Below are 57,671 nucleotides of genomic sequence, written 5' to 3' on the forward strand. Positions count from 1 at the left end.
CGTCCAGCTTCCAGGCCTCAACCGCGATCGTGACATGATCGCTGCCCTCACCAAAATCTCCGGCAAGGCGCCCGTGACCGTCTGGCAGACGGAAACGGAACTTCCCGATGTCGACCTGATCGTCATCCCAGGCGGCTTCTCCTACGGTGATTATCTGCGCTGCGGCGCGATTGCCGCGCGCATGCCGGTCATGCAGGCGATCAAGGCCAAGGCCGAACAGGGCGTCAAGGTTCTCGGCGTTTGCAACGGCTTCCAGATCCTGGTCGAGGCCGGTCTGCTGCCGGGCGCACTGATGCGCAATGCCTCGCTCAAGTTCGTCTGCCGCGAGGTCAAGCTCGAAGTCGTCAACGCCGATACCGATTTCACCCGCGCCTATGCAAAGGGTCAGATCATCCGCAGCCCGGTCGCCCACCACGACGGCAACTATTTTGCCGACGCCGAGACGCTGAAGTCGATCGAAGGCAACGGCCAGGTCGTCTTCCGCTACGCGGAAGGCACCAATCCGAACGGCTCGATGGGCGATATCGCTGGTGTTATGAACACGTCGGGCAACGTTCTCGGCATGATGCCGCACCCGGAGAACCTGATCGAGGCGGCCCATGGCGGCTCCGACGGTCGCGGTATCTTCGCTTCGGCTCTCGAAGTAATCGCAGCTTAACCCTGCCGCTGATAGAAGGCATCCGACCATCCCCTTAACGCAAGCGAGACCGTCGATGCCTTCACTCTTCACCGGACGCCTGATCGGCCCTGCTTGCGCGGCTTTCGCCGCAGCGTTTTTGGCGTCTTGCCAGTCGCCGCGCCCGCCGGCGCCGACCGCAAACTCGGCAGCGCTGCCGACGATGGAACGCGTCGCACTCGGCGCCAACAGCTGCTGGTTCAAGTCGGGCGATGCGGCCTTCAAGAACTACCGGCTCGCGCCTGAACTCAACTCGTTCTCGGGCCGTCCCCGCATCCTGATCGTGCCGCGCAAGTCACCCGAAGCTCGGCCCTTGGCCGTTGTTCAGGCGGAAGGTCAGCCAGCGCGGCTGCAGGCATTCGGGCCTCTCATGAGTGAACCTGTCGGCACGCGCATGAGCGCGGATATCCGCCGTTGGGCCGCCGGCGGCCAGGGCTGCAAGTAATCAGAGTACTGATACAACGGGCGCTGCAGGTTTGACACCTGCGGCGCCCGTTTGTTTGCGTGCTTAGATTGCCGAGAGTCTGCCGCGGATCATCTCGGAAAAAGCCCTACCGCCAGAACGGCACCGACGATTCCCGCCGTGCATCCCTCTCGTTGACACCGATATCGCTGAGTTGCCAGTCGCTCATCTCTTCAAGAGCGATGCGGCTGCGCCTTTTGGCGGCGAGAAGGCAATAGAGCCGCCAGAGGTGCTGAAGCGTGTTCTTTGCACGCCCAGAGAATTCGACGTCAAATCCGGCCCTGCGGCGCGCGCGCGGGGCCTTGTCTACGGTTGACGAGCAAATTGTATCAATTGCACTCATTGTACGTTCCAATGCATCGATTGACATCATTGCATTGGTGATAATTGACATAAATCGCGGTGTAATCTAGATAATTGTCACTATGACAAATTGGCTCCCGGACATTCAGCAGGGTCATGGTCCGCTTTATGCGCGGATCGCCGACCAGATCGAACAGGCAATCGGCGACGGCGCCCTGCCCGTTGGCGCAAAATTGCCGCCGCAGCGCAACCTCGCCTATGACATTGGTGTCACCATTGGCACCATCGGACGCGCCTACAATATGGTGCGTGAACGTGGGCTCGTCAGCGGTGAGGTCGGGCGCGGAACCTATGTGCTCGATCACCAGGAGAGCCGCCCGCCGGAGCAGGCCGACCCGCTGACCACGTCCTTGGCCGGCACTCGGCCGCTGATTGCGCCCGCCGGCAAGTTGCGCTTTGACAGCACCGCAGCGCCGGATATCGGCCAGGGCTTTGTCCTCAGCGAACTCTTGAGCGAAATCAGCCGCGATCACCACGCAGACATAGCCAGCTACGCCCGCAACTTCCCGGATCACTGGTTCGAGGCTGGGTGCCAATGGCTGGCGCGCGGCGGCTTTCGCCCCTCGCCGGAAACGATTGTCCCGACATTGGGCGCGCACGCCGCTGTCATTGCGGTGATTGCGGCGGTCACCTCGCCCGGTGACCGCATTGCCTTCGAGACCTTGACCTATTCCCAGGTCAGCCGCAGCGCCGGCCTGATCGGGCGGCGCACGACGCTGATGGAATCGGATGAGTTCGGCTTGATCCCAGAGGATTTCGAGCGGGTCTGCGCACAGCAGCATCCCAAGCTCGCCTTCCTGATGCCCAGTGCCCAGAACCCGACGGTGGCCGTCATGCCGCTTGCCCGGCGGCAGGCCATTGCCGACATCGCCCGCAAGTATGGCGTCTGGCTGGTCGAGGACGATCTTTATGGGGCCATGACCGGCGATCCAACGCCGCCCTTGGCTGAGTTGGCGCCGGAGCGGACGTTCCTTGTCGGTGGTCTCTCGAAATCAGTTGCCGCCGGTGTTCGCGGCGGCTGGGTTGCCTGTCCGCCGCATTTCAGCCAGCGCATCCGCATCGCGCACAAGATGGTCAGCGGTGGGCTGCCGTTCATCCTGGCGGAGCTTTGCGCCCGCCTCGTCCTTTCCGGTTCGGCTAACATTCTGCGCGCCAAGGGCATCGAAGAGATAAGAGCGCGCGAGGCGATCGCCCGCGAGGTGTTCGATGGCATCGACTTCAGCTCGCACCCGAGCGTTCCCTTCCTCTGGATGAAGCTGCCGGAACCGTGGCTCTCCGGCACGTTCAAGCAGGCGGCCCTGCAGGAAGGCGTGCTCGTCGACGACGAGGACGAGTTCAAGGCCGGTCGCGCGGATCGCGTCTTTCACCGCATCCGTATCGGCTTCTCCTCTCCTGCCGATCGCGCCGAAGTGCGCCGCGGCTTCCAGACATTGAGGCGTCTGCTCGACAGCGGGCGGGCGGGCTACGATAGTTTCGAGTGATAACCCGATCCACTGGGTGACTTTCGCGCAAGGCTGAGCATCATTTGTTTTAGCAGTTTTGCGTAGATCGATTCGCTTCGGGAACTCGGCATGCCATCATTGCTTTTGGGCTCATCGCTCTGCCTCACGACATCGTCGCTCTTTCTCGTCGGTCTGTTATCGCCAGCTCCGGCCATTGCCGGCGACGGCATCTTCGATGAGATGCGCTTCGCAGCGACCGCCTCGATCAGCAACGGCGACAAGCGCGAAGACGGGGTCTTTCCCTCTATCACCGTCTTCCTTGATCCGCTCGACGCGGACGGTGCCAAGGATCTTGGCGAAAAGCTGTTGCGACCCCGCATCCATGCGGGGGCTGCCGTCGCAACGTCCTCCGAAGGAGCCAACCAAGTCTATGGCGGTCTGAGCTGGACCTTCGATGTGACGAAGCGCTTCTTCGTCGAGCTTGGCGCTGGCGGAACCGTGCATGACGGCAATCTCAAAGCCGACGGCACATCCGGACCGAAGCTCGGCTGCCGCCTGCTCTTTCGCGAATATGCTGCGGCCGGCGTCAGATTCGACGATCATTGGAACCTGTCGGCGACGGTGGAGCATGCCTCGCACGCCGAACTTTGTGATGGTCCCAACGACGGCTTGACCCGGGCCGGCCTCGCGCTCGGCTACACGTTCTGACGGGTAAGCGCCGGCGAGGCGCATGGGCGCCTCGAAAAACGCCGCAACCGCTGTTGATCGGCCGTATTTTTCTGTCGCGCCGCGCCGCAGCATACGCTAAAGAAGCCGCAAAGCGCCCCCTGTGTCTGTTGCGGTTCGCACGCGCCATATCCCGTGGAAGGATTGCGCGCCGCCCGAAGGATTTGACGGTCGACGATGACGATTTCCAACACCCGCCCCATCACCCCGGAACTCATCGCCTCGCACGGGCTCAAGCCCGACGAATACGAGCGCATTCTCGGCCTGATCGGTCGCGAGCCGACCTTCACCGAGCTCGGCATCTTCTCCGCGATGTGGAACGAGCACTGCTCCTACAAGTCTTCGAAGAAATGGCTGCGCACGCTGCCGACCAAGGGCCCGCGCGTCATCCAGGGGCCGGGTGAAAATGCCGGCGTCGTCGACATCGATGACGGCGACTGCGTCGTCTTCAAGATGGAGAGCCACAACCACCCGTCCTACATCGAGCCTTACCAGGGGGCCGCGACCGGCGTCGGCGGCATCCTGCGCGACGTCTTCACCATGGGCGCCCGCCCGGTCGCAGCGATGAACGCCCTGCGCTTCGGCGCGCCGGACCATCCGAAGACCCGCCACCTCGTTTCCGGCGTCGTTGCCGGCGTCGGCGGCTACGGCAATTCCTTCGGTGTTCCGACTGTTGGTGGCGAAGTCGAGTTCGACGCGCGCTACAACGGCAACATCCTCGTCAACGCCTTTGCCGCCGGCCTCGCCAAGAGCGATGCGATCTTCTACTCCAAGGCCGAAGGTGTGGGCCTGCCCGTCGTCTACCTTGGTGCCAAGACCGGCCGCGACGGCGTCGGCGGCGCGACCATGGCATCGGCCGAGTTCGACGAATCAATCGAGGAAAAGCGCCCGACCGTGCAGGTTGGCGACCCCTTCACCGAAAAGTGCCTGCTGGAAGCCTGCCTCGAGCTGATGCAGACCGGCGCCGTCATCGCCATCCAGGACATGGGTGCCGCCGGCCTTACCTGCTCGGCCGTCGAAATGGGCGCCAAGGGCGACCTCGGCATCGAGCTCAACCTCGACACCGTGCCGGTGCGCGAAGAGCGCATGACGGCCTACGAGATGATGCTGTCCGAGAGCCAGGAGCGCATGCTCATGGTGCTGGAGCCGGCAAAGGAAGAAGTCGCCAAGGCGATCTTCGTCAAGTGGGGCCTCGACTTCGCCATCGTCGGCAAGACCACCGACGACCTGCGCTTCCGCATCCTGCATCAGGGTGAAGAGGTCGCGAACCTGCCGATCAAGGAATTGGGCGACGAGGCGCCGGAATACGACCGTCCCTGGACGCCGGCCAAGGTGCCGACGGCCCTTGCGACCAACGATATTCCGCAGACCGATGTTGCCGACGCGCTGGTGCAACTGGTCGGTTCGGCCAACAATTCTTCGCGCCGCTGGGTCTACGAGCAGTACGATACGCTGATCCAGGGCAACTCGCTGCAGCTGCCGGGGGGTGACGCTGGCGTCGTGCGCGTCGAGGGCCACCAGACGAAGGCGCTCGCCTTCTCCTCCGACGTGACGCCGCGTTACGTCGAGGCGGATCCGTTCGAAGGTGGCAAGCAGGCGGTTGCTGAATGCTGGCGCAACCTGACGGCAACCGGCGCGCTGCCGCTGGCGGCCACCGACAACCTCAACTTCGGCAACCCGGAGCGCCCAGAGATCATGAGCCAGCTGGTTCATGCCATCAAAGGCATCGGCGAAGCCTGCACGGCGCTCGATTTCCCGATCGTTTCCGGCAACGTGTCGCTCTATAACGAAACCAACGGCCAGGGTATCCTGCCGACCCCGACGATTGGCGGCGTTGGCTTGATCAAGGATTGGTCGAAGATGGCGCGCATCCGTTTTGCCGCTGCCGGCGAAACGATCCTGCTTGCCGGTGCGCCCGAGGGCCTCGGTTCGCATATCGCCCAGTCGGTCTATATGCGCGACGTCCATGGCCGTACCGACGGTCCGGCGCCGCATGTCGATCTGGCGCACGAGCGCAAGGTGGGTGACTTCGTCCGCAGCCTGATCGTCGACGGTTTGGTGACATCGGTTCACGACTGCTCGTCCGGCGGTCTGGCCCTCGCCGTTGCCGAAATGGCGATGGCGTCCGATATCGGCGCAACGGTCGATGCGGTCGAAGGTCATGATCCGATTGCTGTTTTCTACGGCGAAGACCAGGGCCGCTACGTGCTGACGGTCGCCGACGCCAACGTCGCCGCCGTTCGGGCCCGCGCGGAAAAGGCCGGCGTTGCTCTTCCCGAAATTGGCAAGACAGGCGGTGATGCCGTCAAGCTCGGCGCTGCTCGCGCCGTGGCAATTCAGCAATTGCGCTCCGCCCATGAATCGTGGTTCCCTGACTTCATGGACGGCTCCAGCAACGCTGCTGCCGCCGCAGAATAATAAAGGGAGTAGGCGTATCATGCCCATGGCACCAGGCGACATCGAAGACATGATCAAGGCAGGAATTCCCGGCGCCAAGGTCACGATCCGCGATCTGGCCGGTGACGGCGACCACTATGCCGCCGAAGTCGTGGCCGAAGCGTTTCGCGGCAAGACCCGCGTGCAGCAGCACCAGATGGTCTATAACGCGCTGAAGGGCAACATGGGCGGTGTTCTGCACGCGCTCGCCCTTCAGACCAGCGCGCCGGAGTAAGTTTGAGATGGCCGACCTGATCAAGGAACTGGTCAGTGGCGTCGTCGACAGCGCGCTGAAGGAAATCCTGAAGAAGACCGGCGTCAAGCGGACCGCGACGAAGCGGACCAAGCGCCGGACGCGCAAGGCTGCGTCGGGCGGCATTCTCGGCGATATCCTGGAGGCCGCCATCGGCAAGCCGGCCAAGAAGCAGGTGAGCCGGCGGCGGACCGCCAGCGCACGCAGCAAGACACGCAGACGCTCGGCCTGATGAGTTGTATTAAAACCACATCTTGAGGCCCATCAATATTTGTTGCACTTGGGTGGTGAAAATCACCGATATGCATGCTATCTAAGGCCAAACGGATATCCGGTCCTTGAAACCGGCGCAGGAAGGATGAAAAGATGAGCGGAATTCACGAATTCATCGCGAACGAAGTCAAGACCAACGATGTGGTGCTCTTCATGAAGGGCACGCCGCAGTTCCCCCAGTGTGGCTTCTCCGGTCAGGTGGTTCAGATTCTCGATTACATCGGCGTCGACTACAAGGGCATCAATGTCCTTGCCGACGCGGATCTGCGCCAGGGCATCAAGGATTACTCGAGCTGGCCGACCATCCCGCAGCTTTATGTGAAGGGTGAATTCCTCGGCGGTTGCGACATTGTCCGCGAAATGTTCCAGGCTGGCGAACTCCAGTCGCACCTGCAGGAACAGGGAATTTCGGTCAAGGGTGCTGCCGCCTAAGTCAGGCCGCCAACTCCGATCTTGTCGGAAAAGGCGGGCGACCGCCTTTTTTGATTCCGGAAATAGATCCGGATCATCTAATTTTCGTTGTTCTTTTCTAGGTGGAACGCACTCTCGTTCTGTCATGAAGCGGTCGCGATAACTCGGCATAAGCAGCTTGAAAGGGCGTTTGCCCGCCCCACGCTCCGGCTTGGCCCGGCTGCCGTCGTCGAAAGTCCCTTTCGCTTCACATCGGATGCCGCTTGCACCGCTTTGCCGGACCAGGCCCGTCCCCTCAAACGACACTCGACATGCCGACCGGCATTTTGCCAGCCGACGTCGCCTCTTTCCGGAACAAACTCCGGTCTTGACCTATTTCGGTTGCGCCCGGCGCGCCGCAAGGATTTTGCCTATGACGAGCACGACAGACGAAGCGGCCGCTCCCGGCCTCAGCAAATTTCAGTTCATCGCGCTGATGGCGATGTTGATGGCCGTCAATGCGATCTCGATCGACATCATGCTACCGGGCCTGCAGCAGATCGGCGCCAGCCTCGGCGTGACCGACGAAAACCATCGGCAGTATGTCATCACCGCCTATCTCATCGGCATGGGCGTGGCACAGCTGTTCTTCGGCCCGTTGTCGGATCGCTTCGGCCGCAAGGCACCGCTGCTTGCCGGCCTCGGCATCTATGGTCTCTGCGCGGTCGCCATCGCCATCGTGCCGACCTTCAGCGCCCTGCTTGCTCTTCGCTTCGTCCAGGGCATCGGCGCAGCTGCCACCCGCGTCATCACAGTTTCGATCGTTCGCGACGTCTATGGTGGTCGGCGCATGGCCGAGGTGATGTCGCTGATCATGATGGTGTTCATGATCGTGCCGGTCGTCGCACCGAGCATCGGGCAGTTGATCATGATCTTTGCCGAGTGGCACATGATCTTCGTCGTCATCGCGGTCTTTGCCTTTACGATGGCCACGCTCGTCGTGTTCCGGCTTCAGGAAACGCTGAACCCGGATCATCGCCGCGCGTTCACGCCGTCCGTCATCGTTAGCGGCTTCAAGATTGTGCTGACCAACCGGCTGTCGCTGTTCTATACGTTGGCGACATCGGTCATCCTTGGTGCTCTCTTCGGCTTCATCAACTCGGCGCAGCAGATCTTTGTCGGGGTCTATGGGCTTGGATTGTGGTTTCCGGTCGTATTTGCGGCATTTGCCGGCATGATGGCGGTGGCGTCCTTCACCAACTCGCAGCTCGTGCGGCGTTTCGGCATGCGGGCGCTGTCGCACTCCGCTCTGCTCGGATTCATGTTCGCGAGCTTCCTCTGGATGGCGGCGTCGCTCTATGGGCCGGTGCCCTTCCCGCTCTTCGTGGTCCTCTATGGTGCTGCGATGTTCCAATTCGGGTTGATCGCGTCGAACTTCAACGCGATGGCGATGGAGCCGCTCGGCCATGTCGCCGGCACGGCCTCCTCGGTGCTTGGCTTTACGCAGACCATTGGCGGCGGCGTCATCGGCGCCTTCATCGGGCAGGCCTTTGACGGAACGACGACACCGCTGGCGACCGGCTATTTCACCGTCGCGGCGATCGCTGTCGTCTTCGTTCTGATCGCCGAACGCGGAAAGCTGTTCAAGGCACACAATCCGGCAGGCTAATCTGAGCCCGCCAGCAGTTACTCCTCCCAGATCCGCTCTTTACGGGTACGCACAATGACCACGATCACCACTCAATCAGACCATGTCGACGGGGTTTCAGGCGCCGCGCGCCTGAACATGGGCCTCCTCGAATTCATCATCACCATCGCCGTCATGACAGCGAGCGTGGCCATCGCCATCGACAGCATGCTGCCGGCATTGCCGAGCATCGGCCAGTCGTTGAACGTCGCCAACTCCAACGACACCCAGCTTGTCATCGGCGTCTTCTTCCTCGGCTTCGGTCTTTCGCAGATTTTCTTCGGTAGCCTTTCCGACACGTTCGGACGGCGCGCCGTGCTGCTCGGCGGCCTTGCTTTCTTCACCGTGTCGATGTTTGCAGCCGCCCTCACCCAGAGCTTCGAAATGCTGCTCGTCCTGCGCTTCGTCCAGGGTATCGGGGCAGCTGCCGTGCGGATCACCACCATGGCGATCGTGCGCGACTGCTTCGGCGGCCGCGAGATGGCGCGGGTGATGTCCTACGTCATGATCGTCTTCATGGTCGTTCCGATCGTCGCGCCGTCGATCGGCCAATTGGTCATTCTCTATGCCAACTGGCATTGGATCTTCATCCTAATCGGCATCATCGGCGCCATCCTCTTCGTTTGGGCGCTGACCCGCATGAAGGAATCGCTGCCGAAGGAAGAGCGCCTGCCGCTGTCCGTCAAGTCGGTCGCATCCGGCTTCAAGACGGTGCTGACCAACCGCATCACCTGCGGCTACATGATCGGCATGACGATGTTCACCGCCGTCATCTGCGCCTACATCGTTACCGTCCAGCAGATCTTCGGCGAGGTCTATGGCCTCGGCGAGTGGCTGCCGATCGCCTTTGCCGGCACCGCCGGCGGCATTGCCGTTGCCAACTTCGCCAACGGCTTTTTCGTGCGCAGCTTCGGTATGCGCCGCATCTCGCACGTGTCGATGATCCTGTTCACGCTGATTTCCATCGTCGGCTTTGCGATGGCACTTTCGGGCACGCCGGCCTTCGTCGTCAGCTATCTGATGTTCTCGGTGCTGTTGATGTTTTTCGCCGTCATCGCCACCAACTTCACGGCGATCAGCCTGGAGCCGATGGGACACCTCGCCGGCACCGCGACGGCGATCACCGGCTTCGTCTCGACGACAGGCGGCGCCCTGATCGGCGGTCTCGTCGGTCAGCTGTTCAACGGCACGCTGCAGCCGCTGCTTGGAGGCTTTGCCCTCTTCGGCATCGTGACGATCCTGGCAACCCTTTGGGCCGAGAAGGGCAAGCTCTTCACCCACCCCGGCGACAAGGACGTCTCGCTCGACCATGGCGGCGGCCATATGTGATTATCTCCTGCCAACAAAAAGCCCGCCTGGAGCGATCCAGGCGGGCTCTTTTCATTGCATGATCTCGTCCTGTCAGACGGTGAAAACTTCGCGACGCAGCGTTTCCCAGCTGTCCTTGTCGGTGGCGAGCAGCAGGCCACCATTGAGATGGGCAGGCAGGTAGGGCGAACCGTCGAAGCGCGCGGCATAGGCGCCCGCTTCCTGCGCGATCAGCGTACCGGCCAGATGATCCCAGGGCATCAGCTTCTGGTACATCAGGAAGTGGATGTGGCCGCCGGCAAGGATGCGGTATTCGTGTGCAGCACACCGGTAGCTCGTAGCAATTCGCACCTTCGCCATGTTGGCCATGACTTCGCGCCGGGCCTCTTGCTTGTAGAAGCCCGTCGAGGCGCCGCCGACCATGGCCTCGAGCGGAACGCCTGCCGTCACCGCCATGCGCTCCTGCGAACCGTCGGGGCGGCACATCCAGGCACCCGAGCCCTTCTCGGCAATCACCCAGTCGTTCCCCAGCGGATCATAGATGATGCCGGCAACCGTCTCGCCCTTGGAAACGACGCTCGCCATGACGCCGAAGAGCGGCAGGCCGGCTGCGAAGTTGAAGGTGCCGTCGATCGGGTCGACGACGACGGCGAGATCGGCATCGGCCAGCTTGTCGAGCAGGGCCGGATCGGCGGCGACCGATTCTTCGCCGATGAACACCGCACCCGGAGCGATCTCGTCCATGCGTGCCTTGATCAGGCGCTCGGCCGCCTCGTCACCTTCGGTGACGAGATCGATCGCTTCCGACTTCATCCGCACATCGCCCGCGCCGAGATTGCGAAACCGCGGCAGGATTTCTTTGACCGCGGCCTCCTGCAAGAGATTGGCAAGGGCGGCGATGTCGACGGAATGGCTCATTCTTTGGGCTCCGGTGTGAGGGACTGGAAGTCGAATAGCTTGGGGTCGAGCAGATGCGACGGGTTCACATGGCCAAGTGCGCGCAGCATCGTATCCTTGCGGCCGGGCATGCGTCGCTCGAGATCGGCGAGCATCGCCTTCATCGCGTTGCGCTCCAGCCCGTCCTGCGATCCGCAGAGGTCGCAAGGAATGATCGGGAACTCCATGGCTGCCGCGAACTTCGCCAGGTCGTCCTCGGCGGCATAGGCGAGCGGCCGCAGCAGCATCAGGTCGCCTTCATCGTTCAACAGCTTTGCCGGCATCGAGGCGAGCCTGCCGCCGTGGAAGAAGTTCATGAAGAAGGTTTCGAGAATGTCTTCCCGGTGATGGCCGAGGACCAGCGCATCGCAGCCCTCTTCGCGCGCGATCCGGTAGAGATTGCCGCGGCGCAGCCGCGAACAGAGTGAGCAGTAGGTGGCACCCGTCGGCACCTTTTCCTTCACGATCGAATAGGTGTCGCGATATTCGATCCGGTGCTTGACGCCGATCGAGGCCAGATATTCCGGCAGGATGTGCTTCGGAAAGTTCGGCTGGCCCTGGTCGAGATTGCAGGCGACGAGCTCGACCGGAAGCAGCCCGCGCCATTGCAGGTCCATCAGCAGCGCCAGCAGACTGTAGCTGTCCTTGCCGCCGGAGATACCGATGAGCCAACGCTTGGCGCCCTTCAGCATGCCGAAGTCGTCAAGCGCTTGGCGCGTCTGCCGCAACAGCCGCTTGCGCAGCTTGTTGAAGGAGACCGACGACGGCATGCGTTCGAAGATCGGGTGAAGGCCCGTCTCGATCTCGCCGTCTTCAATGGCATTGTCGATTGCGTCAGGCGAAAGGGCTGGCGAATGATCCATGGCAACGATCCTGGAATGGCGGGCGCAGGGAAAAAGGCGCGCGGCGCGTCACGGCCAGCACTTGCCCCGTTCCCACAGCAAGATCAAGGGAAAACGGCCCTTCGGCCGAAATCAGGAGCCAAACACCGACCAGCCGGTACGCGCGGCAAGCATCTCGAGCGCGAGAGAACCCAGAAGCGAATTGCCGTTGTGGTTCAGCCCGGGCGACCAGACGGCGACGGAAGCCTTGCCGGGCGCGACGGCGAGAATGCCGCCGCCGACGCCGCTCTTGCCGGGCAGGCCGACCCGGTAGGCGAAATCGCCCGAACCATCATAGTGGCCGCAGGTCAGCATCAGCGCGTTGATGCGCCGGGCGCGCTGGCGCGACACGACCGAATGCCCGGACAAGGGATTGGTGCCGCCGGCCGCCAGGAACAGACCGGCCTTGGCGAGCTGGCTGCATGTCATCGATAGCGCGCAGTGATGGAAGTAGACGCCGAGCACATGCTCGACCGGGTGATCGAGCCGCCCGAAGGAGCGCATGAAGTTTGCAAGCGCGAAATTGCGGAAGCCCGTTGCCGTTTCGGAGCGGGCGACCTCATGATCGATGACGATGGCGTCGTCGTCGGCGAGGTAGCGGACGAACTGCACGATCTCGCCGATCAGTTCGCGCGGCGTGTGGCCAGCAAGGATCAGGTCGCTGATGGTGATGGCGCCGGCATTGATGAAGGGATTGCGTGGCTTGCCACCTTCTTGCTCGAGCTGGACGATCGAGTTGAAGGCCGAGCCTGAAGGTTCGCGACCGACGCGATGCCAGATGTTTTCGCCGTGTTTGCCGAGCGCCAGTGTCAGCGTGAACACCTTGGAGACACTCTGGATGGAGAACGGCACCTCGGCGTCGCCGACCCGGTGCACCTGCCCATCCGTGGTGACGATCGCCATGCCGAAGTGCTCGGGATTAACGCGCGCGAGCTGCGGGATGTAGTCCGCGACCTTGCCCTCGCCGAGCCGTGGTGTCAGCTCGCGGTGGATATCCTCGATGATCGCCTGCAGATCCTGCGGCGTCTTCTGCTCCGGCATGCGATTTCCCCTTCCGCCGCGCACATCAGCGCTTTGTCCGTGACAAGGGCGATGCGCGACAGATCAAAACGCCACGATATCTGAAGAGATCTGAAGAGACAAAAAAACCGCCCGTTTCCGGGCGGTTTTCGAAACGTTCACAAGGCCAAGGCCCCGGATTAACGCGAGTAGAATTCGACGACGAGGTGCGGTTCCATGACGACGGCGTAAGGCACGTCGGAGAGAACCGGAACGCGGACGAAGGTTGCTACCATCTTGTTGTGGTCGACTTCGATGTAGTCAGGAACGTCACGCTCAGCGAGCTGAACCGATTCGAGAACGGTCACGAGCTGCTTGGACTTTTCCTTGACTTCGATGACGTCGCCCGGCTTGCAACGGTAGGAACCGATGTTGACGCGAACGCCGTTAACCTTGACGTGGCCATGGTTGACGAACTGGCGTGCAGCGAAAACGGTCGGAACGAACTTTGCGCGGTAGACGATCGCGTCGAGGCGCGATTCGAGCAGGCCGATCAGGTTCTCCGGGGTGTCACCCTTGCGGCGGTCAGCTTCGGCGAAGATCGCACGGAACTGCTTTTCGCGGATGTCGCCGTAGTAGCCCTTCAGCTTCTGCTTGGCGCGCAGCTGCACACCGAAGTCCGAAAGCTTGGACTTGCGGCGCTGGCCGTGCTGGCCCGGGCCGTATTCGCGGCGGTTAACCGGCGACTTCGGACGGCCCCAGATGTTTTCGCCCATACGGCGGTCAATTTTGTACTTGGACGATTCGCGCTTGCTCATCGCATTTCCTTTCAGTCTGTTACACCGGTCTGTTGCCAAACCGGATCAAGGAAACACGCCCTCCTCTGAACCCATTTTGAGAGTTCTGACAGGATTCTCACGATCACGATGCCGGAGAAACCACGGGACATGTCAAATGAAACACCGGACATTTCTGCCCGGCGTTGGGGCGGCTTTAGGGCTTCCGATCGGCATTGTCAAACAAAATCGCCGTATTAGGGGCCATTTCAGGCGGGGTCGCCGGCCTGCTGGCTTTCCAGCGAAACAAGCAGCTTCTTCAGAAGCGCTGCCAGTGCGACACGTTCCTCTGGCCCAAGACCTCCGAGATAGCGCGCCTCGCTCGCCATGTCAGCCCGAAATGCGGCTTCTGCGAGCGCTACGCCCTTCTCCGTCAACCCAACCACGCTGCTGCGTCCATCCGATGCCGAACGCTCGCGCAGGATCAGCCCTGCCTTCTGCAACCGATCAAGCCGATGTGTCAGTCCGCCCGACGAAATCATCAGCAATGTATAGAGGTCGGTCGGCGTCTGGCGATACGGAGGGCCGGAGCGCCTGAGCGTCGAGATCACGTCGAATTCGCCGCGGTCGAGACCGAAGGAGGCAAAGGTCTCCTCGATCGACGGACGCACCAGATTCGAAAGCCGGTAGGCGCGCCCGAGAATGGTCATTGGCTCCGTATCGAGATCCGGCAATTCGCGATCCCATTGCGCCCGCAACCGGTCGACGTGGTCCCTCTTCACTTGCTCATCCTGCATCGTCTACTCCGCGGCCTCCAGCAATATATCTTGACGAGAAGATATTTTGGCATAATATCTTCTCGTCAAGATAACTCATTCGAACCGGCAAACCAACCCGATGGAGATCAGCATGTTTCATGTCATTCCGCGCGCAGAGCAGAAGCAGAGCCCTAACCGGACTATCCTGTTCGAGGGCGGACAATACGGCACGCCGGTTTCACTCTTCCTGATGAATGCGGAGCCTGGCCAAGGTCCGGCGCTTCACCTCCACCCCTATCCGGAGACTTGGCTCATTCACTCCGGCGAGGCGGAGTTCACGGTCGGCGAAGAGACGCTTATCGGCAAGGCCGGCGACATCATCGTCGTCGATCCCGGCACGCCGCACCGTTTCGTCAACAGCGGCGACACCCGGCTGGAGATGACCTGCATCCATGCCTCCGACCGTGTGATTCAGGAATGGCTTTGACGCCACGCACGCGACAGGCGGCGGCGTGCATCGCGGACGTCTCGTCATTAAGCAACCGGAACTGAAGCCTCGAACGGAGGTCGCGCCTATTCAGCTGCAGCAGCGGACGGATCCATGGCATCCGGCCCGTTCGCGTCGCCCGGAGCGGTTTCGCAGCCAAGGTCGGGAAAGGCGACGATTCGCTTGCCGGTGAAATCGGCATGGACGACGATCAGCCCATTCTCCTCGAAATAGCCGAGCAGCCGCCGGGCGCGACGGGCGGAATGGGTGCCGTAGGCCCGTGCGATCATTGCGTCCGACGGGCATGCAAGGCCGCGCACGGCGGCCTGCGCCATCATCAGGAAAACGCCCTGCAGGTCCTCGGTGACGCGATCAGCTAGCCGGAGAGCAGATGCCCAGGCGTCCGTGGCTGCGGTCGCCGCATCGACGCCCGAGCGGGCGATTGCCATCTTGCGCCGGAAGGCGCTCAGCGACAGGGCTGCACCTGGCACGCGCCGGATTCGGCAGCGCACGAGAAAGTCCTGGAACAGCTCGGCATCAGGCCGGAATGCGGCATCGGGATTGGCAAGAATTTCGGCAAGCAGGCTGTCGAGCAGCGCGCCACGCTCTTCCGACGACATTTCCGGCTGAGCAGGTTTCACCTCGATCGGCGCCATAGGCTCCGGACGCGGACGCGACAGTTCGGCGAGAATATCTGTGGCCGGGCGCGGCGGTGGCGCGGCACGACGCACAAGCGGCCGGGTCAGTTCGTCGGCGTCGGGCGTAAAGATCAGGTCTTCCACATCCTGCGGCGCTTCCGGCAATGGCATCAGCTTGGGGCTCGTCGAGCGTGCCGAGGTCTCGACGGCGCCGATGGTCACTTTCAGCGGACGACGCGACAGCGCCGGGCCGAGGGCGACGAAGGAGCCGCGCTTCAGATCGCGGAACATTTCCGCGGTCCGGCGATCCATGCCGAGCAGATCGGCAGCACGCAGCATGTCGATATCGAGGAAGGTCCGGCCCATCAGGAAGTTGGACGCTTCTGCCGCAACGTTCTTGGCAAGCTTTGCCAGGCGCTGGGTGGCGATGACGCCGGCAAGCCCACGCTTACGTCCACGACACATGAGATTGGTCATGGCGCCGAGCGAAATCTTGCGGACTTCTTCGGTGACATCGCCGGCAACCGACGGCGCAAACATCTGCGCTTCGTCGACGACCACGAGCACGGGGTACCAGTATTCCCGGTCCGCATCGAACATGGCGTTGAGGAACACGCCGGCGCTGCGCATCTGCTGGTCGATATCGAGCCCTTCGAGCGACAGAACGCAGGAAACACGATGCTGGCGAATGCGGGTGGCAATGCCGATCAATTCAGCATCGGTGCGCTCGCCCTCGACCACCACATGGCCGAACTTGTCGGCGAGCGTGACGAAATCGCCCTCGGGGTCGATGATGCATTGCTGCACCCAAGGGGCGGATTGCTCAAGCAGACGACGCAAAAGGTGCGACTTGCCGGAGCCGGAATTGCCCTGCACCAAAAGACGGGTCGCCAGAAGCTCCTCGATATCGAGAGAAGCCGAAGTCCCTTCGGACGTCGCTCCCATGTCGATGCCGACTTTCATCTGTACCTCATCCTGCCTTTAGGGCGTTCGTCGTTTGGGCAGAGCAGCAGATGCGCTCTACCTCTGTTTTACGCATTTCCTGACGGAAAACCGCTTCGCATTTTCCTGGACATGCTCTGGCTGATGTCGGGCGCGCGCCCGCAAGCCCTGAGGTCTAGCACCCTTCCCCGCAGTTTTCCCGGTTCAAAGCGCGAAACCCACAGATAAGAAGACTTCGTCTACCGCACTGTCAGTCCGAATCCCTGCATCAGCCGGCGGGTCGAAAAATCCGGCTTTCCTGAGGTGAAGATTGCCGGGTCCTCGCCGTTCAACGGTGCGAAGCCATTGGGCAGTGGCACCAGCGAGCGTGCGCGCCGCGCGATCGCCTCGGCCGGATCCAGCCAGTCGACCGGCCATGGCGCGAGCTTGCGGAACAGGTTGGCCATGAACGGATAATGCGTGCAGGCGAGAACGACGATATCGGTCTTGCGGCCGTCCATCTCGATGAAGCACGGCGCGATTTCGGCCAGCACCTCGGCGTCGTCGAGCTTCTCGCCACGAATATAGGCCTCTGCCATCCTGGCGAGGTTTTCCGAGCCGACCAGGCGGACATGACATTGGCTGGCGAAGGACTGGATCAGGTCGCGCGTATAGGCGCGCTTGACCGTGCCCGGCGTCGCCAGAACAGAAACGAGTCCGGAGCGCGTCCGCTCGGCCGCCGGCTTGATCGCCGGCACGGTGCCAACGAAGGTCATCTGAGGAAAAGCGGCGCGCAGATCGGCACCGACCAGCGTGAAGGCAGTGTTGCAGGCAATGACGCAGATTTCGGGGTCGTGCTCGGTCAAAAGGCGACCGAAGAGCGCGATGACATGTGCCCGCAGCGCCTCCTCCTCCCAGCCCCCATAGGGGAAGCCGGCATCGTCGGCGATATAGATGAAATGCCGCTCCGGCATCAGCACCCGCGCCTCGCGCAGGACCGTCAGTCCTCCGATGCCGCTGTCGAAGACGAGGATGGGTTTCAGGTCAGTCGCTGTCACCGCTGTCTGATGCCTTCTTGTTTGCCTCCGCCCTGCTGCTATCGGCAGGAGCGCCGGAACCCCGGGGATGTTCGCGCGAAAACCGGTCGAGCGACGAGATCACGCCGCGCAGCACCCGGATTTCCGTTTCGGTAAAGGATGGTCTGGTCAGAACGGTTCGCAGATTTTCCACCAATTTCGGCTTTTTGTCGGCGGAGCGGAAATAGTTGCGCGCTTCCAGCGCATCTTCCAGATGATCGAATAGGCCCTGCAGGTCGTCCTTCTTTGCGGGGCGCTGCTCCAGCGCCTGGAAGGACGTCTGGTCTTCGCTTTCCATGCCGGTTTTCAGCCACTCATAGGACATGAGCAGCACGGCCTGGGCGAGGTTGAGCGAGGCAAAGGCCGGGTTCACGGGAAAAGTGACGATCTCGTCGGCGAGCGCCACCTCCTCGTTGGTGAGGCCTGTGCGCTCGCGACCGAAGATGATGCCGGTCGCCTCGCCGGCGGTGAAGCGTTGCCTCAGCGTACGCGCCGCCACGATCGGCGAGCGCACCGGCTTGTAGCCGTAGCGGTCACGCGCCGTCGTCGCATAGACGAAGTTGAGGTCGGCGATCGCCTCTTCCAGCGTGTCATAGAGCTTGGCGCCCTCGATGACGTGGTCGGCGCGGCTGGCGGCGGATTGCGCCTTTTCGTTCGGCCAGCCGTCGCGCGGGTTGACGAGGCGCAGCTCCGACAGGCCGAAATTGGCCATGGCGCGGGCAACCATGCCGATGTTCTCGCCGAGCTGCGGATAGGCGAGAATGATCGCCGGTCCTTCGGTCAGGAGTTCTCGTTCGCTGTTCGTGCCTGCCATGTCTTTCGCCTTCGTCTTCTGTTCGGCGCTTCCCTCGCACAAAAGCCTGGAAAGTTAAAGTCCAGGCATCGGTGGAGGTCAGCCCACCGCTGGATGCAGGCGGTTGAGCGAGATGCCGATCATCTCGAGCCCCAGCCCGGCATCGTCCTTCGATATCGGCAGGTGGCGGTCGACCGGTCCGGCGACGCGGCCGACATCGTAGAAGTAGCCCGCTCCCTTTTCCTCGATCGAACGAACGAGCGCGAGGTTTTCGTCGATGTCGCTGAGGAATGTCGGGTCAACGGCTTCGTCGGCGACGCGTCGGGCAAATACGCGCGCCCAATAGGTGCAGCCCATGAAGATCGCCAGCGTCTGTCGGACATGCCCCGGACGCGTGACCAGCTGCCAGGACACGCCGAGCGGCTTTGCCGCCGCCGCAAGATCGCGGTAGGCGCGATCCAGCGCCTGCGACCGCACGATCAGCGCCATGCCCGAGGCACCCTCCTTGGCCGCTTGCAGCAGGCCCGTCAGTTCACCGCACCAGGATTTGATGGCCAGATCGAGGGACGTTCGCGTTCGTGTCGGAAAGACGACGAAGGCAACCGCAGCACCGGCGATCGAGCCGATCAGGGTTTCCTCCAGGCGCAGCTGCAGCAACTCAGGCGTAAGCACACCCATCAGGCTGTAGAGCAGCGACAGGACGACGGAGACGAAGAACGTCATTGTCGCATAGGAAACAGCAAGGAAGTAGAAGGCAAGAAAGACGCAAAGCGCACTGAGCGGCAGCACGAGATAGATATTGCCGGCGACCAGGGTACCGGCGACGATGCCAACCACGATCCCGAACAGCGTACCGGCCGAGCGCTGCAGCGCCTTGACCGCCGTGTCGCCGCGCGACCGCGTGTTGGTGAAGACGAGGAAGGCGGCCAGCACCGCCCAGAACCAGCGATCGCGCGACAGCATCAGCCCGAAGACCATGGCGATCCCTGCGGCAAGGGTGATCTGGATTGCGGATTTGAGTGCCGGATTGTCGAACGACAGGTTCAGCCGCGTTGCAGCCCGGCCGCTTTCGGGTTCGCTCGGGTCATCGAGGTCATGCTCGTCGAGCTTTGCCAGGCTGCCCGCCAGCCGCTGCCGGACATTTCGCAGCCATGAGAGCGCCTTGACCGTTTCGGCGAGCCGCTCGTTTGTTCTGTCGATGCGTGCAGTCTCCGCTTCGATTTCGGCGGAGTTGCGTGCAAGCATCGCTTCGATCAAGGCCACGGGCGGCATGGCCTGAAGGCTGAGGACGATCACACTCTCTGCTGCCAGATGCAGGTCGAAGAGGTTGATCACCACATCCGACGAGGCCAAGCCCGGCTCGGGCTCCGGGCGTCGGTTCTCCGTCGGGATGAAACTTTCCGCCATCAACACCGCCTCCTTGAGGCGTTCTTCCCTGCGGTGAAGCCGGGTGCGGTCGGTTTCGAGCAGCATCGGTTTGCGCGCGACGTCGAGCAATTCCTCCAGCATTTGGTCGACGCGCTGCTGGACGCTGGCTGCAGCGCGCATGAGATCGCGGTAGCGGTTGTCGGGCAAAAGGACGGTGCGGACGAGATGTGCAACCGTCGCCGAGACCGCAGCGCCAAGAAACAGCGCCGGCAACTGATCGGCGGTCGGGCGCAGATACGCACCGATGAAATAGGACATGAAGGCGAACATGCCGACGGCGAACCAACGCGCTCCGAACGATCTGCCATAAACCGCCAGGAAGATGATCAGCAGGAAGACGACATCAGAGACATAGCGATGACTCTCGAGCAGCGAGGCCAGTGCCACCATCGAGACGCCGGCGACGACGGCGATCACGCGGGTTACCAGCTGTTCGCCATGGGTGCGATCGCGCACGGCAAGGCCGCCCTCGATAGACAGAGAAACGGCAAGGCCATAGGCGGCCGGTGGCAGTGGCGCTACGAGATAATGGAAAGCCATCAGCAGCAGAACCGACGAAACGATCGTCGCGGTGATGCGCGTTGCCTGCCGCAGCCGGGAAAAGGCGGGGTCGTTGGCGAGAAGCCAGTCGCGCACGCGGGAACGAATTTCCATCGGTTGCCTTTGCCTGCCGCGGCGGCCAACGAGCGGCGCCGCTTCGCTGCTCTCTTCTGATTAACGTCGCCTCCGATCTTTTCAAGGCATGAGACAGATTAAAACCCCTCGAAAATGCCGTCCGTCCCCCTGCCTTGAGGTCGTTTGAACCTCCACCCAAAGTTTCAGTCAAGCATGCTTTGCCTTGCCGTTTCACAATGCTATAGGGCACTGGATTTTTCTAAAGAGGAAGGGACATCGCTCCCGCTGTCCCGCTAAGCTACGAGGCATATTCATGGCAAAGATCAAGGTCGCCAATCCGGTCGTCGAACTCGACGGCGACGAGATGACCCGCATCATCTGGCAGTTCATCAAGGACAAGCTGATCCATCCCTACCTCGACATCGACCTCGAGTATTATGACCTCGGCATGGAAAACCGCGACGCCACCGACGACCAGGTGACGATCGATGCTGCCAACGCCATCAAGAAGCACGGCGTCGGCGTCAAGTGCGCCACGATTACCCCGGACGAAGCCCGCGTCGAAGAATTCAAGCTCAAGAAGATGTGGAAGTCGCCGAACGGCACGATCCGCAACATCCTCGGCGGCGTCATCTTCCGCGAGCCGATCATCTGCAAGAACGTTCCCCGCCTGGTTCCCGGCTGGACCAAGCCGATCATCGTCGGCCGTCACGCCTTCGGTGACCAGTACCGCGCCACCGACTTCAAGTTTCCGGGCAAGGGCAAGCTGACGATGAAGTTCGTCGGCGAAGACGGCAAGGAAATCGAATACGACGTATTCGACGCCCCGTCGGCCGGCGTTGCCATGGGCATGTACAACCTCGACGATTCGATCACCGAATTCGCTCGCGCTTCGCTCAACTACGGCATTCAGCGCAAGGTTCCGGTTTACCTGTCGACCAAGAACACCATCCTCAAGGTCTATGACGGCCGCTTCAAGGACATCTTCCAGAAGGTGTTCGACGAAGAATTCGCCGACAAGTTCAAGGAACTGAAGATCTGGTACGAACACCGCCTGATCGACGACATGGTCGCATCGGCACTGAAGTGGTCCGGCGGCTACGTCTGGGCGTGCAAGAACTACGACGGCGACGTCCAGTCCGACATCGTCGCCCAGGGATTCGGCTCGCTCGGCCTGATGACCTCGGTCCTGATGACGCCGGATGGCCAGACGGTCGAAGCCGAAGCTGCGCACGGCACCGTGACCCGTCACTACCGCCAGCACCAGAAGGGCGAGGAAACCTCGACCAACTCGATCGCCTCGATCTTCGCCTGGACCCGTGGCCTTGCCCACCGTGCCAAGCTCGACGGCAATGCCGAACTCGCGCGCTTCTCCGAAACGCTCGAAAAGGTCTGCGTCGACACGGTCGAATCGGGCTTCATGACCAAGGACCTGGCGCTGCTCATCGGCCCCGACCAGCCGTGGCTCTCGACCACCGGCTTCCTCGACAAGATCGACGAGAACCTGCGTAAGGCGATGGCTGCCTGATCGGCCCTATCCATCGAATGAAATGCGAAACCCGGCCTGGCGCCGGGTTTCTTTTTGCTCGGTTCAATGGGAATCTTAAAAGCCCGGTGGCGACTCATTATCTCCGTCATGCTCCGGCTTCACCCGAGGATCCGAGTCCAGCCACAAGCCCAAAGACATTGATGCGTTGGGGGTGACGCACCCCTATTTCAGCGGCAGATAGATCTCGCTCAAAAGCTCTGTCGGCGGCACGTCGCGCGGATTGTTGAGATATTTCTCGAACATCAGGCTGTCGCGCACCTCTCGGCCGGACTGCGGCAGCCACGTGCCGTAGAGCCATTGATAGGCCAAGGGCATGTCCGCATACGGCCCCTTGTGACGCAGGACGGCGTAACGTCCACCATCGAGTGTCTGCGGCGTCAGCGGTGCATCCGAGGGCAAATCCCCTTTGGCCGACACGCAGGCGAAGGACCGCAGCTTGTCTGTCGGCACCAGTTCCGGATCATCCAGGTAGATGCCAATCATCTCCATGTCGGGCCTGAAGAGGTTGCGCGAAAACAGCGTGCCGTAGAGGGTCTCGAACGCCTTGCCGATGCCCATGTAGGACCCGGTGTGGGCAACGCCGACGACGCCAAAACTGTCGATTTCCTTGAGGGTGACTTCATACATGTCCGCAATTCCTTCCGATGAAGCGGTTTCGAAGGTTTTGTGGCTGCCCTCCCTCCGGTATCGCGCCGGCGGCAGTCCGTAGACTGCCTTGAAGGTGCGGTTGAAGGATTGAATATTGGGGTAGCCAGAGCGCTGCGCGATCGCGTCGACAGGAAGATCGGTTTGTACGAGATCGGCGGCGGCCTTCTGCAGCCGTAGCCGCTTGACCGTTGCCGCCAGTGTCTCGCCGTGAACGGCCCGGTAGATCCGGTGCCAGTGGTGCGGCGACAGGCAGGCGATCTCAGCGAGCCGATCTAGATCGAGCTCTTCATTGAGATGGCCGTAAATATAGTCGCTCACCCTGTGCAGACGTCTCTCATAGGTCGCCCAGCTTGCCTGCTCGTCCATGCCGAACCTTTCGCGTTTTGCTCACGGATCGGTAGACCATAGCCGAGTTTGACAAATCCTGCGGAGTTTTGCGGCGAACGAATGCCGTTGGACCGACGGCCAGTCGCCGCCACAAAAAAAAGGCGCCCGAACCGGACGCCTTTTCAAATTCCTGTGTGTGCGCCTGGTCTTAGCCGGCCAGCGCCACAGCAACAGCCTCGATCGCTTCGGCTGCCTTCTCGCCGTCAGGGCCGCCAGCCTGCGCCATATCGGCGCGACCGCCGCCGCCCTTGCCGCCGAGAGCGGCGGAGGCGACACGCACCAGATCGACGGCGCTGACCTTGGAGGTCAGGTCGTCGGTCACAGCCACGACGGCACTTGCCTTTCCGTCACCGGAAACGCCGACAAAGGCGACGACGCCGGAGCCGAGGCTCTTCTTGCCGTCGTCCGCCAGGCTCTTCAGGTCCTTGGGCTCAACACCGGAAACCACCTTGCCGAGGAAGCGCATGCCGGCGATGTCGCGGGCGGCATCGCTCGATCCCGCCTGACCGCCGCCACCGAGTGCCAGCTTCTTCTTGGCTTCGGTAAGCTCGCGCTCCAGCTTGCGGCGCTCGTCGAGAAGTGCCTCGACGCGACCGAGCACGTCGCCCGGCTGAACCTTGAGCGTGTTGGCAAGCGTCTTGACCCGCTCGTCCTGTTCGTTGAGGTAGGCACGGGCCGCCTCGCCCGTCAGCGCCTCGACGCGGCGTACGCCGGCGCCGACGGCGCTTTCGGAAACGACGCGCACGAGGCCGATGTCACCGGTGGCCGACACGTGCGTGCCGCCGCAGAGTTCGACGGAATAGGGACGATTGGCCTTGGAGCCGTGGATGCCCTGGCCCATGGAGACGACACGCACTTCGTCGCCGTATTTTTCGCCGAACAGCGCCATCGCACCTTCGGCAATGGCATCGTCGACGCTCATCAGGCGGGTGGTGACCGGCGTGTTCTGGACGATGATCTCGTTTGCCATCTCTTCGACGATCTTCAGTTCCTCGGCCGACATCGGCTTCGGGTGCGAGACGTCGAAGCGCAGGCGCTCAGGTGCGACCAGCGAACCCTTCTGTGCCACATGTGTGCCGAGCACTTCGCGAAGCGCCTCATGCAGCAAATGGGTGGCGGAATGGTTGGCGCGCAGGCGCGAACGGCGGGCGTGGTCGACTTCGAGCTGCGCCGCATCGCCGGTCTTGATCGTGCCTTCGGCAACGACGCCGAAATGGACGAACAGCCCCTCTCCGCGCTTCTGCGTGTCGGTCACGGTTACCTTGCCGCCGTCGGTGGTGATCGTACCGGTGTCGCCCATCTGGCCGCCCGATTCGCCGTAGAACGGCGTCTGGTTGAGGACGATCTGGACGGTTTCACCCTTGGCGGCCGACTGTGCGACAGCGCCATCGCTCACGATCGCCTGGATCACGCCTTCGGCAATCTCGGTGTCGTAGCCGAGGAACTCGGTCGAGCCATGCTTTTCGCGCAGCTCGAACCAGATGGTTTCGGTTGCCGCTTCACCGGACCCCGACCAGCTCGCACGGGCCTCGGCCTTCTGGCGCTGCATGGCGGTCGTGAAGGCGTCGGTATCGACGGAAATGCCCTTGGCGCGCAGGGCGTCCTGGGTCAGGTCGAGCGGGAAGCCATAGGTATCGTAGAGCTTGAAGGCGGTCTCGCCGTTGAACTGGTCGCCTTCGGAAAGGTCGGCGGACGCTTCGGACAGGAGGTTGAGGCCGCGCTCCAGCGTCTTGCGGAAGCGGGTTTCCTCGAGCTTCAGCGTCTCGGAAATCAGTGCTTCGGCGCGCATCAGTTCCGGATAGGCACGGCCCATCTGGCCGACCAGCGCCGGCAGCAGCTTCCACATCAGGGGATCGCGGGCGCCGAGCAGCTGCGCATGGCGCATGGCGCGGCGCATGATGCGGCGCAGAACGTAGCCGCGGCCCTCGTTCGATGGCAGAACGCCGTCGGCGATCAGGAACGCGGACGAACGCAGATGGTCGGCAATGACGCGGTGGCTGGCGCGCTGGTCGCCCTCGGCCTTGACGCCTGTTGCCTCTTCGGAGGCTGCGATCAGCGCGCGGAAGAGATCGATGTCGTAGTTGTCGTGCTGGCCCTGCAGCACGGCTGCCAGGCGCTCGAGGCCCATGCCGGTGTCGATCGACGGACGCGGCAGGTTGACCCGCTCTTCCTTGGTGATCTGCTCGTACTGCATGAAGACGAGGTTCCAGATCTCGATGAAGCGGTCACCGTCCTCATCGGCAGAGCCCGGAGGTCCGCCCCAGATCTTGTCGCCGTGGTCGTAGAAGATTTCAGAACAGGGACCGCACGGACCGGTATCGCCCATGGCCCAGAAATTGTCGCTGGTCGGAATGCGGATGATGCGGTCTTCGGTGAGGCCGGCGATCTTCTTCCAGAGGTCAAAGGCCTCGTCGTCGGTGTGATAGACCGTCACCAGCAGGCGCTTGGCGTCGAGGCCGTACTCCTTGGTGATCAGGTTCCAGGCAAGCTCGATGGCGTTCTCCTTGAAGTAATCGCCAAAGGAGAAGTTGCCGAGCATTTCGAAGAAGGTGTGGTGGCGGGCCGTATATCCGACATTGTCGAGGTCGTTGTGCTTGCCGCCGGCGCGCACGCATTTCTGCGCGGTCACGGCCGTCGAATAGGGACGCTGCTCCAGCCCGGTAAAGACGTTCTTGAACTGCACCATGCCGGCATTGGTGAACATCAGTGTCGGGTCGTTGCGCGGCACCAACGGGCTCGACGACACCACCTCGTGACCATTCCTGCGGAAATAGTCGAGAAACGTCGACCGGATTTCATTCACGCCGCTCATCTTGCGTCCTATCTGTGCACCAATTCAGGCCCAAGCCCCGGCATTTGCCGTGCCCCTTGCCGTTGTCCTTCAACCCCACAGCCATCGTCGACGGCTGCGCCCTCCAACGCCCTCGGTCGCCGGAACCACAGGCTTTTATCGTTCGCGTATCATGCTGTCCAGACGGCAACAAAAAACCGGCCGCCAATGATGGCGACCGGTTTTGAATGTATGAAGCCTGGCTTGCCGATTATGCTTCGGCAGCGTCGTCGCCGTCATCAGGTTCCGGACCGCCATTCTCCAGGAAACGGTCGGCGATCAGGCCGGCGTTCTGGCGCAGAGCCGTCTCGATCTCGCGCGAAAGATCCGGGTTGTCCCTGAGGAACGACTTGGCGTTCTCGCGGCCCTGTCCGAGACGCTGGCTGTTATAGGAGAACCAGGCGCCGGACTTCTCGACGATGCCGGCCTTGACTCCGAGGTCGACGAGTTCGCCGGTCTTGGACACGCCTTCGCCATACATGATGTCGAATTCGACCTGCTTGAAGGGAGGCGCCATCTTGTTCTTGACGACCTTGACGCGCGTCTGGTTGCCGACGACCTCTTCGCGCTCCTTGACGGAGCCGATGCGGCGGATGTCAAGTCGAACCGAGGCGTAGAACTTCAGCGCGTTACCGCCCGTCGTCGTTTCCGGCGAACCGAACATGACGCCGATCTTCATGCGGATCTGGTTGATGAAGACGACCATGCAGTTCGACTTCGAAATCGAAGCCGTCAGCTTGCGTAGCGCCTGGCTCATCAGGCGGGCCTGCATGCCCGGCAGGCTGTCGCCCATTTCGCCCTCGATTTCCGCGCGCGGCACGAGCGCTGCAACGGAGTCGATGACGAGAACGTCGATCGCACCGGAGCGCACCAGCGTATCGGTGATTTCGAGTGCCTGTTCGCCGGTATCGGGCTGCGAGATCAGGAGGTTTTCGAGGTCAACACCCAGCTTGCGCGCATAAACCGGGTCGAGTGCATGTTCAGCGTCGACGAAGGCGCAGATGCCACCCTTCTTCTGTGCTTCGGCGATCGTCTGCAATGCGAGCGTCGTCTTGCCCGAGCTTTCCGGGCCATAGATTTCAATGATACGGCCCTTCGGCAGGCCGCCAATGCCGAGCGCGATGTCCAGGCTGAGAGAGCCGGTCGAAACCGTCTCGATCTCGATGATGCTGTCCTTCCCACCGAGCTTCATGATCGATCCCTTGCCGAACGACCGTTCGATCTGGGAAAGTGCCGCTTCAAGTGCCTTGCTTTTGTCCACCGATTTGTCCTCTACGAGCCGCAAAGAGTTTTGTGCCATTTGGTCCACCTTTAGGTTATTGAAGCTACCGAGGCAATGAAGCCGCCGCACGAGTTTTTGTACATGTTTTGTTCCTGTTTTGCAAGGGCGGGTCAAGACGTTGAAAAATAGGAATTATTCGGATTGTGTTCGATTCATGTTCACGCTTTGAGGTGTAATTTTCCCGGCAAGACCTGGAACACCTTGAGATGATGAACGCTCCCGATCCGATTCGCCTGAGAGACAGCAGAGGAACATTCATGACGGAAGGCGAAATCGCGGTCTTTGGCGGCGCCCATATCGACAGGCGCGGCAGAATTAGTGGCGCGACCGCACCGGGCTCGAGCAATCCGGGCACCTGGTTCGAAGAGGCCGGCGGTGGTGGCTTCAACGCTGCCCGCAATCTGGCGCGCCTGGGCCATAGTGTGAGAATGGTCAGCACCCGCGGCGGTGACGCCGCCGGGGAGATGGTCACGGCAGCGGCCGCTGCTGCCGGCGTCATCGACACACCCCTCACCTTTCTCGACCGCCAGACGCCGAGCTACACAGCGATCATCGAGAATGACGGCAACCTGGTGATCGCGCTTGCCGACATGGATCTCTACCGGCTGTTCTCGCCGCGCCAATTGCAGCGGCGCGCCTTGCGCGACGCGATCGCTGACAGCCGGCTGGTGCTGACAGATGCGAACCTGCCGGAAGAAACGATTGCCGCTCTCGTTGAGACGGCTTCGGCCGACGGGCGGATCGTGGCCGGCATTGCCGTATCGCCGGCAAAAGTGGTTCGCTTCCTGCCGGCTCTCTCCAACCTCGGCTTCCTTTTCATGAACGAGGCCGAGGCGCGGGCGCTGACCGGAAAGGATTGCCCGGATGCCGAGGGCTGGCCGCCGCTCCTACGCGCTGCCGGGCTCAACGGTGGTGTCGTTACCCGCGGCGGTCGTGCGGTCGTTGCCTTCGATCGCAATTCTGTCTGTGTCGCGACGCCACCGGCCTTGCCCGCACTTGCCGATGTCACCGGCGCCGGCGATGCCCTGGCGTCGGGTTTCCTCGCGGCGCGCTTGGCTGGCCACGGACTCGATGAATGCCTCAGGCACGGCATGGCCGCTGCCGGCATTACCCTGCTCTCGCCTCTGGCCGCGTCGGAACAAATGTCGCAGGCCAATCTTGAACAGGCGCTTGCCCTTGTGCCGGCACCTCAAATGCTGGCATGAACGCCGCCAGCCGAACTCCCAAGGAAAAACCATGACCAAACCCGCTTCCCCCTCCCTGCCGATGCAATATTCCGACGAGGTTGCAGCCGCCAAGGCGCGTGGCGCGCCGATTGTGGCACTGGAATCGACCATCATCACCCATGGCATGCCCTACCCGGGCAACCTCAACATGGCTCGCAGCGTCGAAGCGATCATTCGCGAGCAGGGCGCCGTCCCGGCGACCATCGCCGTGATCCATGGCGTTCTGCATATCGGCCTTGATGATGCCAAGCTCGTTGAACTGGCACAAACGGAAGGCGCGATGAAGGTCTCGCGCGCCGACCTTGCCTTTGCGATCGCCGAGCGTCGTACCGGCGCGACCACCGTTGCCGCCACAATGATTGCCGCTGCCCGCGCCGGCATCCACGTCTTTGCGACCGGCGGCATCGGCGGCGTGCACCGTGGGGCCGAGCTGAGCTTCGACATTTCCGCCGACCTCGAAGAACTGGCCCGCACGGCCGTGATCGTCGTTTGCGCCGGAGCCAAGGCCATCCTCGACATTCCAAAGACGCTTGAAGTGCTGGAAACCCGCGGCGTGCCGGTCGTCACTTACGACAGCGACGTCTTCCCGGCCTTCTGGTCGCGCGATTCTGGCCTCAAGAGCCCGCTGATGCTGAACAGCCCGGCGGCGATCGCCAACTTCCAGAACATGCGCGAGCAGCTCGGCGTCGATGGCGGCATGTTGATTGCCAACCCGGTTCCCGCTGAAAGCGAGATCCCGCGCGAGGAGATGGAAATCTATATCGCCCGCGCGATCGACAACGCCGAACGCGACGACGTCACCGGCAAGGCCGTGACCCCCTACCTGCTCGACAATCTCTTCCACCTGACCGAGGGCCGCAGCCTCGAAACCAACATCGCGTTGGTCGAGAACAATGCCCGCCTCGCCGGTGAAATCGCTGTGGCGCTCACCGCGAAGTAAGAGCGCTATTCGGGTTGGAGCGCCTCCGCTCCAACCGGGATCGCAGAAGCGCTATTTCCTGGAAATGCTCTCGACGACAAAAAGAAAGCCCGGCGCGCAAACGTCGGGCTTTTTGCTGTAGCACAGGCCGGCAACGACCTCAGGAATCGAGCATCTCGCGCACGGCCACCGCCAGTTGCTTCAGCGAGAACGGCTTCGGCAGGAAGCCGAACTTGGCATCAGCCGGCAGATTGCGGGCGAAAGCGTCTTCCGCGTAGCCCGAGACGAAGATGAACTTCAGGTCAGGGTACTTCTTGCGCAGTTCGGTCAGCAGCGTCGGTCCATCCATTTCCGGCATCACCACGTCGGAAACGACGATATCGACCGCGCCATCGAGCTCGTCCATGATATCGAGCGCTTCGACGCCGGAGCCGGCCTCATGGACGGTATAGCCACGTGTCTCGAGCATGCGCTTGCCGCCGCGGCGGACAGCCTCTTCATCCTCGACGAGCAGGACAACGGCCGAATCGCCGGTGAGATCGGTCGGTTCCTCGGTCTTGGCGACCGGCTTGGCAACCGTTTCGACCGGCGGCGCCATCGTACCAACGGAACCACCCTGAGCCTGCTCGCCCGCGACTTCGGGAATGTCGATGTGGCGCGGCAAGAGGATGCGGAAAGTGGTTCCCTTGCCGACTTCGGATTCCGGATAGATGTAGCCGCCGGATTGTTTGACGATGCCATAGACCATCGAAAGCCCCAGGCCCGTGCCCTTGCCGACTTCCTTGGTGGTGAAGAAAGGCTCGAAGATCTTGTCGAGAATTTCTGGCGGAATGCCGGTTCCCTGGTCGGAAACCTCCACCATGACGAAATCTTCTTCCGGCAATTCCCGCCGGCCGATAGCTGCAATCTCGCTTGACGGCAGATTGCGGGTGCGAAGCGTGATGATGCCGCCTGAGGGCATCGCGTCGCGCGCATTGACGGCAAGGTTGAGCAGCACCTGCTCGAATTGACCGAGGTCCGTGCGCACCGGCCAGAGATCGCGCCCGTAGTCGACTTCGACCTTGACGTTGGTTCCGGTCATGCGATCGACCAGCATGCGCAGATCGCCGATGACATCGGTCATGCTCAGCACTGTGGGCCGCATTGTCTGCTTGCGCGAGAAGGCGAGCAACTGCCGAACCAGCACTGCCGCCCGGTTGGCGTTGCGCTTGATCTCCATCAGGTCGGCGAAGCTTGCATCCGCCGGGCGGGCCGACAGAAGCAGGTGGTCGGACGAAAGCAGGATCGCCGTCAGAACGTTGTTGAAGTCGTGCGCGATGCCGCCCGCAAGCGTACCGACCGCATTCATCTTCTGGGTCTGCGCCATCTGGTTTTCGAGCGCCTTCTGCTCGGTGATTTCAAGCGCATAGATGATCGCCGCTTCTTCCGGAGCCTGATCGCTCTGGTCGATGACGGCATTGATATAGAAGCGGAAGTGGCGTTCGCCATCGGCCGGGTGCAAGGCGTCGATCGGTGCGATGTCGCCCTGGCGGTCCTTGGCAGCGGCAAGCGCCTCGTGCAGGCGCCCCTTTTCTGTCGGGTGTACGACCGTTTCGATCAGCGCGCCGCGCTCGACGTCGTCCTGGGAGACAAGGCCCGAGAACAGCTTGAGGAACGGGGCATTGGTGCGCAGGATGCGACCGTTGCCGTCGACGGATGCGATGGCCATCGGCGTGTTGTTGAAAAAGCGGGTGAAGCGCATCGCAGCGCTCGACGCCGACTGGTCCTCGTCCTCGCCGCCGTCGCGCGACATGACGATCGTCCGGCTTTCGCCCGGCGCGCCGTCGCGTGCCGACGACACCCGGTGCACCATGCGCACCGGCAGGCTCTGGCCGTTGGACTTGCGCAGATCGAGGTCCAGCACCTTGGTCTTCTTCAGGCCAGGCTCGGCCTGCACCGACTGCACCAGCGTCAGCCCCTCGCCGGCAACGAGGTCGCCGATGCTCATCGAGCCCGGCTGGAACTTCGTCAGATCAATGCCGAGCCAATCCGCAAGCGTGGCGTTGATGTAGAAAATCTCGCCCTTGCGGCCGGCGGAGAAGAATCCGGCAGGCGCATGGTCGAGATAGTCGATGGCGTTCTGCAATTCCTTGAAGAACCGCTCCTGATCGTCGCGTTCGGTGGTGATATCGGCGATCTGCCAGAGGTAGAGCGGATTGCGGTCGCTGTCTTCGAGCGGCAGCACGCGGGCCTTCAGGCGGAACCAGTGCGCACCGGAGCCGCTGGCGGTAGCGCCCGTGGCCAGCGGCTTCAGCAGGCGAAATTCTTCGTGCCCCTGCTTGCCTTCGTGCAGGCCGTTGGTGAGGCGGTAGATCGCTTCGGTCGCCTCGCGGTTCCGCGACAGGATCGTTTCAAGCGACTGGATGCCGGCGGCGTTCTTCGCGCCGGTCAGTGCGCCGTAGGCGGCGTTGGCATAGATGATACGGCCCTTGCGGTCCGTGACGATCGTGCCGTCCTCGTGGCCGTCGAGAAAGGCGCGCGCCAACTCATCCGGCCGCGATTGTGGCATCACCTCGATGAAGCCGATGACCGAGGAGACGAGGAAGAAGATCCCGACCATGGCGAGAACGCCAAGAATGCCGAGAACGATCTCATTCTCCAACTCGTTCTTGAAGACCACGAAGGCGATCGCAGAGACGGTCAGAACGATCGCAAGCAGGACGATCCGCATGACGGTTCCTGGCCTGACACCACGGTCAACAACCGGCATCTGGTAGTCACCTGACTGCCGCAATTTCGTCATCGGGTCCTCATCTGCCGCCAATACCGCCCGGCGCAAAACCGATACGGTCCGGCGCTTCGGCCGGCATCCGCGCAATCCGCCAGGTGAATTCGGCCAATACCGACACGCCCTCGATCATTCGGATAGGAATCATCTTTAACGATCAGAGATAACAGCAAAAAGCACCTGTGCGGAAGCGTAGCGCTCAATTCACAGGGAATGTCGGCGAAGTCCTTGTCCAGGCCCGAAAAAAGCCGTCAAATACTGCCACTCGAAAGGCTACAAGGAGTTCAGCCTATGATGGAAACGATCGTCGGAGACAACGGTAGCCGATTCATTATCGCCGCCGGCGCCGTTGCGATCGGGCTTCTGTGCCTCGTAGCGGTGCTCTGGATCATGCGCAACCGGCCGTCTTCGCCCTTCATCCGCGGCGGCAAGAACAGGCAACCGCGCCTTGCGGTGCTCGATGCCGCGGCGGTCGATACGCGCCGTCGCCTGGTGCTGGTACGTCGGGACGACGTCGAGCATCTGATCATGATCGGCGGGCCGACGGATATCGTCATCGAAAGCCGGATTGCACCGCTCGACGAGAGCGCTTCCGTGAATGACGGCCCCGCTGTCGTCGAGCGCAAGCCCATCGAACCGGCGGTTGCCAACGGAACCGAGACGAAGGCCGCAGCGCCGGCGCAGTTGCGTCCCGCCGTCGCCCAGCCGGAAGTGACCGTCGCAACGCCGGTACGCCCGGTGGCGATGCCTCAGGAGCAGCCTGCGGTGCGCAGTGAACCGGCCCCGGCGGTTCGCGCTGTCGCCGAGCAGCGCCCGGCCCCAGTGATGGCCGTCGAGCCACGCCCGGTCGCAAGGGTCGCGCCACCGGCCCCAGAAATCGTTCCCGCAGAAATCGTTCCCCAGGTCAGCCCGATCGGGGTGCAAGCAAATGCCGCCGATAAGGTCGAAGGCATCTTCGACGCGGCACGCAGCCGGGTGCTGCCGGCCCAGCCGCCGGTCCAGGAACGGCGCCCCGCGCCAGTTGCTCAGCCACAGCCCGCAGCTCAAAGTGCGCTTTCCGACTTTGAACGCATCCTCGATGCGGAAATCAGCGGAGACCTGCAACGGCTGACGCCGTCTTCCGCGGCGGCGCGTCCGGAAAACCGGGCGGCGGTGTCCGCCACTGGCCGCCAGGAGCCGCTGCTCGGTGCACCACTCGACGATGCCCGCAAGGAGCCGACGATCGAGGAAGAGATGAACCGTATGCTGGCCGACATCTCCGCTGGGCGTAAGCCCTGACGCAGGTTGCTGCGTCGCTCGGTTCGAACAGGAGCACAAAAGAAGAAGGCGCGGTCAAACCGCGCCTTTTTCTTTCTCTGATGACTGATCCGGAAACCGGATCTTATTCGTCCCTGTAGACCTTTTCCCGACGCTCGTGGCGCTCCTGCGCCTCGATCGAGAGAGTGGCAATCGGTCGGGCGTCCAGACGCTTCAAGCCGATCGGTTCTCCCGTTTCCTCGCAATAGCCGTAGGTCCCTTCATCTAGCCGCTGCAAAGCAGCATCGATTTTCGAGATCAACTTCCGCTGACGGTCGCGGGCTCTCAGTTCAATTGCCCGGTCTGTTTCGGAAGAGGCTCTGTCGGCGAGATCGGGATGATTGGCGCTCTCCTCGGCCAAGTGATCCAGTGTCTCGCGTGCCTCGCGAAGGATGTCGTTTCTCCAAGCATTTAGCTTGGCCCGGAAATAGGCCCGGTGGGTGGCATTCATGAATTCCTCGTCCTCGGAGAGAACAAAGGTACTAAGATCGATCTTCTCACTCAACGCGATTCTCCTGAAGAACATCTCATTGCGGCGGTGTATAGCCCCATGGAAGCCGCGATTCAAGCCTCGGATTAAACACTCAACCGTATTTTAACGATGCTTGCAATTCAGGCTAACTGGCGAATATTTCATCAAAATTACAGATGAGATCTTAATCGTAGAGATAATCACCTACCCGCGCTCAAGAAGACCGGTTGTAACTTGGATGTCCTTGCGCTGGCGCGACGCCGTCCTCGATCCGGTTTTGCCGCTCCGTACGGCAAGAGGGCAATCCCCTGAAAAAAGCGCCTCGCAGCTTGATCTTTGCATCATCGACGGGAAAAGGTGGTGATCCGCCGGCAGACGCGCAAGACCTGTTTCGGCGATACACGATCCGGTCGCGCCCCGCGACCGGCAGCGACCGGAACTCATGCATGCAAGACAGTGCCGCCAGGCCCTTCCGTCTCCTCCTTCTGCGTCATGCCCGCTCGGGCTGGGCTCTGCCGGGACAACGCGATTTCGATCGTGCGCTGGACGATGTCGGATTTGCCGAGGCAGAACTGATCGCGGAGCTGGCTGCCGATCGCGGCATCCGGCCGGACCTGATCCTGTGCTCAACGGCGGTGCGTTGTCGCCAGACCGCGGAACCCTTCTTCCGCACCGTCAGTGAAAACATCGACATCCGATATGTGGACGAGCTCTATACGGGCCCGGCCAGTATCTACACCGACATCATCGACGCAAACAGGCATCTGAATTCGCTGATGATCGTCGGACACAATCCGATGATCGACGAACTGTTCCACCGTCTTGCCGGAAACGAAGCGGCGGCCGAAGCGCTTCCGCATGGATATCCGCCCGCAGCCCTCGCGGTTCTGGACGTCCAGGCAGGGATTGGCAGCGCGATCACCGCGACGCTGGTATCGCTGATGCTGCCGACCAGGGAAGTGAAATGACATGCCATTGTTGCGGTGCGGGAAATATTTCCTATATCGCCAAGGCAGCAAGAGCCCGTCACACGTCTCGGCTCCAGACATTCGCATGAACGAAAGCGGCAATGTCCGCGAGGGATAGCACGACTTGGCGCCAAATCTGACCAGCTTCAAAGACGACGCCCTGATTGCATTCGACAATCTCACCGATCGTGCATCGGGGCTCGTCAATCCCTCAATCCGGCTAGGTGTCACGGGCCTTTCGAGGGCCGGAAAGACCGTCTTCATCTCATCGCTGGTGCATAATCTCCTGAACGGTGGACGGCTGCCTGTGTTCGAAGCCGTGCGCTCCGGCCGCGTTTCGAAGATCAGGCTTGAGCCACAGCCTGACGACGCCGTGCCACGCTTTCAATACGAGGATCACATCGCCGCTCTTGTGCGCGATCGTATCTGGCCGGACTCGACGCGCGCGATCTCCCAACTTCGCATCACCCTCGACTTCGAGAGCGCCAGCGGCTGGAACAGGCTGTTTTCGGCCGGACGCCTGTCGCTCGATATCGTCGACTACCCCGGCGAATGGCTGCTCGACTTGCCGCTGCTCGCGCAGAATTTCAAGGAGTTCAGCGACAATTCGGTGGCCCGCGCTCGGGCGCATGGCCGCGCCAAGCTATCGGCGGATTGGCTGACGCTTGCCCAGTCGGCGGGGCCGACGGCGATTGCGGATGAAAGCAGCGCGCGCCGGCTCGCCGAGAGCTTCACAGCCTACCTCAAGGCCTGCAAGGCGGATGCGAGTTCGCCTTCGACGCTGCCGCCTGGTCGGTTCCTGATGCCAGGCGATCTCGAGGGCTCGCCTGCCCTGACCTTCTCGCCCTTGCCCGACCTGCCCGAGGGCCGTGCTCCCAAAGGCTCTCTCTGGGCTATGATGGAGCGCCGCTACGAGGCCTACAAGAAACACGTCGTCAGCCCGTTCTTTCGCGAGCACTTTGCCCGGCTCGACCGACAGATCGTGCTCGTGGATGCGCTGCAGGCGATCAACGGCGGACCGGAAGCCCTGCTGGATCTGGAGCAGGCGCTGGCCGACGTGCTGGCCTGCTTCCGCCCAGGCACCAGCAGCTGGCTCTCTTCGTTCCTGACGCGACGAATCGACAAGGTGCTGATCGCCGCAACGAAGGCGGATCACCTGCATCACGAAAGCCACGACCGTCTGGAACGCATCACGGCGCGTCTGGTCAGCCGGGCGGCTGCCAGCATCGGCATGAGCGGTGCCGGGCTCGAGGTCATGGCGATAGCCTCGGTCCGGGCGACGCGCGAGGCAACCGTCGATCATGGCGGGCATACGCTGCCGGTTATTGTCGGCACACCGATCGCCGGTGAGAAGATCAACGGCGACACGTTTGACGGAGAGCGGAAAACAGCTATATTTCCCGGTGACTTACCGGACGATCCTGAAGTTCTCTTCAATGCCGTTGATGCGGATGCATCGGCAACGACCTTCGGCGATGCGCATCCGATGCCCGAACTCAGCTTCGTCCGCTTCCGGCCGCCGCATCTGGAGGAGACCGGTGGTGGATTGAAACTGTCGGTGCCACATATACGGCTCGATCGGGCGATGCAGTTCCTGTTCGGAGATCGGCTGGCATGAGCGATGATTTCAACAGCCGAGGCAGAAAGCCCGGTGCCTTTTCGGTCGCCCCCGATCCGGAGCCGAAGGCCTCCGAAAGCGCCCGGCCCCGTCGGGCGCCGGCGAGTTTCGACGACAAGGTGGTGATGACGCCGGACGCGGAGGATCCTTTCCGCGAAACCACGCTCGCGGTTGAGAGCCTTGCGCTGCCTGAGGCAAATCCCCGCAAACGCCGCCTGTCCGTCGGCAAGATCGCCATGGGCGCGCTCGGCATCCTGTTGTCATTGGCGGCTGGCCTTTGGGTCGATCGCCTGATCCGCGACCTGTTCTCCCGCGCCGACTGGCTGGGCTATGCCGCGATGGGTGTGGTTGCCGTCGGACTGCTGGCGCTGCTGGTGATCGCTGCCCGCGAGCTTTCAGGCATGATGCAACTGACAGCCGTCCAGAGCTTGAAGGCGGAGGCGGAAAGTGCGGCGGCCTCCGGCAACACCAAGCTGGCACGATCGGCCGCGGAAAAACTCGTGCATCTTCTCGCCGCCAATCCGCGCACGGCTCGCGGCCGGGCACGTCTCAAGGAAACCGAAGGGGAAATCATCGACGGCCCCCACCTTTTGGAGCTGACGGAGCGCGAATTGTTGACGCCGCTCGATCGCGAGGCGCGCCGCACCATCCTTGCCGCATCCAAGCGGGTATCGATCGTCACTGCCGTCAGCCCGCGCGCGCTGGTCGATCTCGGCTATGTGCTCTATGAATCCGCCAGGATGATCCGGGCCATGGCCGAGCTTTATGGCGGCCGCCCGGGCAAGCTCGGCATGATCAGGTTGATGCGCGACGTCGTCGCCCATCTCGCTGTGACTGGCTCGATCGCCGCCGGCGACAGCCTTATCCAGCAGGTGCTCGGCCACGGCCTTGCCTCAAAACTCTCGGCGCGGCTGGGCGAAGGCGTGATCAATGGGTTGATGACGGCGCGCATCGGCATCGCCGCCATGGATTTGTGCCGCCCGATGCCATTCAAGGCGCTGAAGCGACCCGGGATCGGCGACTTTCTCTCCGACCTAGCACCCGGCGCCGGCCGCACGGTCGGTCAAAATGGCGACACCTAGAAGCCGGAACTAGATGCCCGCATACCAGTCGTAACCGAGATCTTCCCAGAAGCCGCCGTTGCCACGACCGAATGTCGAGAGCTCCGAAACGACCTCGATGGCGCTGAGATATTTCGCCATCTTGTAACCGAGTTGCCGCTCGACACGCACGCGGAGCGGCGCGCCGTTGGCGACAGGTATCGGCTTTCCGTTCAATCCGTAGGCAAGGATCGTCTGCGGATGGCGCGCATCGATGAGATCGATCGATTCGTAGTAGGCCACCGAGCCGGAAAGCCCAAGGTTCATGCGATCGAAACAATGGAAGACGACATAGCGCGCATCCGGCTTGACCCTGGCCTCATCGAGGACCTTGGAAAGCGGAACGCCGGTCCACTTGGCAACACAGCTCCAGCCCTCGACGCAGTCATGACGGGTGATCTGGGTGCGCGACGGCATGTTGCGCAATTCGGTCAAGGTCAGGCTGAGCGGCACTTCGACAAGCCCGGCAATAGCGAGACGGTATTCGGAGAAGTCCTGCTGTTGGAGGGCAATGTACTGTGGGTCGGTCGGATCGGTCGAGCCGTTCGGCCGTTGCCCCTGTCTGATTTCGCTTTCGCCGAACTCAGGTGCCAGCCGGTCGGCGTCCATCAAGAGCCTCTGCACGCGATAAGTCAGGTCGTTCGCCGACGCTAGGACATCGCGGACAATGCCTCTGTTTTGCAGAATGCCATCGAATGCATCACAGCCGACAAGTGGCAACGTCGAGGCGGCGACGCCGGCGGCAGTCAGAAAGCGCCTGCGATTGATCAGAAGCCGGCTCATCGTCCTAACTCCTCGCGCTGCGATTCGGCATCGATGCGGTAGCGCCCTGTTATCATCGAGCGCAGTTCGTTGATCGGTCCAGCGGCAAAAACCATGAAAATGTGGACCGCAAAGAAAAGAACGAGCAACAGCATGACGACGAAGTGGATCGTGCGCGCCGTCTGCCGGCCGGCAAAGATGTCGGGCAGCCACGGCCAAGCTGCATCCATGCCCGGCGACATCGTCAGTCCGGTGAGGATCATCAACGGAAAGAAGACCAGCAAAACAGCTGCATACGAAAGCTTCTGCAAGCCGTTGTAACTGCGGCCGTGATCGAATCGGAATTGCAGGTGATTGATGACGCTTCGCGGCAAACCGCGCAGATCTGCGCCGGATGGCAGGATGTCGCGGCGCAGGTGCCCGTTGACCATGCTCGCCCCCATCCAGACGACAAAGACTGCCGCAAAAAGCCACGCGAAGAAGAAGTGTACCACCCGCCCCGTCGCCAGGTCCTGGTAGGAGGGAACTGTCAGCCATGCCGGGAAGGCTCTGTATGCGCGCCGATCGAGGGGGCCGCTGACACCGAGAACGCCAGTCGTGTCGAAACCCTGACCGAGCAGCGTCGTCACGCCCCTGACATCGCCATCTTCCGTGCGCATGGCGCTGATGGACAGCACACTGTTGTCGAAGTCAAAACCCGATTGTTGCCCGAGATAAAGCGAGGGATGGGCGTTGAAAATCTGCAGGCCGCTCAGGAGCAAAAAGAACAGGGCGAGTGCCCAGAGCCAATGGGTCAGCCGGGTGACAAGTCCGTGACGGCGGATGATCAGTGCTATCGGGACATCCGCTTCCGAGGTGCCGTTGTCCGTCGCCGCCATCATGAAACCTCCGCGTTTCAAGTCGATACGTACGCCGATGCGACAGAGTTTCATAAACACGTTTGCGCGCGTCTATGCACATGACGGTGAGAACGCGGTGCACGCCTTGCGGCCATGCGATCTGTGACGCCCGAAGAGGCCTGACCGACACAAAGAAGCCTTGATATCCGCCCGAAAGAAACCGTCCATTAACCATTTGCGCGCAAATGTGGCTTCTAGTTTCGGACGTTGACCCATCAAGGATCGTTTATGTTCTCGCGCCCTTCTTTGATCGCTCGCGGCGCTGCCGCTTTCGCGCTTGCAGCAACCGTCGGCGTTGCGACGCCGGCCCTATCCGGCGGCAAGGACAAGGCTTTCTTCGAGAGAGTCTCCGGCCAATGGACAGGCCCCGGCGAGATCGTCGCCGGCAAATACAAGGGCACCAAGTTCACCTGCGACCTCGCTGGTGAACCGGCCGCCGGCAATGACGCCGGCATCAAGCTCGATGGCTTCTGCCGTGTCGGCGTGTTCAAGCAGCCGATGTCGGCGCTGATCACCCAGAAGGGCAACAGCTACACCGGGAAATTCCTCGATGGCGCCGACGGCAAGGGTCTCGATATCGTGTCCGGCAACGTCGCCAAGGACAAGGTCGTTGTCGGCATCAACCGCAAGAAGCTGAACGGCGCGATGATCGCCCGGCTTCAGAACGACAAGACGATGAACATCACGATCTCGGTCAAGGTCGAGAACACGATGGTGCCGGTAATCGGCGTCAGCCTCAATCGCCAGGTCGACAACATCGCCGTTGGCTCGATCAAGTAGACGGCAATTCAGATCAACGACAAAAGCCCTGGCCGAACGCCGGGGCCTTTGTCGTTTATGCCGCTCGATCTCAGGCCTGTGCCCGCCACCAATGCCTGTCTTCGTCCGCCACCTCGATGCCAGTGACGTCGGCATCCGCCAGCCACTCTTTGACCCGCCGTCCGTTCACGCTCATGCCGGAAGCGAAGTCCGCAAGGGGCATCAGCACGAAGCCGCGCGCGGTCATGCGCGGATGCGGCAGTTCCAGCCTGCTCTCGGACAGGGACATGTTGCCGAAGGTCAGGACATCGATGTCGATTGTTCGCGGGCCCCAGCGCTCGTCGCGTACCCGCTTCATCTGACGCTCGATATCAAGGCAGGCTTCGAGCAATGCTTCCGGCCCGAGCGTCGTCTCGACTTCGGCACAGGCGTTGAAGAACCAGGCCTGATCGATCTTGCCCCAGGGTGGTGTGCGAAACAGCCGTGAAACGGCACGAACCGTGCAATCCGGCCTTGCGTCAAGCATCTGCAGGGCATCGGCCATCGCCCTTCGCGGCTCGCCCAGATTGCCGCCGAGCCCCAGTGTCGCGATCGATCCGCTCATGTCAGGCGACATGCTCGACAGTCACCTCGACATAGTCGAGCACGCCGGGCACAGGCGCATTCGGCTTGCGAACCGAGACCTTCGCCCGCCGGATCTGCGGGAAGCGCACGCAGAGCGTCTTGGCGACCTCAAGCGCCAGTGCCTCGATCAGGTAGCGCCGACGCCCGGTGACGATGCGCTCGATCTCGGTAAAGGCGATCCCGTAATGCACGGTGTCGTCGATCGAATCGTCGACCAGCGCCGTGCCCTGCTCCACTTCCAGTTCCGCATCGACGAAGAACCGCTGCCCGAGGAACTCTTCCTCGTCGAGAACGCCATGGCGCGCGAAGAAGGCACAGTTTTTCAGGGTGATCGTATAGGTGGCGCTCATGGTTTTTCGTCCCGTCAGCTCTTCTTTGCAGCCAGCATAGCATCCGCCATCATCAGCGCATCCCTGCTGTTTGCGACATCGTGTACGCGGAAAATGGCGCCGCCCGCCAGCCGCAAGAGCGCCGTCGTTGCGGCGGTGGCGGCGTCACGGTCAGCCGGCTCTCGTCCGGTGACCGCGCCGAGGAAACGCTTGCGCGACGTGCCGACCAGAAACGGCAGTTCGAACCGGTGCAACTCGGCAAACCGCGCCATCAGTTCCAGGTTCTCTTCCGTATCCTTGGCAAAGCCGAAACCCGGATCGAGCACGATCCGTTCGCGTTCGATACCGGCTTGCGTCGCGATTTGCAGCGAGCGTGCAAGAAAGTGAAACTGGTCCTCGACCACATCGGCAAGCTTTTCGCGGTCACGGCCGGTGTGCATGATGCAAAGCCCTGCTCCGGTCTGCGCCGCGACGTGTGCGATATCGGGTTCGCGCTGAAGCCCGTGCACGTCGTTGACGATATGAGCGCCGGCCTTCACGGCAAGGCGTGCGGTTTCCGCCCTGTAGGTATCCACCGATATGAGGGCATCGGTCTCGCGCGCAAGCGCTGCAATGACCGGGAGGATGCGGCTCTGCTCTTCGTCGGCACTCACCGGTGCGGCATCCGGTCTGGTCGATTCACCGCCGACATCAAGGATCAAGGCGCCATCGCTGAGACAGCGCTTACCCTGCGCGACCGCAGCTTCCGTGTCGCTGAAACGACCGCCGTCGGAGAAAGAATCCGGGGTAACATTGATGATCGCCATCAAAACGCCACGCGGCCCCAGTTCGAGGCTACGTCCATGCGCCAGTGACCAGTGAAAATTTTGAAATGGATTGTAAGTCATTTCCCCTCACGATGCGCAGCAGCCAACCGTTTCGATTTGCTGTTGCACCCGCGCTGGCTATGCCCCAAGCTTGATTGAAGTTCAACTAAAGAGAACTACGCATTGATGTCTCGAGTACGCGTCCCGCTCAAAGCCGCCCTTCTTGCCCTTCTGGTTGCCATGCCCTTGGGCTCCGCGTCCGGCGAAACGGTGATGAGCAAGAGCTTCTCCTATTTCTCGATCGGCGGCCGCACGGCGGCGGATCTCGACAAGGCTCTGTCCAAGGCCGGGCCGATGATGAAGGCGACTGGCGCACGCCATCCGGGCGCAACGCGCATCAAGTTTGGCGGAACCATCACCTACGTCAACCGTGGGGGACGCTGCGCTGTCGGCGCGGCGGTCGTGACGCTCAACACGCGCATCATTCTGCCGCGTTGGAAGTATCGCAAACAGGCAAGCCGCGACCTCGCCTTGGTTTGGGATACGCTGTCGAGCGACATCAAGCGCCACGAGGAACGCCACGCCGAGATCGCGCGCAACCATGCCCGCAAGATGGAGAAGACGTTCCTGGCGCTTAAGCCGCAAGCGGACTGCGAAAAAACGCAGGAAAGCGTGACGCGCGCCAGCGCAGAGGCCATCGCCGCCCACGACAAGGACCAGGCCCGGTTCGACCGGACGGAGGCGGCCAATTTCGACAAGCGTATCATCCGGCTGCTGCAGTACCGGCTGCAAACACTGCAGAAAACACAGGAATAGACAGGGCGGCGTTCCGTCCTCGTGACCGGCATAAGCATAGCGGGAATATACTTGACCGCTACCTGTTTAGCGCGGGCGCACCCACAGTATTTTATTGGTGAAATCTAGCGATAGCTGGAGCGGAACGACTCGCTTATATTCAAAACATGAAACGTGAGGGCGAGATGAAATCCAACCCTCCGTTGTCGGAAGCGATTTGGCGGGCCATGATGATCTCGCAGGACGTATAAATATTGTCGTTACTTGAGTTCGCCAGCGTCGGTTTGTTTGTTGAAGAGCAAAAGCCGATGCCGCAGCGGTACAGGTTCTCCTGGCGTGTCTTGATGCAGCAGATGTTCCCTCCCTCATCTGCGTGCGATACGCCCTCCTAGCCTCGCTCGTCACACGACCAGCGAGGCGCTTTTTTGGCAAATACGGCATCGGTGGATCGAAAAGCAGCAGCTGCGGCGCCGACGGCCGGCGATCAGGCCTGGCGTTCGGGCACGTGCACGACGAGCCCATCAAGCGCATCGCTGACCTTGATCTGACAGGAAAGCCGCGAGGTCGGACGCACGTCGTAGGCAAAGTCCAGCATGTCCTCTTCCATCGCTTCCGGCGCGCCGACGACCGCCGTCCAGGCATCGTCGACATAGACATGACAGGTTGCGCAGGCGCAGGCCCCGCCGCACTCGGCCTCAACACCGGGAACCGAGTTGCGAACGGCGTTCTCCATGACGGTCGAGCCGTTCTCGACATCGAGTTCGTGGCGCGTGCCATCAAAGGCAACGATCGTAAGTTTTGTCATGTCACTTTCCGGAATAAGCTGATGGGACTGGCCGATCGCGCAAAGCCGCGCGGTGCGGCGGGCGCAAATTCAGGGAAGGTTCTTCCAACAATTCGGCCATTCAGTCAACAACAGCCAGTGAGCGCATCGCGGACGCGGCGTTTCAGCGTGCGCGATGCGCCTTTCCAGCCGGTTGCGATCAGCGGCAGAGTTTGAGGATGAACAGCTCGGCCTCAAGCACGCTCGTTGCAAGCACGTCGGGCAGAGTTGGATCGGTCGGACGCTGCTCGATTGCGCCCGCGGCGGCCGCGACATCGACGGCGCCGACGGCAAGGGCTGCCCCTTTCAGTTGATGGGCGGCCTGCGCGCGTCCATTCCCCTCGCCTTCGGTGATTTCCTTCATCACCTTGCGCGCCTGACGCGCGAACAATTGCAGCACTTCTATTTCAAGCGCCTTGTCGCCCATCGTCTGCGCGGTCAGATGGGCAAAGTCGATGGGCTTCCTGCCGGAGGAAGAAGAGCTACCCGGAGTATCGGGAGCTTCAAAGGCAATTCTGAGGGCCGCCATCAGCCAATTTCCCTATTGTTTGTATAGTGTTGTCCATGTCCGCTGCCGCCTTGCCGTCGCGCATAGTTTGCGCATTGACTGGAAAGGGTGGCACGGGCGCCATGCCAGACCGCGCCTGTTCACCAGGCGTCGTCACAGGACGATCGCTGCAGTTTCTGCAGCTATCATCCTCCACGGGCGGGCGCTGCTATCGGCTTAAAACGGGGCGCAATATAGGCAGGAATCTGGGAAAATGGTTAATGACCGTTAAACCTGCTGTTTTCCTTGTCTTTTCCGCCCTAACCCCCTCTATCACATTAAGAATTCATTAGGATTTTAATGAAGCCGGAGTGCTCTTAATTGTAAGAACCCGGCTAATGTGTCACTACGATACGGTTAGGAACGGGCCTGCGTACGAAAATGGCAACCGTTCCGGTGGATAAGCGTTGCGGGTGGTGCCCTCGGGGCACAATTCCGACTATCCATCGAGGAAATGATGTGGGTGTTGAGTAGGGTATTGCGTAGATGTGATGCGCGTATCTTGCCGTCACCGCCCCGGTGAAGAGGGTGCCCGGCCGCAGTCGCGGTTTGGATGGGCACGCTTCGGCGGAGGCAAAAGGTAATGAGGCGTATCCCTATGGCGACGAAGAAGAGCAACGAGTCGATTGACGAAAAGGCCTTCCAGGCTCTGGAAGCGGCCCTTAAGATCGATTTTGACGAGCTTAAGTCGAGCCCTAACGACAAGACTTCCTTGGATGATCCGGAGGAAAATGTGTCTGACTCCACCCATCAGGCTGCCCAGCCCGATCACAGTCGAAATGCCAAGCCTCAGCAGGAACCACCCCGCGCCGCGCGAGCCAATGACGCCGCACGCGGGCTCGCTCCAGAACCTGCGCCTAAGTCGCCTCCCCTTTCCCCGGCAAACGACGATGGTCGCCGGTCGCCGGCAGCCATGTTGCGCGCCCTCGACGTACGCTCGAACCGTGCCGCCATCCGGGTCGCAGCCCTCGTCTCCATCGTCTGGGCCGTCGCCGGCCTTGGTGTCGCAAACCTGCTCTATGGTCCGCAGATCTGGCAGATCCGCACGCTGAGCGATCTCGCCGCCACCCCGGGTGCAGTCGGTGTTGCCATCGGCATCCTGCTGCCCATCATGCTCTTCTTCTCCTTCGCCATCATGATCGCCCGCGCGCAGGAACTGCGTAACGCCGCGCGTTCCATGGCCGAAGTGGCACTGCGCCTGGCCGAGCCGGAAACTGCAGCCGCCGACCGGGTCATGACCGTCGGTCAGGCCGTTCGCCGCGAAGTCTCCGCGATGAACGAAGGCATCGAGCGCACGATTGCCCGCGCTACCGAGCTTGAAACCCTGGTTCACTCCGAGGTCAACGCACTCGAGCGCAGCTACAGCGAAAACGAACTGCGCGTACGCACGCTGGTTCAGGAGCTGGGCCTCGAGCGCGAAGCCATCATCGGTCACTCCGAGCGTATCCGCTCCACCATTGCCGGTGCACACGGCAAGCTGAAGGACGATCTCGACCAGGCGGGCGAAGACATTGCCTCGCGCATCGCGATCTCTGGCGAAGCCTTCGCCTCGCTGATCGATACGCGCGCCGCGGCTCTCAGTGAAAAGTCCGATGCTGCCCTGCAGAACATCGGCACCATGTTGACGAACCGCACGGACTCGCTGCTATCAGGCCTGACCGCTGCCGGCCTCGGGCTCAGCAGCGAATTCGACACCCGCCTCGATCAGCTGAGCGATACGTTGACCAAGCGCGGCGAGCAGCTGCTCGGCCAGTTCGAGACCCGCGCCTCCTCGCTCGACGCCAACACAGAAAAGCTGAATGCAGCCCTGAACGAGCGTGCCCGCCAGCTCAATGAAACGCTGATTGCCCGCACGCGCGACCTCAACGAAAGCCTGAGTGTCGGCCAGAGCGCGATCGCCGGCGGTCTTGAGGACGTACTTGCAACGCTCAACGCCACGCTCGACGAAAAGGGTGCACATTTCCGCCAGAGCCTGCGCTCCAGCGCCGACGACGCGATCATGGATCTCGACCTGCGCGGCGGCTTCTTCGAGGAGAAACTGCAGACGACGGTCGGCCAGCTGGCTACCGCGTTCGACGAACGCTTCCACGAGTTCGCCTCGGCCTTCGACAAGCGGGCCAGCATGCTCGACACCAAGCTGATGGAAAGCCTGCACCGCATCAACGAAACGGTGACCGGCGGTTCGGATGCCATTGGCAGCGCTCTTGACGGCAGCATCGAGAAGATCGGCTCGGCCCTTTCGGATCAGTCGTTGTCGCTTGCGACCGCGCTCGGCGCCACGCATGACTTCATCGAAGAAACGATCGGCAGCCGCACATCCGACCTCAGCAACCTGATCGGCGGCGCTCACAGCCGCATCGACAGCGTGCTTTCCGAAAAGACCAGCAGCCTGATGGGTGCTCTTTCCGAGGCACAGGATCGCATCGAGAACGGTTTCGGCCAGCGCGCCGATGCGCTTGCCAATGCCCTGACCTCGAGCGAACAACGTCTGACCGAGGGCCTCGACACCCGCACGGCGCAGTTCGTCGACGGCTTGCAAGCGGCTCACGCTCGCATCGAGCAGACGCTGACCGGGTCGACCGACGAGATCACCAGTGCCATCGCTGCAAGCCAGCACCGTCTCGACAACACCTTGTCCGAACGCACCCTTGCCCTTTCGACCGTGCTGTCGACCGGCACGGACGCGATCGAAGGCGCCGTCGGCGAAACGGCCGACCGGCTGGAGCGCGTCCTGTCGGAACGCAGCCAGGCGATTGCAGAAACCCTGTCAAACCAGACATCGGCGCTCGACGGCGTTCTTGCCGACCGGTCTTCCCACATCACTTCGACGATGACGGCCCGCGCCAACGAGATGGCGGAGTCCTTGAGCCGCCATGCCGAAGACGTCGCCGACAACCTGACGTTCCGCGCCACGGCCGTTGCCGAGACGATGACGGATCGTGTCGGCGAAATCGAACAGAAGCTGTCGGACAGCGTTTCCGTGATTGCCGAAAACCTCGGCGGCCGCGTCAGCGAGATTTCCGATACCCTCACCAACACCAGCGCCCGCATCGCCGAAGACCTCAGCGGTCGCGTCGGCAAGATTTCGGATGCTCTGACCGCTACGAGCGCACAGATCGCCGAAGCGCTGACGGCGCGCACGACCGAGGCGACCGCCTCGCTTGCTGGCAAGGCAACGGAAATCGAACAGACGCTCACAGGCCGTGCCGAGCACTTGCGCGAAACCCTGTCGTCGACCCACGAGCAGATCCGCGCCACGCTCGACGACCGGATCAACGCGATCAACCTCGCCGTCGATCAGGGCCGAGATCAGCTGGAAGGCATGCTGTCCGACCAGTCCATGTCGATTGCCACCAGCCTTGCCACCAGCGCCAGCATGCTCGAAATGTCGCTCGAAGAGCGCCAGGCCGCTCTTGCCGGCATCATCGACCGCAGTGGCGAAACGCTGGAAGCCCGCATGCGCTCGACCACCGGCAACATTGCCGAGCGGCTGGCGGAGACAGCGGGCCAGATCAGCCTTGCTGCCGACACTTTGACCAATCGGGTCGATATGTCGATCAACGGTCTCAACGACCGTCTCGACGACACCGGCCTGCGCATCGAGACGAGCCTTGGCGCGCTTGAAGAACGCATGCGCGACAGCGCAGAAAATGTCGGCATCATTGCCGATACGGCAGGTGTTCGTGTCGAGACCCGCTTGGGCTCGCTCGAAGAGCGCATGCGCGGCGGCGTCGATAATGTCAGCGCGATTGTCGACGATACGGCAGCTCGCATCGAAGCGCGCCTCGGCTCGCTTGAAGGCCGGATGCACGGCAGCGTCGACAAGGTTGGCGCCATCGTCGACGAAACCGGAAACCGCATCGAATCCCGTCTCGGTACGATGGAAGACCGCATCCGCGACAGCGTCGGCAATGTCAACGCCATCGTCGACGACACCGGCTTCCGCATCGAGGCCAGCATCGGCACGCTTGAGGATCGCATCCGCGATAGCGTCGGAAGCGTCAACGCCATTGTCGACGATACCGGCGCCAAGATCGAGACAAGCCTCGGCTCTCTGGAAGGCCGTATCCGTGGTAGCGTCGGCAGCGTCAACGCACTCGTCGATGACACGGGCCTGCGTCTTGAAACGAGCCTCGGCTCATTGGAGGATCGCGTCCGCGAAAGCGTCGACGGCGTCAACGCGATAGTTGGCAGCGCTGGACAGCGCATTGCCGACAGCCTTGGCGAACGCGCGGGCGAAATCGACCGCGCCAGCGAGGAAGCCGCAAGCCGTATCTCCAGCGCCATCAATGCCGGCACGGACCGCATCGAAGAGCGCCTGGGCACCATGGACCGCGCCCTCAACATCGGCCTCGAAAACGTCAACCGGACCATCGAAGGCAAGGCAGCGGTGCTCGTCACCAGTCTGCGCGGCGCCGTTAGCGACGTAACGCACGAGATCGACGCCGAAGCCGGCCGCATCGAAGGCAAGACTGCGGACCTCGTCACCAGCCTGCGCGGTGCTGTCAGCGAAGTCACCCAGGAGATCGACGCCGAAACGGGTCGTATCGAGGGCAAGACTGCCGACCTCGTTAGCAACCTTCGCGGCGCCGTCGGCGAAGTCACACGGGCGATCGACGCCGAAACGGGCCGCATAGAGGGCAAGACTGCCGACCTCGTCAGCAACCTTCGCGGCGCCGTCGGCGATGTTGCCCAGGAGCTCGACGCCGAGGCAGCCCGCATCGGGGGCAAGGCCGCGGGTCTGGTCAGCACCCTTCGCGGTGCCGTCAGCGAGGCAGCACAGGAACTCGACGCGGAAGCTGCCCGTTCCGCCGGCCTTCTTTCCAAGGCTGGTCAGGACTTTGCAAACGTACTCGCATCCCGCAACGCCGACTTCGCAAACGCGATCGAGCAGACCGCAGCGGCAACGGCCTCACGCCATGCCGAACTCGCCCGGTCGGTCGCCGACGCCTCCGACAGCGCCACTGCGCGCCTTGCCGCCACCCATGGTCAGGTCGCCAGCCACGCCCAGAACATCCAGCAGGGTCTTGCCGATGCGGAGAAGGCATTGGAAGCGCGCAGCGAAGCAATCCGCAGCACGCTCGACGATCGTACCCGCGAACTCAATTCGATGCTCGCAGGTCGCTCGATGGAGCTGTCACGCATCATCGACGAGCAGGCTCGTCCGGTTATCGATCAGTATGCTGCAACCGGCCGAGAGGCTGCTGAGCGCATCGCCAGCGTGACGCAGGACAGCACCGACCGCCTGCGTGCGGAAAATGCCGCGCTGGTCAACGCCATCACCGAACGCACCGGCGAGACGCTCAATGCCATTTCGCTGCGCGCCGAAGAGACGGCGAAGGCGATGAAGATGGTCGAGAACCGTCTGCAGTCGACGGCCCTCGGCCTGATCGACCAGCTCGCTGCCAACAACACAGCGATTGCAACCGTCATCGACCAGGCAAGCAACAACCTCGGTGACATGGACCAGCGGCTCGAGGCGACGGCCAGCCGCTTCTCCGAAACCACGCGCCAGGCCTCCGACATGTTGTCGACCTCCACCCGCCTCATCGAAGGCAAGGTCGACAAGCTCTCGGACATCTCCGCTTCCACCCTGTCGCAGATCGGCGGTATCGTCGGGCGCTTCGAGGATCACTCCAAGGTGCTCGGCCAGGCTTCGGACCTCTTGGGCGCCGCCCAGTCGAACCTCGTCAGCACGCTCGAAGAACGTCAGGATGCCTTGCGCACCCTCTCCGTCGGCCTCGTGCAGCGCTCGGAGGAGATCGAGCGCACCATGCGTGCCCTCGAAGGCTTCGTCGATGGCGCCTTCCAGCGCGCCGAAGAGCGTTCAGGTCTGGTTGCCGGCAACCTGCGCAGCGGCATCCAGCAGTCTTTCTCGGATGTCGGTCGCCTGCTGTCGAGCACCGAACAGCGTGCAGCCGAAGCCGCCGTATCCATGCGCAATGCGCTGGCACAGGCCGGCGACGAAGCGGGTGCGTCTGTTGAAGCCGTCTTCTCGCGCGCCGAAGAACGGTCGCGCCAGATTGCCGATACGCTGCGCTCCGGCGTCGAGACCTCGTTTGCCGACGTCAACAAGACACTCACGGCGGTTGAAGGCCGTGCGCTTGGCGCCTCCGAAGCGCTTCGTCAGGCGATTGCCAAGGTTGGCGAAGATGCCGGCTCCTCGATCGAAGGTGCCTTCGCAAACGCCGAGGAACGCTCCAAGGAAGTGGCCAACCGTCTGCGTGGCAGCGTTGCCTCATCGGTCTCCGATGTCGAGCGCATGCTCAACGAGAGCGGCAAGAAGTCGGACGGCGTGGCAACCCAGCTGCGCGACGCCGTTCGCGTCGCGATCGACGAAGCCATCGGCCGCTTCAGCGGTGCGACCGACGACATCCGCCGCTCGGCTGGCGAGATCCGCAAGGAACTCGACATGACCCGCGAAGAACTGAAGCGCAGCGCCTTCGACTTGCCGGAAGAAGCCAAGGAAAACGCCGCCGTCATGCGTCGCGCCGTGGCCGAGCAGATCAAGGCATTGCAGGAATTGTCCGACATCATCGGCAAGTCCTCGACGCAGCTCGAAGTCGCCCAGCCGCTGCGCCAGCAGCCGGTTGCCGCCGCCCCCGTGGCTGCTGCACCTGTTGCTGTCGCCCGTCCGGTCGAGCAGCCGGCCGCGGAGCCGCGCCGCCAGGAACCCGCACCGACGCTGCGCGGCAGCCTCGGCATCGAGCAGGCAACCATTCAGCAGCCTGCCCCCGTCCAGCAGCCCGTCGCAGTCCAGCCTGTCCGCGCCCAGCCGGCCACACAGGCCGTCACCAGCGAGGTCGCAGAAGGCGGCGGCTGGATGCGCGACCTGCTGCGCGCCGCTTCCCGTGAGGAGGCCCCGGCGGCCGCACCGCAGCGCCCGGCTGAAAGCCAGCCTGCGACCCGCAGCGGCGACACCCGCAATCCGCGGCACGTGGTGGAATCGCTGAACTCGCTGTCGGTCGATATTGCCCGCGCCATCGATCACGATGCGTCGGTAGACCTGTGGCGCCGCTACCAGCGCGGCGAGCGCGACGTCTTCACCCGTAGGCTCTATACGCTGAAGGGCCAGCAGACGTTCGACGAGATCAAGCGCAAATACGACCGCGAGCCGGAGTTCCGCACCGCCGTCGATCGCTACATCGCCGACTTCGAAAAGCTGCTCGCTGACGTCGCGCGCAACGATCCGGACAAGCGCATCACCCAGACCTACCTCACGTCCGACACGGGCAAGGTCTACACGATGCTCGCCCACGCAGCCGGCCGCTTCAACTGAGGCAGCGTCAATCGGAAAGATCAAACGGCTCCATCGCAAGGTGGGGCCGTTTTCGTATCAACAGCCAGAGCGGGAGCCAAAGCCTCGTTGGCACTGGTTTGGCTGTCGCGAGAGCAGCATCGGCAATTGCGTTTCCGCTCCGGGCGAGAATGCCATATCTTACTCTGGTACCACAGAGTATCGTGATACCACATGCACTGCCGGTGCCCTTCCCACGTCCTCACCGCCATAGAACTTCGCCCGACCGGTAGGCCGACCCTTGGGTTGCAGCACCTCCGACGGAATTCGGGCATTGGAGAGCGACCGCGATCCGCCTCGAAATTGCGATCGGTGCGGGATCTCTGCCCTTTGCGCTGAACATTTGTCGATTGCGACGTCGTTGTTACGGACCTTCGATCCTGCGAGCGACGTCTCATACCGATACCGGCGCGGCGCTCTGGCATTGCGCTTCACTGGCACCGCCGTGCCAGCTTCTGTTGTGCAAGCTGTCATGCCGCTTCGGCAGTGGTGATTAAGGGCGAGCCAGACAAAGCGTCCGCAATGGATGGCAAATTCACGGCAAACCATCGGTGGCAAGCTCCGCCTGCCGCCAAAACGCGCTGCATCCTTCCGGGGATCGGAACGCGACCTCTACCGCGAATTCCCATTGATAGGATTGCGTCTGCAGTCGCGATAGATCTTGAGGTCTGCTCTCCGAACGACCATCAGACGTACCACGGATGCTGATTGAACGACGGAAACAACCTTGGTCTCCGCTCCTTGCGGCACTGTTGCGCGCGTCATTTGCATCTGTCGGTTGCCTGATGCGGCTACCCTACGCTCGCTCTTGCGCAGCTGTGAACGGAACGGCGGTCCACCAACGCTTTGACCTCAACTTCCCACTGACTGCGCGTGCTTGCGCCCAGATCGACGGTTGAGGCGTGACATGCTGCTGACGCTGCTCGTGGAAACGACGGCATCACCGCGTGGCATGGATCCGCAGCGCGAGGCGGATTGCGGCGCGAGAGCAAACATCGCTTAACGATGGTGCCGCGGTAGGCACGTCGCTGTGCAGACAGGGCAGCCCAGATGCCTTTCGCGGCGACGGGCGAAAACCACATCGCACAAAAGAAAAGGCCCCGGACGAACCCGAGGCCTTTTCCTGGATTTCGATCACATGCCGGCCGAGCCGGCAGAAGATCAATGTTCCTTGTTGGCGTAAACCGACTTCTTGGTCAGGTAGATGAGACCGGTGAAGATCAGCAGGAACACAATGACCATGAAGCCGGTGCGCTTGCGATCTTCCAGGTGCGGTTCGGCTGCCCACATCAGGAAGGCCGAAACGTCCTTGGCGTACTGGTCCACCGTCTGCGGAGCACCATCGTCGTAGGTAACCTGATCGTCGGAGATCGGCTGAGCCATCGCCAGCGCCGAAGCGTTGGCGAAGTAAGGGTTGTAGTGTGTGCCTTCGGCGACCTGAACGCCTTCCGGCGGCTCATGGTAGCCGGTCAGCAGCGCATGGATATAGTCCGGGCCGCCTTCCTGGTAGGGCACGAACATATCGAAGACGAACTGCGGGAAGCCGCGCTCGATGCCGCGCGCCTTGGCAATCAGCGAGAAGTCCGGCGGTGCAGCACCGTTGTTGGACGCAGCAGCTGCTTCCTTGTTCGGGTACGGCGACGGGAAATGATCCGAAGGCACGGCCTTGCGGGTGAACATTTCGCCGTCTGCGTTCGGGCCGTCCTGAACTTCGTAGTTCGCGGCGAAGGCCTTCACCTGGGCGTCGGAATAACCGAGACCCGAGAGCGTGCGGAATGCCACCAGGTTCATCGAGTGGCAGGCCGAACAGACTTCGGTGTAGACCTTCAGGCCGCGCTGCAGCTGGCCCCTGTCATAGTTGCCAAACGGGCCGGCAAACGACCAGTCCTGCTGCTCGGGCTTGTGGATCGGATAGTGGGGCGTGCCGCCGCCATGCTCCGCGCCACCTGCAGCCTCTTCAGCGACAGCAGCTCCGAGACCGAGGCCAGCGACGACAGCAAGTGACAGAATACCTGTTACAAGCTTTTTCATTGTTGTGAGTTCCTTATCAATCGCTGTTCTGATCAGGCGCGTGCGGTGGCCGGCTGAGCCTTCGCATTCTTCTTTTCCAGCACCGCTTCGGTGATGGAGTTCGGAATGCGCTTGGGCGTCTCGATCAGGCCGAGAACCGGCATGATGACGAGGAAGAAGCCGAAGTAGTACAGCGTGCCGATCTGCGACATGACGACATACAGGCCTTCTGCAGGGCGCGAACCCAGCCAGCCGAGCATGATGGCGTTGACCACGAAGATCCAGAAGAACAGCTTGTACCACGGACGGTAGACAGCCGAACGGACCTTCGACGTATCGAGCCAGGGCAAGAAGAACAGGATGATGATCGAGCCGAACATCACCAGAACGCCGCCGAGCTTGGAGTCGATCGGGCCGACATTGAAGGTGATGGCGCGCAGCATCGCGTAGAACGGCAGGTAGTACCATTCAGGAACGATGTGAGCAGGCGTCTTCAGCGCATCAGCCGGAATGTAGTTGTCCGGATGGCCGAGGAAGTTCGGCTGGTAGAAGACGAACCATGCATAGATCAGCAGGAAGATGGAAACGCCGAGTGCATCCTTCAGCGTCGCGTAGGGCGTGAAGGGAACAGTATCGGTCTTCGACTTCACTTCGACGCCGGTCGGGTTGGTCTGGCCGGTGACGTGCAGGGCCCAGACGTGAAGCACGACGACGCCGGCGATCATGAAGGGCAGCAGGTAATGCAGCGAGAAGAAGCGGTTCAGCGTCGGCTGGTCGACGGCAAAGCCGCCAAGCAGGAACTGCTGGATCCACTCACCCACCAACGGGAAGGCCGAGAAGAAGCCGGTGATAACCGTCGCACCCCAGAAGGACATCTGACCCCAGGGCAGAACGTAGCCCATGAAGCCAGCAGCCATCATCAGGAGATAGATGACCACGCCGAGGATCCAGAGGATTTCGCGCGGTGCCTTGTACGAGCCGTAGTAGAGGCCGCGGGCGATGTGCAAGTAGACGGCGATGAAGAAGAACGACGCGCCGTTGGCGTGCATGTAGCGCAGCAGCCAACCGTGGTTGACGTCACGCATGATCTTTTCGACCGAGTTGAACGCAACGGTCGTGTCGGCAGCATAGTGCATGGCGAGCACGATACCGGTCAGGATCTGGACGACCAGCATGACGGAAAGCATGGCGCCAAAGGTGTATGCGTAGTTCAGGTTCCGGGGAACCGGATAGCTGATGAAGCTGTCGTGAATCATACGCGGCAGCGGAAGACGGGAATCAACCCATTTCTCAATGCCAGTCGTTGGCGTGTAGGTTGAATGTTCAGCACTCATTATCAGTAGTCCCCTCAACCGATCTTGATAACTGTGTCGGAAACGAACGAGAAGGTCGGCACGGGGAGGTTTTCCGGCGCCGGACCTTTACGGATTCGGCCAGCCGTATCGTAGTGCGAACCGTGGCAGGGACAGAACCAGCCACCGAAATCACCGGCCTGACCAAGCGGCACGCAGCCGAGATGGGTGCAGGAACCGATCATTACGATCCAGTTTTCCTTGCCTTCGCCGGCGGAGCGATCGAGATCGTTCGCCTCGGCGCTGGTCGGAAGGTTGGCGTTGCGCGCAACCGGGTCCTTGAGGTCGGCAAGAGCGACCGCCTTGGCCTCTTCCACTTCCTTCTCGGTACGGTTGCGGATGAAAATCGGCTTGCCGCGCCATTTGGCCGTCAGCGACATGCCGGCCTGAAGGCTCGACACGTCGACCTCGATCGAGGCGAGCGCGAGCGTCGAGGCATCCGGACGCATCTGGTCGATGAATGGCCAAGCGACCGCGCCGGCGCCAACGACGCCCGCCATGCCGGTGGCCAGGTAAAGGAAATCGCGGCGAGTGGGCTCGCCCGAGGTCTCGCTTGAAATGTCGTGTTCGCTCACGGCTAAACCATCCTCTCACGCAATGTTGCGGAAACCGCATCCGCCCAGCGAGATCCCTGCCCTTGCGGTTTGACCTAGGTCAAGGAAACACGCCCAATCAAAGTGCTGACACCTTAGCCGGTTTGCTGCTGCAAACACACTTTAGGCGCCAGAATCCGTAAATTTCTGCGCGCGCACGGCTCGCAGATTCCCCGTCAATCCGGCGCGTTCTATGCTTGATCGCAAATTATGTCCAGCCTTGACAAGGGTGGGTGGGCAGATTGTCGCGGGGAAAAGCGCGGCCAATTGGCACAAGGACTTGACGGTTTGCGCTACGGCCGTCGAACCACCTTGAAAAGGCAGTTGGGCCGCCCTACTCCGCCGCCTCTTCACGCGCCAGAAATCCGCCGGATTGTCGCGACCAGAGATCGGCGTAAAGACCGCCACGCGAGATCAGTTCGGCGTGGGTTCCGTCCTCGACGATCCGACCCTTGTCCATGACGACGAGCCGGTCGAGAGCGGCAATCGTCGAGAGCCGGTGCGCGATGGCCAGAACCGTCTTGCCCTGCATCAGCCGGTCGAGATTGGACTGGATCGCCGCTTCCACTTCGGAATCGAGCGCCGAGGTCGCCTCGTCGAGAACGAGGATCGGCGCATCTTTGAGCATGACACGCGCAATGGCGATGCGCTGCCTCTGTCCGCCCGAAAGCTTGACGCCGCGTTCGCCGACATGGGCATCAAAACTCTTGCGGCCGCGCTGGTCTTCGAGGTCGCGGATAAACTCGTACGCCTCGGCCTTTTCGGCGGCCATGATCAGTTGTTCTTCTGTCGCATCCGGGTGTCCGAAGAGGATGTTGTCGCGGATGGAGCGATGCAGAAGCGATGTGTCCTGGCTGACCATGCCGACCTGCGCGCGCAGCGATTCCTGTTTCACCGTCGAAATATCCTGGCCGTCGATCAGGATGCGCCCGCCCTCGAGGTCGTAGAAGCGCAGAAGGAGATTGACGAGCGTCGACTTGCCGGCGCCCGAACGGCCGACGATGCCAACTTTCTCTCCTGGGCGAATGACGAGCGTGAAGTCGTCGATGACGCCTGCACCCTTGCCATAGTGAAACTTGACATGCTCGAAGCGGATCTCCGGCTCGCTGACCGACAACTCACTGGCATCCGGCCTGTCGACCAGACCGATCGGCTGCGAGACGAGTTCGGCCGAATTCTGGATCGTGCCGATGTTGCGCATGATCGAGTTGAACTGCGTCATCATCCGCCCGAGCAGCATGTTGAGCCTGAGCACCAGCGCCAACGTGAAGGCGACCGCGCCCGAACTGATCGAACCGCCAAGCCAAAGGTGAATGGCATAGATCGCGATCGCCGCGATCATCATGCCCGACAGAAGCGCCAGCGAGGCGCGCACCGCCGTGAGCAGCCGCGTAAACGGAATGACTGCCCGCTGGAAGCGATCGAAGCCGGCGCGGATATAGCGGTCGTTCTCGTCGTCGCGCCCGAACAGCTTCAATGTCTGGATATTCGAATAGGCATCCACCATGCGTCCGTTCAGCATCGAGGCCATTTCGGCCGTATCGCGCGCATGCTTCCGGATGCGAGGAACGAAATAGCGCGCCAGCGCCAGGAAGATGACGATCCAGAACGCGACCATGGCCGCAAGCCGCCAGTCGAGCTGGGCAACCAGCGCCATGGTCGAGGCGGTATAGATGACGATGAACCAGACGACCTGCAGCAGCGACACGATCAGGTCGCTGGTCGCCTGTGCGCCAGACCAGACTTTTGTCACGATCCGGCCGGAAAAGTCGTTCTGGAAGAAGGAAAGCGATTGCCGCGCGACGTGCGTGTAAGACTGCCAGCGCACCAGATTGAGGAAGCCGGTGATGATCGACTGCTCCTCGACGAGCGCCGCCAGCGACACCGCGACGAAGCGGAACACCAGCACCGTCAGCAGCATGAACAGCAGTTCGGGCCCGTTGGCGGAAATCAACCCGCTCCAGCCCGCTTCGGGCTTCACGGTGTCCAGCAGATCGACAAGCCGCCCGACGAAGTAGAAGAGCCCCGCCTCCAGCATGGCGACAAGGCCGCCGAGGATGGCCATCGCCAGAAACGGCCCCTTGGCCTGGCGGGCATAGAACCAGGCAAATGCCCACAGCGACTTCGGCGGTTGCAATCGCTCCCGCGGCGCAAACGGCTTGATCCAGTTCTCGAAGATGCTGACGATGGCGCTGAGCATGGTTCCGATATAGGCGGTTCGGCGGCAACAGCAATCCGTTTCCACCATTGGGCGCATTACAAATGCGTAACGTCAATTCGGCAGTCCCGCCGCCACTGGAGCGGCGGGACTGCTGCGGATCACTCCGCCGCTTCTTCCTTCTCGGCATCGTCGGCGATGAAACCGCCCGACTGGCGCGACCAGAGGTCGGCATAGAGGCCACCCTTGGCGACAAGCTCTGCATGCGAACCGGTTTCAACGATCCGGCCAGCCTCGAGGATGACCAGTCGGTCCATTTCCGTCAGCGTCGACAGGCGATGGGCAATCGCGATCACCGTCTTGCCGGCCATCAATGCGAACAGGTTCTCCTGGATCGCCTGCTCGACTTCGGAATCGAGCGCTGATGTCGCCTCGTCGAGGACCAGGATCGGTGCGTCCTTGAGGAAGACACGGGCAATAGCGATGCGCTGACGCTGGCCGCCGGAGAGCTTGACGCCCCTCTCGCCGAC

The 57,671-nt window shown here is 62.1% G+C and carries 48 protein-coding genes (2 of these 48 running past the window's edge); 21 read left to right on the plus strand and 27 right to left on the minus strand.

Annotation, left to right across the window (positions count from 1 at the left end; genetic code table 11):
* Both purQ and AC1Q80_RS08210 read left to right on the plus strand, forming a co-directional pair.
* Nucleotides 1-658, plus strand: the 3' portion of a protein-coding gene (purQ, locus tag AC1Q80_RS08205) for a phosphoribosylformylglycinamidine synthase subunit PurQ (protein ID WP_112815721.1). 14 nt of this gene lie to the left of the window's left edge; 658 of the gene's 672 nt are visible here — the last part of the coding sequence; its start codon lies off the left edge, out of view; its stop codon occupies nt 656-658.
* Between the two features lie 55 nt (nt 659-713).
* Nucleotides 714-1,121, plus strand: coding sequence for a hypothetical protein (locus tag AC1Q80_RS08210; protein ID WP_173420058.1), 408 nt, complete (start codon nt 714-716; stop codon nt 1,119-1,121).
* A 106-nt stretch (nt 1,122-1,227) separates the two neighbouring features.
* Here AC1Q80_RS08210 and AC1Q80_RS08215 read toward each other — a convergent pair whose 3' ends face one another.
* Nucleotides 1,228-1,533 (minus strand): DUF1127 domain-containing protein, encoded by a 306-nt coding sequence (locus AC1Q80_RS08215; RefSeq protein WP_492360119.1) that lies wholly within the window; start codon nt 1,531-1,533, stop codon nt 1,228-1,230.
* A gap of 31 nt (nt 1,534-1,564) precedes the next feature.
* Here AC1Q80_RS08215 and AC1Q80_RS08220 point away from each other — a divergent pair, with 31 nt between their 5' ends.
* The 8 genes from AC1Q80_RS08220 to AC1Q80_RS08255 all read left to right on the plus strand — a co-directional run bounded on the left by AC1Q80_RS08220 (nt 1,565) and on the right by AC1Q80_RS08255 (nt 10,038).
* Nucleotides 1,565-2,983: an aminotransferase-like domain-containing protein gene (locus tag AC1Q80_RS08220; RefSeq protein WP_173420059.1), complete on the plus strand. Its 1,419-nt coding sequence runs from the start codon at nt 1,565-1,567 to the stop codon at nt 2,981-2,983.
* A 90-nt stretch (nt 2,984-3,073) separates the two neighbouring features.
* A complete protein-coding gene (locus AC1Q80_RS08225) occupies nt 3,074-3,652 on the plus strand; it encodes an acyloxyacyl hydrolase (protein ID WP_492360120.1) in 579 nt (192 codons plus the stop codon).
* Between the two features lie 195 nt (nt 3,653-3,847).
* The gene (gene purL / locus AC1Q80_RS08230; protein ID WP_173420061.1) at nt 3,848-6,088 is read left to right on the plus strand and encodes a phosphoribosylformylglycinamidine synthase subunit PurL; all 2,241 of its coding nucleotides are present in this window, start codon (nt 3,848-3,850) and stop codon (nt 6,086-6,088) included.
* A 19-nt stretch (nt 6,089-6,107) separates the two neighbouring features.
* Entirely contained in the window at nt 6,108-6,341 is a 234-nt protein-coding gene (locus tag AC1Q80_RS08235; protein ID WP_053247510.1) for a BolA/IbaG family iron-sulfur metabolism protein, read from the plus strand.
* 7 nt (nt 6,342-6,348) lie between these two features.
* Nucleotides 6,349-6,591 (plus strand): hypothetical protein, encoded by a 243-nt coding sequence (locus AC1Q80_RS08240; protein ID WP_173420062.1) that lies wholly within the window; start codon nt 6,349-6,351, stop codon nt 6,589-6,591.
* 134 nt (nt 6,592-6,725) lie between these two features.
* On the plus strand, nt 6,726-7,064 hold the full coding sequence (gene grxD / locus AC1Q80_RS08245; protein ID WP_173420063.1) for a Grx4 family monothiol glutaredoxin: 339 nt from the start codon (nt 6,726-6,728) through the stop codon (nt 7,062-7,064).
* A 391-nt stretch (nt 7,065-7,455) separates the two neighbouring features.
* Complete coding sequence (locus AC1Q80_RS08250) at nt 7,456-8,691, plus strand: multidrug effflux MFS transporter (RefSeq protein WP_492360121.1); 1,236 nt, start codon at nt 7,456-7,458, stop codon at nt 8,689-8,691.
* Nucleotides 8,692-8,745: 54 nt separating this feature from the next.
* Nucleotides 8,746-10,038, plus strand: coding sequence for a multidrug effflux MFS transporter (locus AC1Q80_RS08255; protein WP_492360122.1), 1,293 nt, complete (start codon nt 8,746-8,748; stop codon nt 10,036-10,038).
* A gap of 72 nt (nt 10,039-10,110) precedes the next feature.
* Here the strand turns inward: AC1Q80_RS08255 and AC1Q80_RS08260 are convergent, their stop codons facing one another.
* The 5 genes from AC1Q80_RS08260 to AC1Q80_RS08280 all read right to left on the minus strand — a co-directional run bounded on the left by AC1Q80_RS08260 (nt 10,111) and on the right by AC1Q80_RS08280 (nt 14,406).
* Nucleotides 10,111-10,935 carry an inositol monophosphatase family protein gene (locus AC1Q80_RS08260; protein ID WP_112804919.1) on the minus strand — a complete coding sequence of 275 codons (825 nt, stop codon included), beginning with the start codon at nt 10,933-10,935 and terminating at the stop codon, nt 10,111-10,113.
* Nucleotides 10,932-11,816 carry a tRNA 2-thiocytidine(32) synthetase TtcA gene (gene ttcA / locus AC1Q80_RS08265; RefSeq protein WP_492360123.1) on the minus strand — a complete coding sequence of 295 codons (885 nt, stop codon included), beginning with the start codon at nt 11,814-11,816 and terminating at the stop codon, nt 10,932-10,934. The genes AC1Q80_RS08260 and ttcA overlap by 4 nt, the downstream gene beginning before the upstream one ends.
* A gap of 111 nt (nt 11,817-11,927) precedes the next feature.
* Complete coding sequence (locus AC1Q80_RS08270; protein ID WP_173420067.1) at nt 11,928-12,875, minus strand: glutaminase; 948 nt, start codon at nt 12,873-12,875, stop codon at nt 11,928-11,930.
* Between the two features lie 158 nt (nt 12,876-13,033).
* Nucleotides 13,034-13,651, minus strand: coding sequence for a 30S ribosomal protein S4 (rpsD, locus tag AC1Q80_RS08275; RefSeq protein WP_173420068.1), 618 nt, complete (start codon nt 13,649-13,651; stop codon nt 13,034-13,036).
* A gap of 227 nt (nt 13,652-13,878) precedes the next feature.
* Entirely contained in the window at nt 13,879-14,406 is a 528-nt protein-coding gene (locus AC1Q80_RS08280) for a MarR family winged helix-turn-helix transcriptional regulator (protein ID WP_209791897.1), read from the minus strand.
* A gap of 112 nt (nt 14,407-14,518) precedes the next feature.
* On the opposite strand from AC1Q80_RS08280, the gene AC1Q80_RS08285 reads away from it, so the two are divergent.
* Nucleotides 14,519-14,854, plus strand: a complete 336-nt coding sequence (locus tag AC1Q80_RS08285; protein ID WP_173420070.1) for a cupin domain-containing protein — start codon at nt 14,519-14,521, stop codon at nt 14,852-14,854.
* A gap of 86 nt (nt 14,855-14,940) precedes the next feature.
* On the opposite strand, the gene AC1Q80_RS08290 is transcribed toward AC1Q80_RS08285, so the two are convergent.
* From AC1Q80_RS08290 to AC1Q80_RS08305, 4 genes are all read right to left on the minus strand, one after another.
* Nucleotides 14,941-16,455 (minus strand): helicase HerA domain-containing protein, encoded by a 1,515-nt coding sequence (locus AC1Q80_RS08290; protein WP_209791898.1) that lies wholly within the window; start codon nt 16,453-16,455, stop codon nt 14,941-14,943.
* Between the two features lie 218 nt (nt 16,456-16,673).
* Nucleotides 16,674-17,471, minus strand: coding sequence for a glutamate racemase (murI, locus tag AC1Q80_RS08295; RefSeq protein WP_492360124.1), 798 nt, complete (start codon nt 17,469-17,471; stop codon nt 16,674-16,676).
* Nucleotides 17,458-18,303 (minus strand): RNA methyltransferase, encoded by an 846-nt coding sequence (locus AC1Q80_RS08300; protein ID WP_173420073.1) that lies wholly within the window; start codon nt 18,301-18,303, stop codon nt 17,458-17,460. The genes murI and AC1Q80_RS08300 overlap by 14 nt, the downstream gene beginning before the upstream one ends.
* Before the next feature lie 78 nt (nt 18,304-18,381).
* On the minus strand, nt 18,382-20,364 hold the full coding sequence (locus AC1Q80_RS08305; RefSeq protein ID WP_492360125.1) for an FUSC family protein: 1,983 nt from the start codon (nt 20,362-20,364) through the stop codon (nt 18,382-18,384).
* Between the two features lie 274 nt (nt 20,365-20,638).
* Here AC1Q80_RS08305 and AC1Q80_RS08310 point away from each other — a divergent pair, with 274 nt between their 5' ends.
* On the plus strand, nt 20,639-21,853 hold the full coding sequence (locus tag AC1Q80_RS08310) for an NADP-dependent isocitrate dehydrogenase (RefSeq protein WP_173420075.1): 1,215 nt from the start codon (nt 20,639-20,641) through the stop codon (nt 21,851-21,853).
* Nucleotides 21,854-22,036: 183 nt separating this feature from the next.
* Here the strand turns inward: AC1Q80_RS08310 and AC1Q80_RS08315 are convergent, their stop codons facing one another.
* From AC1Q80_RS08315 to recA, 3 genes are all read right to left on the minus strand, one after another.
* Nucleotides 22,037-22,888 (minus strand): AraC family transcriptional regulator, encoded by an 852-nt coding sequence (locus tag AC1Q80_RS08315; RefSeq protein ID WP_492360126.1) that lies wholly within the window; start codon nt 22,886-22,888, stop codon nt 22,037-22,039.
* A 169-nt stretch (nt 22,889-23,057) separates the two neighbouring features.
* Nucleotides 23,058-25,721, minus strand: a complete 2,664-nt coding sequence (gene alaS, locus AC1Q80_RS08320; RefSeq protein ID WP_492360127.1) for an alanine--tRNA ligase — start codon at nt 25,719-25,721, stop codon at nt 23,058-23,060.
* 229 nt (nt 25,722-25,950) lie between these two features.
* Nucleotides 25,951-27,039 (minus strand): recombinase RecA, encoded by a 1,089-nt coding sequence (recA, locus tag AC1Q80_RS08325; RefSeq protein ID WP_077503639.1) that lies wholly within the window; start codon nt 27,037-27,039, stop codon nt 25,951-25,953.
* Between the two features lie 239 nt (nt 27,040-27,278).
* Here recA and AC1Q80_RS08330 point away from each other — a divergent pair, with 239 nt between their 5' ends.
* Nucleotides 27,279-28,226, plus strand: coding sequence for a carbohydrate kinase family protein (locus AC1Q80_RS08330; RefSeq protein ID WP_173420079.1), 948 nt, complete (start codon nt 27,279-27,281; stop codon nt 28,224-28,226).
* Nucleotides 28,227-28,257: 31 nt separating this feature from the next.
* The gene (locus AC1Q80_RS08335; protein WP_173420080.1) at nt 28,258-29,187 is read left to right on the plus strand and encodes a pseudouridine-5'-phosphate glycosidase; all 930 of its coding nucleotides are present in this window, start codon (nt 28,258-28,260) and stop codon (nt 29,185-29,187) included.
* Between the two features lie 139 nt (nt 29,188-29,326).
* Here the strand turns inward: AC1Q80_RS08335 and cckA are convergent, their stop codons facing one another.
* Complete coding sequence (cckA, locus tag AC1Q80_RS08340) at nt 29,327-31,948, minus strand: cell cycle histidine kinase CckA (protein WP_209791906.1); 2,622 nt, start codon at nt 31,946-31,948, stop codon at nt 29,327-29,329.
* A gap of 276 nt (nt 31,949-32,224) precedes the next feature.
* Between cckA and AC1Q80_RS08345 the strand changes: the two genes are divergently transcribed.
* A complete protein-coding gene (locus AC1Q80_RS08345) occupies nt 32,225-33,211 on the plus strand; it encodes a flagellar biosynthetic protein FliO (RefSeq protein WP_492360128.1) in 987 nt (328 codons plus the stop codon).
* Between the two features lie 103 nt (nt 33,212-33,314).
* On the opposite strand, the gene dksA is transcribed toward AC1Q80_RS08345, so the two are convergent.
* Entirely contained in the window at nt 33,315-33,734 is a 420-nt protein-coding gene (dksA, locus tag AC1Q80_RS08350; RefSeq protein ID WP_025427181.1) for an RNA polymerase-binding protein DksA, read from the minus strand.
* A 413-nt stretch (nt 33,735-34,147) separates the two neighbouring features.
* On the opposite strand from dksA, the gene AC1Q80_RS08355 reads away from it, so the two are divergent.
* The 3 genes from AC1Q80_RS08355 (at nt 34,148) to AC1Q80_RS08365 (ending at nt 37,369) form a co-directional block, all read left to right on the plus strand.
* A complete protein-coding gene (locus AC1Q80_RS08355) occupies nt 34,148-34,669 on the plus strand; it encodes a SixA phosphatase family protein (RefSeq protein ID WP_173420083.1) in 522 nt (173 codons plus the stop codon).
* Between the two features lie 124 nt (nt 34,670-34,793).
* Complete coding sequence (locus tag AC1Q80_RS08360; RefSeq protein ID WP_492360129.1) at nt 34,794-36,287, plus strand: YcjX family GTP-binding protein; 1,494 nt, start codon at nt 34,794-34,796, stop codon at nt 36,285-36,287.
* Nucleotides 36,284-37,369, plus strand: a complete 1,086-nt coding sequence (locus tag AC1Q80_RS08365; RefSeq protein ID WP_492360130.1) for a YcjF family protein — start codon at nt 36,284-36,286, stop codon at nt 37,367-37,369. The genes AC1Q80_RS08360 and AC1Q80_RS08365 overlap by 4 nt, the downstream gene beginning before the upstream one ends.
* 9 nt (nt 37,370-37,378) lie before the next feature.
* Here the strand turns inward: AC1Q80_RS08365 and AC1Q80_RS08370 are convergent, their stop codons facing one another.
* Nucleotides 37,379-38,170, minus strand: coding sequence for a molybdopterin-binding protein (locus AC1Q80_RS08370; protein ID WP_492360131.1), 792 nt, complete (start codon nt 38,168-38,170; stop codon nt 37,379-37,381).
* Nucleotides 38,167-39,030 carry a cytochrome b/b6 domain-containing protein gene (locus AC1Q80_RS08375; RefSeq protein WP_492360132.1) on the minus strand — a complete coding sequence of 288 codons (864 nt, stop codon included), beginning with the start codon at nt 39,028-39,030 and terminating at the stop codon, nt 38,167-38,169. The genes AC1Q80_RS08370 and AC1Q80_RS08375 overlap by 4 nt, the downstream gene beginning before the upstream one ends.
* A gap of 246 nt (nt 39,031-39,276) precedes the next feature.
* Here AC1Q80_RS08375 and AC1Q80_RS08380 point away from each other — a divergent pair, with 246 nt between their 5' ends.
* Entirely contained in the window at nt 39,277-39,828 is a 552-nt protein-coding gene (locus AC1Q80_RS08380; protein WP_173420087.1) for a hypothetical protein, read from the plus strand.
* Between the two features lie 70 nt (nt 39,829-39,898).
* On the opposite strand, the gene folK is transcribed toward AC1Q80_RS08380, so the two are convergent.
* Genes folK through folP form a run of 3 tightly spaced genes read right to left on the minus strand, consistent with a single transcriptional unit; the run spans nt 39,899 to nt 41,647 of the window.
* Entirely contained in the window at nt 39,899-40,423 is a 525-nt protein-coding gene (gene folK, locus AC1Q80_RS08385) for a 2-amino-4-hydroxy-6-hydroxymethyldihydropteridine diphosphokinase (RefSeq protein ID WP_209791913.1), read from the minus strand.
* Nucleotides 40,413-40,781 (minus strand): dihydroneopterin aldolase, encoded by a 369-nt coding sequence (folB, locus tag AC1Q80_RS08390; protein ID WP_053247535.1) that lies wholly within the window; start codon nt 40,779-40,781, stop codon nt 40,413-40,415. Before folB ends, folK begins: the two co-directional genes overlap by 11 nt.
* 14 nt (nt 40,782-40,795) lie before the next feature.
* Nucleotides 40,796-41,647, minus strand: a complete 852-nt coding sequence (gene folP / locus AC1Q80_RS08395; protein WP_492360133.1) for a dihydropteroate synthase — start codon at nt 41,645-41,647, stop codon at nt 40,796-40,798.
* A 105-nt stretch (nt 41,648-41,752) separates the two neighbouring features.
* On the opposite strand from folP, the gene AC1Q80_RS08400 reads away from it, so the two are divergent.
* The gene (locus tag AC1Q80_RS08400) at nt 41,753-42,382 is read left to right on the plus strand and encodes a DUF922 domain-containing Zn-dependent protease (RefSeq protein ID WP_492360134.1); all 630 of its coding nucleotides are present in this window, start codon (nt 41,753-41,755) and stop codon (nt 42,380-42,382) included.
* 463 nt (nt 42,383-42,845) lie between these two features.
* Here the strand turns inward: AC1Q80_RS08400 and AC1Q80_RS08405 are convergent, their stop codons facing one another.
* Nucleotides 42,846-43,166 carry a 2Fe-2S iron-sulfur cluster-binding protein gene (locus AC1Q80_RS08405; RefSeq protein ID WP_025427192.1) on the minus strand — a complete coding sequence of 107 codons (321 nt, stop codon included), beginning with the start codon at nt 43,164-43,166 and terminating at the stop codon, nt 42,846-42,848.
* Nucleotides 43,167-43,344: 178 nt separating this feature from the next.
* Nucleotides 43,345-43,713 carry an Hpt domain-containing protein gene (locus AC1Q80_RS08410; RefSeq protein WP_173420091.1) on the minus strand — a complete coding sequence of 123 codons (369 nt, stop codon included), beginning with the start codon at nt 43,711-43,713 and terminating at the stop codon, nt 43,345-43,347.
* A gap of 616 nt (nt 43,714-44,329) precedes the next feature.
* Between AC1Q80_RS08410 and AC1Q80_RS08415 the strand changes: the two genes are divergently transcribed.
* The gene (locus AC1Q80_RS08415) at nt 44,330-51,010 is read left to right on the plus strand and encodes an apolipoprotein A-IV repeat region-like domain-containing protein (RefSeq protein WP_492360367.1); all 6,681 of its coding nucleotides are present in this window, start codon (nt 44,330-44,332) and stop codon (nt 51,008-51,010) included.
* Nucleotides 51,011-52,189: 1,179 nt separating this feature from the next.
* On the opposite strand, the gene AC1Q80_RS08420 is transcribed toward AC1Q80_RS08415, so the two are convergent.
* The 5 genes from AC1Q80_RS08420 to AC1Q80_RS08440 form a co-directional block, all read right to left on the minus strand.
* Entirely contained in the window at nt 52,190-53,059 is an 870-nt protein-coding gene (locus tag AC1Q80_RS08420; protein WP_173420093.1) for a cytochrome c1, read from the minus strand.
* Between the two features lie 32 nt (nt 53,060-53,091).
* Nucleotides 53,092-54,372: a cytochrome b gene (locus tag AC1Q80_RS08425; RefSeq protein WP_077503654.1), complete on the minus strand. Its 1,281-nt coding sequence runs from the start codon at nt 54,370-54,372 to the stop codon at nt 53,092-53,094.
* 14 nt (nt 54,373-54,386) lie between these two features.
* Nucleotides 54,387-54,965 carry a ubiquinol-cytochrome c reductase iron-sulfur subunit gene (gene petA / locus AC1Q80_RS08430; RefSeq protein WP_173420094.1) on the minus strand — a complete coding sequence of 193 codons (579 nt, stop codon included), beginning with the start codon at nt 54,963-54,965 and terminating at the stop codon, nt 54,387-54,389.
* A gap of 352 nt (nt 54,966-55,317) precedes the next feature.
* A complete protein-coding gene (locus AC1Q80_RS08435) occupies nt 55,318-57,183 on the minus strand; it encodes an ABC transporter ATP-binding protein (RefSeq protein WP_492360135.1) in 1,866 nt (621 codons plus the stop codon).
* A gap of 119 nt (nt 57,184-57,302) precedes the next feature.
* Nucleotides 57,303-57,671, minus strand: the final stretch of a protein-coding gene (locus AC1Q80_RS08440) for an ABC transporter ATP-binding protein (RefSeq protein WP_173420096.1). 1,485 nt of this gene lie beyond the right edge of the window; the window shows 369 of its 1,854 coding nt (coding positions 1,486-1,854); its start codon lies beyond the right edge, outside the window; its stop codon occupies nt 57,303-57,305.

Source organism: Ensifer sp. GW823-FHT05D09 (assembly GCF_058795755.1).

Excerpts from the sequence above, each read along its gene's own strand:
- AC1Q80_RS08210 (WP_173420058.1), top strand. The coding sequence starts at position 714 with ATGCCTTCACTCTTCACCGGACGCCTGATCGGCCCTGCTTGCGCGGCT.
- AC1Q80_RS08215 (WP_492360119.1), bottom strand. The coding sequence starts at position 1,533 with ATGTCAATTATCACCAATGCAATGATGTCAATCGATGCATTGGAACGT.
- AC1Q80_RS08220 (WP_173420059.1), top strand. The coding sequence starts at position 1,565 with ATGACAAATTGGCTCCCGGACATTCAGCAGGGTCATGGTCCGCTTTAT.
- AC1Q80_RS08225 (WP_492360120.1), top strand. The coding sequence starts at position 3,074 with ATGCCATCATTGCTTTTGGGCTCATCGCTCTGCCTCACGACATCGTCG.
- purL (WP_173420061.1), top strand. The coding sequence starts at position 3,848 with ATGACGATTTCCAACACCCGCCCCATCACCCCGGAACTCATCGCCTCG.
- AC1Q80_RS08235 (WP_053247510.1), top strand. The coding sequence starts at position 6,108 with ATGCCCATGGCACCAGGCGACATCGAAGACATGATCAAGGCAGGAATT.
- AC1Q80_RS08240 (WP_173420062.1), top strand. The coding sequence starts at position 6,349 with ATGGCCGACCTGATCAAGGAACTGGTCAGTGGCGTCGTCGACAGCGCG.
- grxD (WP_173420063.1), top strand. The coding sequence starts at position 6,726 with ATGAGCGGAATTCACGAATTCATCGCGAACGAAGTCAAGACCAACGAT.
- AC1Q80_RS08250 (WP_492360121.1), top strand. The coding sequence starts at position 7,456 with ATGACGAGCACGACAGACGAAGCGGCCGCTCCCGGCCTCAGCAAATTT.
- AC1Q80_RS08255 (WP_492360122.1), top strand. The coding sequence starts at position 8,746 with ATGACCACGATCACCACTCAATCAGACCATGTCGACGGGGTTTCAGGC.
- AC1Q80_RS08260 (WP_112804919.1), bottom strand. The coding sequence starts at position 10,935 with ATGAGCCATTCCGTCGACATCGCCGCCCTTGCCAATCTCTTGCAGGAG.
- ttcA (WP_492360123.1), bottom strand. The coding sequence starts at position 11,816 with ATGGATCATTCGCCAGCCCTTTCGCCTGACGCAATCGACAATGCCATT.
- AC1Q80_RS08270 (WP_173420067.1), bottom strand. The coding sequence starts at position 12,875 with ATGCCGGAGCAGAAGACGCCGCAGGATCTGCAGGCGATCATCGAGGAT.
- rpsD (WP_173420068.1), bottom strand. The coding sequence starts at position 13,651 with ATGAGCAAGCGCGAATCGTCCAAGTACAAAATTGACCGCCGTATGGGC.
- AC1Q80_RS08280 (WP_209791897.1), bottom strand. The coding sequence starts at position 14,406 with ATGCAGGATGAGCAAGTGAAGAGGGACCACGTCGACCGGTTGCGGGCG.
- AC1Q80_RS08285 (WP_173420070.1), top strand. The coding sequence starts at position 14,519 with ATGTTTCATGTCATTCCGCGCGCAGAGCAGAAGCAGAGCCCTAACCGG.
- AC1Q80_RS08290 (WP_209791898.1), bottom strand. The coding sequence starts at position 16,455 with ATGAAAGTCGGCATCGACATGGGAGCGACGTCCGAAGGGACTTCGGCT.
- AC1Q80_RS08300 (WP_173420073.1), bottom strand. The coding sequence starts at position 18,303 with ATGGCAGGCACGAACAGCGAACGAGAACTCCTGACCGAAGGACCGGCG.
- AC1Q80_RS08305 (WP_492360125.1), bottom strand. The coding sequence starts at position 20,364 with ATGGAAATTCGTTCCCGCGTGCGCGACTGGCTTCTCGCCAACGACCCC.
- AC1Q80_RS08310 (WP_173420075.1), top strand. The coding sequence starts at position 20,639 with ATGGCAAAGATCAAGGTCGCCAATCCGGTCGTCGAACTCGACGGCGAC.
- AC1Q80_RS08315 (WP_492360126.1), bottom strand. The coding sequence starts at position 22,888 with ATGGACGAGCAGGCAAGCTGGGCGACCTATGAGAGACGTCTGCACAGG.
- alaS (WP_492360127.1), bottom strand. The coding sequence starts at position 25,721 with ATGAGCGGCGTGAATGAAATCCGGTCGACGTTTCTCGACTATTTCCGC.
- recA (WP_077503639.1), bottom strand. The coding sequence starts at position 27,039 with ATGGCACAAAACTCTTTGCGGCTCGTAGAGGACAAATCGGTGGACAAA.
- AC1Q80_RS08330 (WP_173420079.1), top strand. The coding sequence starts at position 27,279 with ATGACGGAAGGCGAAATCGCGGTCTTTGGCGGCGCCCATATCGACAGG.
- AC1Q80_RS08335 (WP_173420080.1), top strand. The coding sequence starts at position 28,258 with ATGACCAAACCCGCTTCCCCCTCCCTGCCGATGCAATATTCCGACGAG.
- cckA (WP_209791906.1), bottom strand. The coding sequence starts at position 31,948 with ATGACGAAATTGCGGCAGTCAGGTGACTACCAGATGCCGGTTGTTGAC.
- AC1Q80_RS08345 (WP_492360128.1), top strand. The coding sequence starts at position 32,225 with ATGATGGAAACGATCGTCGGAGACAACGGTAGCCGATTCATTATCGCC.
- AC1Q80_RS08355 (WP_173420083.1), top strand. The coding sequence starts at position 34,148 with ATGCAAGACAGTGCCGCCAGGCCCTTCCGTCTCCTCCTTCTGCGTCAT.
- AC1Q80_RS08365 (WP_492360130.1), top strand. The coding sequence starts at position 36,284 with ATGAGCGATGATTTCAACAGCCGAGGCAGAAAGCCCGGTGCCTTTTCG.
- AC1Q80_RS08370 (WP_492360131.1), bottom strand. The coding sequence starts at position 38,170 with ATGAGCCGGCTTCTGATCAATCGCAGGCGCTTTCTGACTGCCGCCGGC.
- AC1Q80_RS08375 (WP_492360132.1), bottom strand. The coding sequence starts at position 39,030 with ATGATGGCGGCGACGGACAACGGCACCTCGGAAGCGGATGTCCCGATA.
- AC1Q80_RS08380 (WP_173420087.1), top strand. The coding sequence starts at position 39,277 with ATGTTCTCGCGCCCTTCTTTGATCGCTCGCGGCGCTGCCGCTTTCGCG.
- folK (WP_209791913.1), bottom strand. The coding sequence starts at position 40,423 with ATGTCGCCTGACATGAGCGGATCGATCGCGACACTGGGGCTCGGCGGC.
- folB (WP_053247535.1), bottom strand. The coding sequence starts at position 40,781 with ATGAGCGCCACCTATACGATCACCCTGAAAAACTGTGCCTTCTTCGCG.
- folP (WP_492360133.1), bottom strand. The coding sequence starts at position 41,647 with ATGACTTACAATCCATTTCAAAATTTTCACTGGTCACTGGCGCATGGA.
- AC1Q80_RS08400 (WP_492360134.1), top strand. The coding sequence starts at position 41,753 with ATGTCTCGAGTACGCGTCCCGCTCAAAGCCGCCCTTCTTGCCCTTCTG.
- AC1Q80_RS08405 (WP_025427192.1), bottom strand. The coding sequence starts at position 43,166 with ATGACAAAACTTACGATCGTTGCCTTTGATGGCACGCGCCACGAACTC.
- AC1Q80_RS08410 (WP_173420091.1), bottom strand. The coding sequence starts at position 43,713 with ATGGCGGCCCTCAGAATTGCCTTTGAAGCTCCCGATACTCCGGGTAGC.
- AC1Q80_RS08415 (WP_492360367.1), top strand. The coding sequence starts at position 44,330 with ATGGCGACGAAGAAGAGCAACGAGTCGATTGACGAAAAGGCCTTCCAG.
- AC1Q80_RS08420 (WP_173420093.1), bottom strand. The coding sequence starts at position 53,059 with ATGAAAAAGCTTGTAACAGGTATTCTGTCACTTGCTGTCGTCGCTGGC.
- AC1Q80_RS08425 (WP_077503654.1), bottom strand. The coding sequence starts at position 54,372 with ATGAGTGCTGAACATTCAACCTACACGCCAACGACTGGCATTGAGAAA.
- AC1Q80_RS08435 (WP_492360135.1), bottom strand. The coding sequence starts at position 57,183 with ATGCTCAGCGCCATCGTCAGCATCTTCGAGAACTGGATCAAGCCGTTT.